General features: G+C 67.3%; 45 protein-coding genes and 1 tRNA gene (1 of these 46 running past the window's edge). 25 read left to right on the forward strand and 21 right to left on the reverse strand.

The window, feature by feature from the left end:
• Positions 1–548 precede the first annotated feature (548 nt).
• Together BLR99_RS14865 and BLR99_RS23885 are read left to right on the forward strand one after the other, a co-directional pair.
• Positions 549–1,436 (forward strand): trypsin-like serine protease, encoded by an 888-nt coding sequence (locus BLR99_RS14865; protein WP_029413430.1) that lies wholly within the window; start codon positions 549–551, stop codon positions 1,434–1,436.
• Positions 1,437–1,490: 54 nt separating this feature from the next.
• Positions 1,491–1,640 (forward strand): integrase core domain-containing protein, encoded by a 150-nt coding sequence (locus BLR99_RS23885; RefSeq protein WP_017438445.1) that lies wholly within the window; start codon positions 1,491–1,493, stop codon positions 1,638–1,640.
• 174 nt (positions 1,641–1,814) lie between these two features.
• Here BLR99_RS23885 and BLR99_RS22625 read toward each other — a convergent pair whose 3' ends face one another.
• The 8 genes from BLR99_RS22625 to BLR99_RS14895 form a co-directional block, all read right to left on the reverse strand.
• Complete coding sequence (locus tag BLR99_RS22625; RefSeq protein ID WP_011796331.1) at positions 1,815–2,324, reverse strand: hypothetical protein; 510 nt, start codon at positions 2,322–2,324, stop codon at positions 1,815–1,817.
• Positions 2,325–3,182: a hypothetical protein gene (locus tag BLR99_RS14875; protein ID WP_019702428.1), complete on the reverse strand. Its 858-nt coding sequence runs from the start codon at positions 3,180–3,182 to the stop codon at positions 2,325–2,327. It lies immediately after the preceding gene.
• Positions 3,183–3,988: 806 nt separating this feature from the next.
• Positions 3,989–4,747, reverse strand: coding sequence for a hypothetical protein (locus BLR99_RS23155; RefSeq protein ID WP_046060082.1), 759 nt, complete (start codon positions 4,745–4,747; stop codon positions 3,989–3,991).
• The gene (locus BLR99_RS22630) at positions 4,744–5,115 is read right to left on the reverse strand and encodes a hypothetical protein (protein WP_133246113.1); all 372 of its coding nucleotides are present in this window, start codon (positions 5,113–5,115) and stop codon (positions 4,744–4,746) included. Before BLR99_RS22630 ends, BLR99_RS23155 begins: the two co-directional genes overlap by 4 nt.
• Complete coding sequence (locus BLR99_RS22635) at positions 5,115–6,323, reverse strand: hypothetical protein (protein ID WP_133246112.1); 1,209 nt, start codon at positions 6,321–6,323, stop codon at positions 5,115–5,117. The genes BLR99_RS22630 and BLR99_RS22635 overlap by 1 nt, the downstream gene beginning before the upstream one ends.
• 213 nt (positions 6,324–6,536) lie before the next feature.
• Positions 6,537–6,626: transfer RNA gene (locus BLR99_RS14885), tRNA-Ser, on the reverse strand.
• A 108-nt stretch (positions 6,627–6,734) separates the two neighbouring features.
• Positions 6,735–7,649 carry an SPFH domain-containing protein gene (locus BLR99_RS14890; RefSeq protein ID WP_011796327.1) on the reverse strand — a complete coding sequence of 305 codons (915 nt, stop codon included), beginning with the start codon at positions 7,647–7,649 and terminating at the stop codon, positions 6,735–6,737.
• Between the two features lie 139 nt (positions 7,650–7,788).
• Positions 7,789–8,232, reverse strand: coding sequence for an NfeD family protein (locus BLR99_RS14895; protein ID WP_011796326.1), 444 nt, complete (start codon positions 8,230–8,232; stop codon positions 7,789–7,791).
• A gap of 154 nt (positions 8,233–8,386) precedes the next feature.
• Between BLR99_RS14895 and BLR99_RS14900 the strand changes: the two genes are divergently transcribed.
• A complete protein-coding gene (locus BLR99_RS14900; RefSeq protein WP_011796325.1) occupies positions 8,387–10,768 on the forward strand; it encodes an arginine/lysine/ornithine decarboxylase in 2,382 nt (793 codons plus the stop codon).
• Between the two features lie 174 nt (positions 10,769–10,942).
• A complete protein-coding gene (locus tag BLR99_RS14905) occupies positions 10,943–11,503 on the forward strand; it encodes a fasciclin domain-containing protein (RefSeq protein WP_011796324.1) in 561 nt (186 codons plus the stop codon).
• A 167-nt stretch (positions 11,504–11,670) separates the two neighbouring features.
• On the opposite strand, the gene fabI is transcribed toward BLR99_RS14905, so the two are convergent.
• On the reverse strand, positions 11,671–12,468 hold the full coding sequence (fabI, locus tag BLR99_RS14910; protein ID WP_011796323.1) for an enoyl-ACP reductase FabI: 798 nt from the start codon (positions 12,466–12,468) through the stop codon (positions 11,671–11,673).
• A 146-nt stretch (positions 12,469–12,614) separates the two neighbouring features.
• Here fabI and BLR99_RS14915 point away from each other — a divergent pair, with 146 nt between their 5' ends.
• From BLR99_RS14915 to BLR99_RS14930, 4 genes are all read left to right on the forward strand, one after another.
• Entirely contained in the window at positions 12,615–14,432 is a 1,818-nt protein-coding gene (locus BLR99_RS14915) for an extracellular solute-binding protein (RefSeq protein ID WP_017438303.1), read from the forward strand.
• Positions 14,433–14,658: 226 nt separating this feature from the next.
• Positions 14,659–15,702 (forward strand): microcin C ABC transporter permease YejB, encoded by a 1,044-nt coding sequence (locus tag BLR99_RS14920; RefSeq protein WP_011796321.1) that lies wholly within the window; start codon positions 14,659–14,661, stop codon positions 15,700–15,702.
• Between the two features lie 4 nt (positions 15,703–15,706).
• Complete coding sequence (locus tag BLR99_RS14925) at positions 15,707–16,798, forward strand: ABC transporter permease (RefSeq protein WP_011796320.1); 1,092 nt, start codon at positions 15,707–15,709, stop codon at positions 16,796–16,798.
• Between the two features lie 238 nt (positions 16,799–17,036).
• Complete coding sequence (locus BLR99_RS14930) at positions 17,037–18,749, forward strand: ABC transporter ATP-binding protein (protein ID WP_011796319.1); 1,713 nt, start codon at positions 17,037–17,039, stop codon at positions 18,747–18,749.
• A 57-nt stretch (positions 18,750–18,806) separates the two neighbouring features.
• Here the strand turns inward: BLR99_RS14930 and BLR99_RS14935 are convergent, their stop codons facing one another.
• Positions 18,807–21,113, reverse strand: coding sequence for a diguanylate cyclase domain-containing protein (locus tag BLR99_RS14935; protein WP_011796318.1), 2,307 nt, complete (start codon positions 21,111–21,113; stop codon positions 18,807–18,809).
• A gap of 78 nt (positions 21,114–21,191) precedes the next feature.
• The gene (locus tag BLR99_RS14940; protein ID WP_011796317.1) at positions 21,192–22,244 is read right to left on the reverse strand and encodes an AI-2E family transporter; all 1,053 of its coding nucleotides are present in this window, start codon (positions 22,242–22,244) and stop codon (positions 21,192–21,194) included.
• Positions 22,245–22,469: 225 nt separating this feature from the next.
• Between BLR99_RS14940 and BLR99_RS14945 the strand changes: the two genes are divergently transcribed.
• From BLR99_RS14945 to BLR99_RS14965, 5 genes are all read left to right on the forward strand, one after another.
• The gene (locus BLR99_RS14945) at positions 22,470–25,349 is read left to right on the forward strand and encodes a 2-oxoglutarate dehydrogenase E1 component (RefSeq protein WP_011796316.1); all 2,880 of its coding nucleotides are present in this window, start codon (positions 22,470–22,472) and stop codon (positions 25,347–25,349) included.
• Positions 25,350–25,423: 74 nt separating this feature from the next.
• A complete protein-coding gene (gene odhB / locus BLR99_RS14950) occupies positions 25,424–26,707 on the forward strand; it encodes a 2-oxoglutarate dehydrogenase complex dihydrolipoyllysine-residue succinyltransferase (RefSeq protein ID WP_011796315.1) in 1,284 nt (427 codons plus the stop codon).
• Between the two features lie 252 nt (positions 26,708–26,959).
• Positions 26,960–28,387, forward strand: a complete 1,428-nt coding sequence (gene lpdA, locus BLR99_RS14955) for a dihydrolipoyl dehydrogenase (protein WP_011796314.1) — start codon at positions 26,960–26,962, stop codon at positions 28,385–28,387.
• Positions 28,388–28,504: 117 nt separating this feature from the next.
• Positions 28,505–29,602, forward strand: a complete 1,098-nt coding sequence (zapE, locus tag BLR99_RS14960; RefSeq protein ID WP_011796313.1) for a cell division protein ZapE — start codon at positions 28,505–28,507, stop codon at positions 29,600–29,602.
• A gap of 23 nt (positions 29,603–29,625) precedes the next feature.
• On the forward strand, positions 29,626–30,378 hold the full coding sequence (locus BLR99_RS14965) for a hypothetical protein (protein ID WP_046060083.1): 753 nt from the start codon (positions 29,626–29,628) through the stop codon (positions 30,376–30,378).
• Positions 30,379–30,425: 47 nt separating this feature from the next.
• Here the strand turns inward: BLR99_RS14965 and BLR99_RS14970 are convergent, their stop codons facing one another.
• Entirely contained in the window at positions 30,426–31,229 is an 804-nt protein-coding gene (locus tag BLR99_RS14970; protein WP_011796311.1) for a PP2C family protein-serine/threonine phosphatase, read from the reverse strand.
• 137 nt (positions 31,230–31,366) lie between these two features.
• Here BLR99_RS14970 and BLR99_RS14975 point away from each other — a divergent pair, with 137 nt between their 5' ends.
• Positions 31,367–33,589: an ATP-dependent DNA helicase gene (locus BLR99_RS14975; RefSeq protein ID WP_011796310.1), complete on the forward strand. Its 2,223-nt coding sequence runs from the start codon at positions 31,367–31,369 to the stop codon at positions 33,587–33,589.
• Here BLR99_RS14975 and BLR99_RS14980 read toward each other — a convergent pair.
• The gene (locus BLR99_RS14980) at positions 33,552–34,349 is read right to left on the reverse strand and encodes an outer membrane protein assembly factor BamD (protein ID WP_011796309.1); all 798 of its coding nucleotides are present in this window, start codon (positions 34,347–34,349) and stop codon (positions 33,552–33,554) included. The two genes, BLR99_RS14975 and BLR99_RS14980, sit on opposite strands and share 38 nt — an antisense overlap.
• Before the next feature lie 145 nt (positions 34,350–34,494).
• On the opposite strand from BLR99_RS14980, the gene dnaE reads away from it, so the two are divergent.
• The 3 genes from dnaE (at position 34,495) to clpA (ending at position 41,012) form a co-directional block, all read left to right on the forward strand.
• Complete coding sequence (dnaE, locus tag BLR99_RS14985; RefSeq protein WP_017438386.1) at positions 34,495–38,040, forward strand: DNA polymerase III subunit alpha; 3,546 nt, start codon at positions 34,495–34,497, stop codon at positions 38,038–38,040.
• Between the two features lie 203 nt (positions 38,041–38,243).
• Positions 38,244–38,603 carry an ATP-dependent Clp protease adapter ClpS gene (gene clpS, locus BLR99_RS14990; RefSeq protein ID WP_170838053.1) on the forward strand — a complete coding sequence of 120 codons (360 nt, stop codon included), beginning with the start codon at positions 38,244–38,246 and terminating at the stop codon, positions 38,601–38,603.
• 57 nt (positions 38,604–38,660) lie between these two features.
• Positions 38,661–41,012, forward strand: a complete 2,352-nt coding sequence (clpA, locus tag BLR99_RS14995) for an ATP-dependent Clp protease ATP-binding subunit ClpA (protein ID WP_017438384.1) — start codon at positions 38,661–38,663, stop codon at positions 41,010–41,012.
• Between the two features lie 134 nt (positions 41,013–41,146).
• On the opposite strand, the gene BLR99_RS15000 is transcribed toward clpA, so the two are convergent.
• Positions 41,147–42,559: a lytic murein transglycosylase gene (locus BLR99_RS15000; RefSeq protein WP_011796305.1), complete on the reverse strand. Its 1,413-nt coding sequence runs from the start codon at positions 42,557–42,559 to the stop codon at positions 41,147–41,149.
• Between the two features lie 79 nt (positions 42,560–42,638).
• On the opposite strand from BLR99_RS15000, the gene sbcB reads away from it, so the two are divergent.
• From sbcB to BLR99_RS15015, 3 genes are all read left to right on the forward strand, one after another.
• Complete coding sequence (gene sbcB, locus BLR99_RS15005) at positions 42,639–44,075, forward strand: exodeoxyribonuclease I (protein WP_011796304.1); 1,437 nt, start codon at positions 42,639–42,641, stop codon at positions 44,073–44,075.
• Entirely contained in the window at positions 44,047–44,976 is a 930-nt protein-coding gene (locus tag BLR99_RS15010) for an NAD-dependent protein deacetylase (protein ID WP_011796303.1), read from the forward strand. Before sbcB ends, BLR99_RS15010 begins: the two co-directional genes overlap by 29 nt.
• Positions 44,977–45,088: 112 nt before the next feature.
• Positions 45,089–47,188 (forward strand): sigma-54-dependent Fis family transcriptional regulator, encoded by a 2,100-nt coding sequence (locus BLR99_RS15015; RefSeq protein WP_011796302.1) that lies wholly within the window; start codon positions 45,089–45,091, stop codon positions 47,186–47,188.
• 25 nt (positions 47,189–47,213) lie between these two features.
• On the opposite strand, the gene BLR99_RS15020 is transcribed toward BLR99_RS15015, so the two are convergent.
• From BLR99_RS15020 to adh, 4 genes are all read right to left on the reverse strand, one after another.
• Complete coding sequence (locus tag BLR99_RS15020) at positions 47,214–47,600, reverse strand: hypothetical protein (RefSeq protein ID WP_046060088.1); 387 nt, start codon at positions 47,598–47,600, stop codon at positions 47,214–47,216.
• Between the two features lie 44 nt (positions 47,601–47,644).
• A complete protein-coding gene (locus tag BLR99_RS15025; protein WP_011796300.1) occupies positions 47,645–48,091 on the reverse strand; it encodes a DUF779 domain-containing protein in 447 nt (148 codons plus the stop codon).
• A 122-nt stretch (positions 48,092–48,213) separates the two neighbouring features.
• Complete coding sequence (adhP, locus tag BLR99_RS15030; RefSeq protein ID WP_017438765.1) at positions 48,214–49,248, reverse strand: alcohol dehydrogenase AdhP; 1,035 nt, start codon at positions 49,246–49,248, stop codon at positions 48,214–48,216.
• Positions 49,249–49,347: 99 nt separating this feature from the next.
• The gene (gene adh / locus BLR99_RS15035; RefSeq protein WP_011796298.1) at positions 49,348–50,868 is read right to left on the reverse strand and encodes an aldehyde dehydrogenase; all 1,521 of its coding nucleotides are present in this window, start codon (positions 50,866–50,868) and stop codon (positions 49,348–49,350) included.
• Between the two features lie 373 nt (positions 50,869–51,241).
• Here adh and BLR99_RS15040 point away from each other — a divergent pair, with 373 nt between their 5' ends.
• The 4 genes from BLR99_RS15040 to BLR99_RS15055 are packed head-to-tail and all read left to right on the forward strand — an operon-like array spanning position 51,242 to position 54,180.
• The gene (locus BLR99_RS15040) at positions 51,242–51,523 is read left to right on the forward strand and encodes a DnaJ domain-containing protein (RefSeq protein ID WP_011796297.1); all 282 of its coding nucleotides are present in this window, start codon (positions 51,242–51,244) and stop codon (positions 51,521–51,523) included.
• Positions 51,520–52,107 carry a hypothetical protein gene (locus BLR99_RS15045; RefSeq protein WP_011796296.1) on the forward strand — a complete coding sequence of 196 codons (588 nt, stop codon included), beginning with the start codon at positions 51,520–51,522 and terminating at the stop codon, positions 52,105–52,107. Before BLR99_RS15040 ends, BLR99_RS15045 begins: the two co-directional genes overlap by 4 nt.
• 5 nt (positions 52,108–52,112) lie before the next feature.
• A complete protein-coding gene (locus BLR99_RS15050; protein WP_011796295.1) occupies positions 52,113–52,868 on the forward strand; it encodes a hypothetical protein in 756 nt (251 codons plus the stop codon).
• Positions 52,869–52,884: 16 nt separating this feature from the next.
• Positions 52,885–54,180, forward strand: coding sequence for a hypothetical protein (locus BLR99_RS15055; protein WP_046060089.1), 1,296 nt, complete (start codon positions 52,885–52,887; stop codon positions 54,178–54,180).
• 176 nt (positions 54,181–54,356) lie between these two features.
• Here the strand turns inward: BLR99_RS15055 and BLR99_RS15060 are convergent, their stop codons facing one another.
• Both BLR99_RS15060 and BLR99_RS15065 read right to left on the reverse strand, forming a co-directional pair.
• The gene (locus BLR99_RS15060; RefSeq protein ID WP_011796293.1) at positions 54,357–54,650 is read right to left on the reverse strand and encodes a hypothetical protein; all 294 of its coding nucleotides are present in this window, start codon (positions 54,648–54,650) and stop codon (positions 54,357–54,359) included.
• A 38-nt stretch (positions 54,651–54,688) separates the two neighbouring features.
• Complete coding sequence (locus BLR99_RS15065; protein ID WP_017439627.1) at positions 54,689–55,072, reverse strand: hypothetical protein; 384 nt, start codon at positions 55,070–55,072, stop codon at positions 54,689–54,691.
• Between the two features lie 347 nt (positions 55,073–55,419).
• Here BLR99_RS15065 and BLR99_RS15070 point away from each other — a divergent pair, with 347 nt between their 5' ends.
• On the forward strand, positions 55,420–56,952 hold the full coding sequence (locus tag BLR99_RS15070; RefSeq protein WP_041827517.1) for a winged helix-turn-helix domain-containing tetratricopeptide repeat protein: 1,533 nt from the start codon (positions 55,420–55,422) through the stop codon (positions 56,950–56,952).
• 37 nt (positions 56,953–56,989) lie between these two features.
• Here BLR99_RS15070 and BLR99_RS15075 read toward each other — a convergent pair whose 3' ends face one another.
• A protein-coding gene (locus BLR99_RS15075) for an amidohydrolase family protein (RefSeq protein ID WP_074687334.1) crosses the window boundary here: on the reverse strand, positions 56,990–57,671 show its 3' portion. 596 nt of this gene lie beyond the right edge of the window; only the last 682 of its 1,278 coding nucleotides appear in the window; its start codon lies beyond the right edge, outside the window — the gene reads right to left on this strand; it ends in the stop codon at positions 56,990–56,992.

Consider the following 57,671-nt stretch of genomic DNA (forward strand, 5'->3'; position numbering starts at 1 on the left):
GAGCGCGACGGCATCTCCAATGCCGCGGCGACCGCATCGAATACGCAGCCTCGGGCTGCTTGATCGACGCGACAACTACCTTGACATGCTCCGGCCTGAAGCGGGCAGGGGGCGCGAGAGGGGGAATTGCATGGTGTGTCTCCGTTATGTTTTGGTGTGAATGCGTCGCGCCTGCCTGCGTCATCCCGGCAACCAGCATCCGCAGCCGATGTGTCTCATCCCCAGGCCTGCAGTGTCAACCCATGCAATGCACGAGAGCAGTTCCAACCTTCGATCAGTATCTGGAAACTCATGATTTGAAGAATTTTTGGAAATCACGCCGCCTTCCTTCTTCGTTTTAAGACGAAGAAATTCGCATGCAGCAGCGCGGGGGAGCCGCCGATGCGAATGATATAGGCCGGCAATGTCAATCAATACCAGTGCAATTGAAACGCGCATCGCCGTTTCGATCCGTCAAGCGCAAGACTGTCATCGAACCATCAACACGTGAATGGGCCTCGTCACCCCCAGTTCCCGATCCTTATATGTCACAGAGAACGAGACCCTATATGAAATCCCGACCACTACAAAAGATCGTGGCTGCCCTGGCCACGATCACCACCCTCGCATGCTCGGTCGCCACCGCGCAGCCGGTGCCGCCTCGCAATCCCGACCGCGACGTTCTGCCGGTCATCTCTGGCTCGAAGGTCTCTGTTCCCTCTGGGTCATGCACCGTGGGGGCGGTATTGGTGCCCGCGAGCATCCTCCACAGACTGACGGCGTATCAACGTGCCACCCGTTGGATAGTGCTGGCCAAGCACTGCGCGCCAATGTACGCGACGATCCACGTGGGTGACAATGCTCTCGGTACGGTCGTGTGGCAGTCGGCCGCGTCGGATATCGAGCTTGTGCGGGTGTCGCCCGAGCGGGATTCATACGCGGCGCTGTACTGCGCCTCTCACAGCAGCGCGGCGTTCTGCAACCCTTTCCAGAGCTACAGGCCTCGTGCGAACAACCAGGTCTTCATGCCTCGCGGCGGGCGGGAAGCGCGTCTTGCTGTTAACGGGTGGTCAAACGCGCCGGATGAGCAGTTCTGCACAAGCGGCTGGCGCACCGGCGTCCGCTGCTTGTGGCGGGGAATATCGATCGTGCCCGGAATGCTCAGATCCAATTATGAGCACACCGAAGCCGCAGAATCGTCTGAATTCAATAGCATCGACCACGGCGACTCGGGCGGCCCGGTCGTTACCTACGACCGGCACTTGATCGGGATCATTTCCGAAGCCGAACCCGGTGGTCGTTCCATCTTCTTCTATACGCCGATGCGACAGGTGCTGCACGAGTTGTTCAGCTACACCCTTGGACCGGCCGACCTGCCTACCGCTGAAGGCGAGTTCAATCCGCTTTCTGCCGACGGTGAAAACGTCGAGTGGGAACTGGCGCCCACTGAAGGCTGAGGAAGGTCCGCAAGGCCCCGCCCATTCGGCAGGCAGATTGACCCGCCAGCGCCCTTGGACACATTCCTGGCGCACGCAGGCCTGCCTGCCGGAAGGCAACCCCACCTCAACGAGAACTGGTTCGAGACCTTGGCCCAGGCCAGGGAGGTCATTGCCCTGTGGCGCCAGGATTACAACGAAGTGCGGCCCCACGAAAGCATTTAGCCGGATACCGCCTGCCGCATTTGCAGCCAGGCACCGCGAACCATCCACCATCGATGCAGGATCAGTTAACCTGCAAAACCCTGGACCTCTCTCCCAATGATTGGTATGGCTACAGGGGGCAGGTCACAGTCGCTTTATTGCGAATAGGACGGGGCTGGGAATACGGGGGCAACATCATTGAGAGGTTCCCTTTTGTGCCTGCTCCATGACCCAGGCTCTATCTTTTCCATGCACGCACCATTCAGGATTCTTCACCCAGTCGTTGAACCACATGGTAGGGTGTCCCCTGAGCTCATTGCATTTTGAGTAGCCAAGCGTGGGCAGGTAATGGTATTGGGCCAAGGTCAATGCGGGCATTCCAATTACCATAAACGCACCAGCTACAAAGATATTGATGTTAAGTAATCTGACAAAGAAGTCGGCTCCATTCCATTTTATAGGGATTGCTTTTGATGCGGCAAGCACAAGCATGATCAAAGCCAATGGAAGTGCAAAAAAAACGGAAGATCCAGCTACAGAGATTCTGACAACAGGAGAGTCATTCAGTAGATCGTTTATCGATCTGAAAACTTCCGGCAAAACAAAAAAGCAACAGAGAAAAATCACAAAAACTATCGAAGGTAGTCCAATGACCATTGCCTTCCGGATTTTCAGCAATTCCTGTCGATCAATATGTTCGGGCAATTAGTATCTCCTACATATGGGGCAGAGCCAATCCGCCAACTCTTGACCTGTCTTCTGGGCGCTGCTTTGCACGCGACTTTGCATCTTGTTCAGCCACGACTCGGAGTTCTCATTTATTCTGTATAAGCCCTGTTTCGTGTTTTCTGGCAAGGATTTTAATGCTGATATGACTCTTGATTTTATTTGGTATTGTTCATCAGCATAATTCAAGCCTGCGCCGACCAGGAATGCAAAAAATGCCATGGTGACAAGTGGTGCTACCGCCACTGCCGTGAAGCTGCCAACGGCAACACCCATACCATAAGCCACAAGCCCACCTAATCCTCCCTTGACAGCCTCGACCCCGATGCCTCCTACGAGATCATACATTGTCTTTTCATTATTGAAAATGAAATCCATGACCTCGATTCCGGTCGAGACGGTGACGCCCAGAATAAAGCCGCCGATTGCAATGCCCTTCAGGCTTTGAACTCCAAGGCCAAATTTCAACATCAAGGGATTGGTGGCAAGGTATCTTGTCCCAGTCAATGCACCACTGCGGTGAGCAGCATATCCTTTGATAATAATATACGAGCCGCTAGCCGTGTTTTTGACGTAGCTTGTTATCCCCGCAATTCCAATGGCATTCAGCGTCTTGGTGATTGCCAATACATCGTTGGCACTTTGTGCCGCGGGTCCCACCCAAGGCTGAGACGCATTGGGGCTGAAGGTGCCTGTCCAATACTTGCCAAAGGAGGTATTTGCCAGGATGGCTCTGATGGTATTTTCGAGCCTTGGATTGTTCCTGGTCTTGTCTTCCAGTATGCTGAAATATTGCGGGAAAGTGAGTACAAGAATATCAGCTTTATTGCTGTCCATGGATTTTGCAAGTTCTTGACCTTAGCCCATGGTGTAGAACGTTGCGGCGAGATCTGCAGACATCTACCCTCCTGTATTGAAGGTGGGAATTGTCCTGCAGAATTTTGGTGAAATGTAATTGGTGGTTGATGTAAATTTGCATCTTTTTGCAACAGAAATATGCTATGGTGGCCTCTCAATTGCCTGGGTGGAGTAGTTCTGCAGTATCAGCTGCAATACACGCGCTTCTAAAACGATGAGGCGGGCTTACCACGAATTGAATCAACGACTTGCGAGGCCCTTTTTGAGGATCGCAGGGGCTTGCAGGCTCCTAGAGCGTGTTCTGACCTTTGTTCATGAGCGCGAAGCCAAGGGTAGAGTTTGCTGATGTCCCAAAGTCTGCCCCACCAGACGTCAGGTATGGAGAAGGGTGCCACCACCTGATACTGATGAACCAGCGCGAGTACGATCTGCTCGAAGTGTTCGACGTCCTGTGCTGGTAGGCTACAGACGCAAGCGCGGCAGCAAGATGCACAAGACCGTGGACGCTGGGAGCATCGCTGGCTGTACATGACACGCCCGCAGACGAGCAGGAACGTGCGCAGGTGCAGCGCCTGTGCGAAGACGTACGGCAGGATGCGGGCCACACTGTACAACTGGCCTGGGCAGACTAGCGCTACGCGGATGAATCGGCATCCAAGGCGACGCCGGACAACGACATCGATCTGCAGATATTGAAGCGGTCCGCAGCAAAGAAGGGCTGCTGCGGCGCTGGATAGTGGAGAGACGCTTCGGCTGGCTGGCGGCATTCCGCAGGCTCCACGGGATTATGGGCGATTGCCAGAGGTACTTGGGGGCTTTGGCGTTTTTTTGGGGTGCGCTCTTTTTGCGCGAGTTTTTTTCGCGGCTGGCTTTGCTTTTGCTTTTAAAGCACGAGCTCCCTTGGCTCTACCAGACGCGTCTTTTGGATCATGGTGCATCCCGACCATCACGTGTCGTATATGGACAGGCAGGCCTGACCATTCCGCTTTATGTGCTGTAAAAAACGCGAATGGATTGCGCTGGCAATTTCGATGAGTGAAATCCGGCAATTTTTGATCTTGCATCTCAATCAACCAAGAAGCAAGCTTTTCCGCAACATCCTTTCCATTTTTTACCAAGTAGAATATAAGGCCGGCCGCATTATGAGCAGGATTGCCTGACGCAGGCCTGTATCTGGTGCTTAATTGCAGAAAACCTTCGATAAATTTCTGATCCTTCTTCGCTTCAGCGACCCAGGTTAGTGTGCCCAATTTTACTGTGATATCTACATGCCCACCCGCTGAAGTATCATGCGTCGCGTCATATCCAAGTCGTCGAAGTTGGGTGTTTAATTCTTCAGTAAGTCGGTCTTCGCTATCGTTTTGCCGAAGTTCCGGACTTTTCTGGAATTCCTGAATGCATACATCCAAGTCTTCATAGAGAATAGTCACAAAGCCATCGTAATCCCCGTTTCGGGCAATACCATGACGCTTTAGCATCCTCGGAACCTCATGATCCTCGGGAAAAAATGCAGAGAACTGGGCAAGCGTTAAGGTATCAATCATGTGACCGACTTCTGCTTAGAGTAATACGAGCCACGCTCAAAGCCTGTTAAGAGGTCGTCACTGCTTAGTTCATCTCCAGAATACTCATCAATAAATTCACCATCCTCATTAGGCTCAATCTCAACGATCTCTTCGCCATATGTCTTGAAAAAGATAAACTTGATTAGTTTTAACCGTGGGCTGCTCATGTAAAGCAGCGCCTGGGCAAGTTTGCCGTCATTTTCTGCGCCAACTGCGCTTCTGATCTGAGCAAATGTGTAGTGATCCTGGGGTCTAGCATGCTCCAAAAAAACGTGAACGGCTGCGCAAAGCGATGCTACATCGGCATCGTTTGGCCAGTCCTGCTCAAATATTTGGAGCGTGTTCATCAAGCCCCTGCCTTCGCCGACTCAATAGCTTTCTGTGCTTGACTAAGCGCTTCAGCGGCAAGCTTTGCCGCAATTTCAGAGTAGTGCCAAATCTTGTGGGTCAGAAACTCGTACTCAGCGAATGTTACACACCCGCTAAGATTTGCCACGTGCAGAGCGCGTGATTTATACAGACAATGAATACTCCCCGGTATTTCCAGTTCGATCACTTCGTCTTTGCGGCCAAGAGCTGGCCATTCGACACCAATCGTGTAAGGACGAAGATCTTCGACTGCCGCCGCTCCACTCTTATGAAATTTATCCTCCCGTAGGTCGTGACCCTTTTTTCTAATTGGCCGGCCAGTGTTGTTTGATGCAGAATCTTCCGCATAGGCCGCAAAACCAAGCGTACTCACTTTGCCGGCTGTATTATCTCTGTACAGCGGAAGCAACATAGGAAAGAAGTCGAATGCAGATAAACCGACAATCGAAGTTTGGCAGCCCTGGTAGCTTAGAGCGTTGAACGACCCAAGTACATGCTGATTTGCGATCTGCTGTATTTCATTGGGAACATGTGCACTTGGCACATCTACTCTCAATTCAATTCGCTGTTCTGAACGATCAACAACGACGGTATCAAAGCAGGGAGCAAATTTTTGCTTTATTCCTATAATTTTGGAATACTGCCGGATATTTTCATATGCATCTTTTGAAAAAGATGTAGGCGCCAGCTCGACACGCTCGTTGTAAGTGCGCACACTGAAAAATTGAAAGTAAGTGCGCCCCCCTTCTTGCCACACTTTAACCAATTTTGGCTTTGACCGATCAAAATTTCTAAGCGAAGTATCATCAATCGGCGTCAAAGGGAACGGGTACTGTGTTACCCATGATTCATCTAATGGAGGAGAGTCAAGTGCCTTGTCGAGCCAATTTGAAAAGCTCGTGACCATATCAGCATTCAGGCCTTTAAGATCGTACCAAGTGACTCGCTTATTTCCAATGAGCGAATGAACCCGGAGCAGTTCCAAAGCTTGCTGCGTAACATCCTTGGCAAGCAGTGTGTCTTGGTTGACCTTCGAGACCTTAGCAAGCGTCTCGGTCCAATTCCTTCCGACCGCTACGCCGTTGCTTCGCAAGCACCTCGCTCCCACCAAGTGGTTCAGTCGCCGCGCCATCACCTCAACAACCCTCGACAAGGTGATCCCGTCATCACCGTGAGCGTCACTCATTGCATCCCCTCTCTGTATGTACGGTGTGGAGCCTACTCGCAAGTAACGAGTTGTCAACAAATTTGCGCCGCGCAGACTGCTCGAGATGATGAGAATCGATGAACCTTTGCCAAAGCTCTACAGTTTCATACAGTAAGACTTATTTGGAACGGGAGTAGGAGGTGGAGTAAAAAAGCGCCATGGGCTTGGAAGCCGCATGGCGCTTAGTATTGTTGGCGGAGAGGGCGGGATTCGAACCCGCGGTGGGGATTAGCCCACACACGCTTTCCAGGCGTGCGACTTAAACCGCTCATCCACCTCTCCTGAAGCCCGCAAGTATAGCAGTGATTCCGGCGGCTCCCCGCGAACTGGCGCAGGAATTTTTTCGAGCGGCCGGTGGTGGCATCTGGCGCCGCGGTCCGTGCTCCGCGTTCAGGGCCGCTGCGTGCCCTGGACCATCTTCATGGCGGAGGCGATGAGGGTGGAAACCTCGGTCATGTTGCTGGGCACGACCAGGGTGGTGGTGGCGTCCGCGGCCACGCGGCTGTAGGCGTCCACGGCGCGCTCGGCCACCTTGAGCTGCACGGCCTGTTCGCCGCCCGGCTGGCGGATGGCGGCGGCCACGCGCTCGATGGCCTGGGCGGTGGCCTCGGCCACGGCGGTGATGGAGGCGGCCTCGCCCTGGGCGTTGTTGATCTGCGCCTGCTTTTCCCCCTCGGAGCGGGCGATGAAGGCCTCGCGCTCGCCGGTGGCGATGTTGATCTGCTCCTGGCGGCGGCCCTCCGATGCGGCGATGAGGGCGCGCTTCTCGCGTTCGGCGGTGATCTGCTGCTGCATGGCGCGCAGGATTTCGGCGGGCGGGGTCAGGTCCTTGATCTCGTAGCGCAGCACCTTCACGCCCCAGTTGAGGGCGGCCTCGTCGATGGCGGCCACGACCTGGGCGTTGATCATGTCGCGTTCCTCGAACGTCTTGTCGAGTTCCAGCCGGCCGATCACGCTGCGCAGGGAGGTCTGCGCGAGCTGCGTGACGGCCATGATGTAGTTGCTCGATCCGTAGCTGGCGCGCATGGGGTCGGTGACCTGGAAGTAGAGGATGCCGTCCACCTGCAGCTGGGTGTTGTCGCGCGTGATGCAGACCTGGCTGGGGACATCCAGCGGGATTTCCTTGAGGCTGTGCTTGTAGGCGACCCGGTCGATGAAGGGCACCAGGAAGTTGAGGCCGGGCGTGAGCGTGCCGGCGTACTTGCCCAGCCGCTCCTTGACCCAGGCGTTCTGCTGGGGCACGACCTTGATGGAGCGGGCGACGAAGATGCCGGCGATGACGAAGAGGATGAGGGCGATTTCCATGGAGTCCTTTGCAGCCCCGGAGCAAGGCCGGGAAGGAGGTTGAAGGAACCCTGCGCCGGGGCGCAGGCGAAAGGGAAAAAAGCACAGGGGGCGGCAGCGCGGCCGCGTGAACGGGCCGGTGCCCGCGGCGCGCGTCGCTTCAGGCGGCGGCGTCCACTACGAGGCGGTTTCCGACCACCTCCGCCACGCGGTAGGTGCCGGGCAGGGCGCCGGCCGCGCCGGCCGGGCCGCTGCGCAGCACGACCGTCCACTGCGCGCCGCGGTAGCGCACCTGGGCCGTGCCGTCCGGGTTCCACGCGGGCACCTGGACGGTTTCGCCGACGTCGAGGTTCACGTCGCGGTTGCTCGCGGCGGGCTGCGCGGCGGCCATGCGGTGGCGGCGCAGCCGGTGGCAGGCGACGACGCCGCCCACGCCGACGCAGGCGGCTGCCACGAGCTGCGTGGTGATCGGCAGGCCGGCATGCGCCGCCAGTGCACCGGCCACGAGGCCGACGGCGAGCATGAGCAGGTAGAAGGTGCCCGTCACGAGTTCGGCGGCGACCATCGCGCCGGCCATCAGCCACCAGAGGGTGGAATGCTGCATCACGGGTGTCCTCCTCGCATGTCCGTGCCCGGCGGAGCCGGTGCTTTCCCGTCCATTCTGGGTCAAATGCCGATGTCTTCAAAGGGATGACATCGTTATTCCTTACACTTCGCGGCTGTTTCGTTTTTTGGGCCCGCTTGCTCGGAGGCTGTGCATGAAATTCCGCTTTCCCATCGTCATCATCGACGAGGACTACCGTTCCGAGAATACATCGGGCCTGGGTATCCGGGCCCTGGCCCAGGCGATCGAGGCCGAGGGTTTCGAGGTGCTCGGCGTGACGAGCTACGGCGACCTGTCGCAGTTCGCGCAGCAGCAGAGCCGGGCGAGCGCCTTCATCCTGTCGATCGACGACGAGGAGTTCACGCTGGGCTCGGGGCTGGACCCGATCGTGCTGAGCCTGCGCAACTTCATCGCCCAGGTGCGCCGCAAGAATTCCGACGTGCCGATCTACGTGCACGGCGAGACCAAGACCGCGCGCCACCTGCCCAACGACATCCTGCGCGAGCTGCACGGCTTCATCCACATGTTCGAGGACACGCCGGAGTTCGTGGCCAAGCACATCATCCGCGAGGCCAAGAGCTACCTGGAGAGCGTGCAGCCGCCGTTCTTCAAGGCGCTGCTGGACTATGCGGAAGACGGCTCCTACTCGTGGCACTGCCCGGGCCACTCCGGCGGCGTGGCGTTCCTCAAGAGCCCCGTGGGCCAGATGTTCCACCAGTTCTTCGGCGAGAACATGCTGCGCGCGGACGTGTGCAACGCCGTGGAGGAGCTGGGCCAGCTGCTGGACCACAACGGGGCCATCGGCGAGAGCGAGCGCAACGCGGCGCGCATCTTCAATGCCGACCACTGCTTCTTCGTGACCAACGGCACGAGCACCTCGAACAAGATGGTGTGGCACCACACGGTGGCGCCGGGCGACGTGGTGGTGGTGGACCGCAATTGCCACAAGTCCATCCTGCACTCGATCATCATGACCGGGGCGATCCCCGTGTTCCTGAAGCCCACGCGCAACCACTTCGGCATCATCGGCCCGATCCCGCAGGCCGAGTTCGAGAAGGAGGCGATCCAGGCGAAGATCCGCGCCAACCCGCTGCTCAAGGGCGTGGACGCCACCACGGTGAAGCCGCGCGTGCTGACGATCACGCAGTCCACCTACGACGGCGTGCTCTACAACACCGAGACCATCAAGTCGATGATGGACGGCTACGTGGACAACCTGCACTTCGACGAGGCCTGGCTGCCGCATGCGGCCTTCCATCCGTTCTACGGCAGCTACCACGCCATGGGCAAGAAGCGCGCGCGCCCGAAGCATTCGGTGGTGTATGCGACGCAGTCCATCCACAAGCTGCTGGCCGGCATCAGCCAGGCGAGCCACGTACTGGTGCAGGATTCGCAGACGGTGAAACTGGACCGCCCGCTCTTCAACGAGGCGTACCTGATGCACACCTCGACCAGCCCGCAGTACAGCATCATCGCCAGCTGCGACGTGGCCGCGGCCATGATGGAGCCGCCCGGCGGCACGGCGCTCGTGGAAGAGAGCCTGCTCGAAGCCCTGGATTTCCGCCGCGCCATGCGCAAGGTGGAAGAGGAGTTCGGCAAGGACGACTGGTGGTTCAAGGTCTGGGGCCCGGAGAAGATGGCCGACGAGGGCGTGGGCCGCGCGGAGGACTGGATCATCCGCAGCGACGGCAAGGGCAAAAAGAACGGCAGCAAGTGGCACGGCTTCGGCCAGCTGGCCGACGGCTTCAACATGCTGGACCCGATCAAGTCCACCATCGTCACGCCCGGCCTGAACCTGGACGGCAAGTTCGACAAGACCGGCATTCCCGCGTCCATCGTGACCAAGTACCTGGCCGAGCACGGCGTGGTGGTGGAGAAGACGGGGCTCTACAGCTTCTTCATCATGTTCACCATCGGCATCACCAAGGGCCGCTGGAACACGCTGCTGGCCGCGCTGCAGCAGTTCAAGGACGACTACGAGAAGAACCAGCCGATGTGGCGGATCCTTCCGGAGTTCTGCCAGCAGCACAAGCGCTACGAGCGCATGGGCCTGAAGGACCTGTGCCAGCACGTGCATGCGCTCTACGCCAAGTACGACATCGCGCGGCTGACGACCGAGATGTACCTGTCGGACCTGACGCCGGCGATGAAGCCCAGCGACGCCTATGCCCACATCGCGCACCGCAAGACCGAGCGCGTGGAGATCGACCACCTGGAAGGCCGCATCACCACCAGCCTGATCACGCCGTACCCGCCGGGGATTCCGCTGCTGATCCCGGGCGAGGTCTTCAACAAGAAGATCGTGGACTACCTCAAATTCGCGCGCGAGTTCGCCAAGCTCTGTCCGGGCTTCGAGACCGACATCCACGGCCTGGTGGAGATCGAGGACGACAACGGCCACGTGCGCTACTACGCCGATTGCGTGACCCGGACCGAGCAGCCCAAGCCCGGCCGCCGCGGCGGCCGCAAGGACGCGCCCGACGCCGAGGACATCGTGCAGGTGGGCAGCGACGGGCCGTTCGGCCGGAAGATCTGATCGCCACGCACGGCGGAGCGTACCGCTCGCGGAAGCCCGGTGGCGTGAAGGCGCCTCCGGGCTTTCTTGCATGGAATGGGTACCGGGCTTGATCCAGGCGGTGCCATGGCCCGTATGAGTGGGCAGCCGCGCGAGTTATCCGGGCGGCCATCCCAACGACCGACGGAGACTTCCATGACCTTTCGCCTGAATGCCCGCCTCGCAGCCGCCAGCCTCACGCTCGTCCTGTCTGCCGCCGTCATGCCCGCCCTCGCGCAGGTGACCGTCGGCGGCGCGCCGATGTTCCCCACCAAGGACATCATCGACAACGCGGTGAATTCGAAGGATCACACCACGCTGGTCGCTGCCGTGAAGGCCGCGGGACTGGTGGACACGCTCAAGGGCCCCGGTCCGTTCACGGTGTTCGCACCCACCAATGCAGCCTTCGCCGCGCTGCCGGCCGGCACGGTCGATACGCTGCTGAAGCCGGAGAACAAGGCCACGCTGACCAAGGTGCTGACCTACCACGTCGTGCCTGGCAAGATCGATGCGGCCGCGCTGTCGAAGATGATCGCCGATGGCAAGGGCTCGGCCAGCCTGAAGACCGTGGCCGGTGGCACGCTGACCGCCAGGGCCAGCGGTTCGTCCATCGCGCTGACGGATGAAAAGGGCGGCACGTCCACCGTCACCATCCCTGACGTGTACCAGTCCAACGGGGTGATCCACGTCGTGGACAAGGTGCTGTTGCCGAAGTAATCCCTGTCCGTCCGTAAGTACGCATCGCTGGTGCCCGGTGGCTGCCCGCCGGTGCGCGGATTGCCGCTGGCCGGATGTGCGAAAGCCGCGAGGCCGCCCCATGGCGGGACCTTGCGGCTTTGGCTGTCCGTGCATCGGTTCGGTCGCCCGCCGACGCGGCCTGGCGATCAGGCCAGGTTGGCGCTGTCGCGGCTGATGCCGCCGGTCTGGCTGAAGCCGCCGTCCACGTACATGATTTCCGCCGTCACGCCGCTGGCGAGGTCCGACAGCAGGAAGGCCGCGGCATTGCCCACGTCCTCGATGGTCACGTTGCGGCGCAGGGGCGAGGCGTCGGCCACGGTGCCCAGCAGCTTGCCGAAGTCCTTGATGCCGCTGGCGGCCAGTGTCTTGATCGGGCCTGCGCTGATGCCGTTGGCGCGCATGCCCCTGGGGCCCAGGGATTCGGCCAGGTAGCGCACGCTGGCTTCCAGGCTGGCCTTGGCCAGGCCCATGGTGTTGTAGTTGGGCACCGCGCGCAGTGCGCCCAGGTAGCTCAGGGTGAGCACGGCGGCCTTGTCGTTCAGGTAGGGCAGGGCGGCCTTGGCCATGGCGGGGAAGCTGTAGGCGCTGATGTCGTGCGCGATGCGGAAGGATTCGCGCGACAGGCCTTCGAGGAAGTCGCCAGCGATGGCTTCACGCGGAGCGAAACCGATGCTGTGCACGAAGCCGTCGAACTTCGGCCAGGTGGCCGACAGGTCGGCGAACATGCGCTCGATCTGCTCGTCGCTCGCCACGTCGCAATCGAAGACCAGCCTGGAATCGAATTCGGCCGCGAATTCGGTGATGCGGTCCTTGAAGCGCTCGCCCACGTAGCTGAAGGCCAGCTCGGCACCCTGCGCGTGGCAGGCCTTGGCGATGCCGTAGGCGATGGAACGGTTGGACAGCACGCCGGTGATGAGCAGCTTCTTGCCGGTCAGGAAACCCATTGTTGTTCTCCAGTGAATGCGGTAGGGGTGGAATGCCGGAGGGGCGCGGCGCGGCCCGTGGCGGAAAGATGCGGCGGCCGGGAATCCGACCGGGAAAATCCCCCGGCAGGCGTGGACGGCCCGCCACCGTAGTGCAGAATTGTCGCATGCGGCTCTGGAAGAAGATCTGTCTGCTGTGGGGAATCTGCCTGTGTGCGCTGCCGGCCTGGGCCGCGCATGGCTACGCGCTGTGGGACGATCTCAAGTACCCGGCGGGTTTCGCGCATTTCGACTACGTCGATCCCGACGCGCCCAAGGGCGGCGAGCTGCGCATGGTGAGCAACCTGCGCTATTCCACCTTCGACAAGTACAACCCGTTCACGATGAAGGGGTCGCCGCCGGCCTACCTGTCGGACCTGCTGTTCGAGAGCCTGCTGGCCGGCTCCATGGACGAGACGGCTTCGGGCTACGGATTGCTGGCCGAGGACGTGCAGGTACCCGAGGACCGCCTCAGCGCCACGTTCCGCCTGCGGGCCGAAGCGCGCTTCCACGACGGCAGCCCGGTCGAGGCCGCCGACGTGAAGCATACCTACGAGACGCTCGTCGGGCCCCATGCGTCGCCGAGCTACGCGACGCTGCTGCAGGAGGTGGCAGGGGTGGATGTGCTGGACCGGCGCACGGTGCGCTTCCGCTTCAAGCACCCCAACCGCGAGCTGCCGCTCACCGTGGGCAGCCTGCCGATCTTCAGCCGCGCCTGGGGGCGCCAGGCGGACGGCAAGGCGAAGCGTTTCGACGAGATCGTGACCGACATCCCCATCGGCAGCGGTCCGTATCGCATCGGCCCGGTGGCGTTCGGCCGCGACATCACCTACGTGCGCGACCCGCAGTACTGGGGCCGCGACCTGAACGTGAACCGGGGCGCGTACAACTTCGACCGCATCACGGTCAAGATCTACAAGGACAACACCGCCCGGCTGGAGGCCGTGAAGGCCGGCGAGTTCGACTTCATGACCGTATATTCGGCCGGCGACTGGGCGCGCCGCATCGATGGCAAGCTGTTCCGGCAGGGCGTGCTGGTGAAGACGGAACTCAGGCACCGCCTGCCGGCGGGGTTCCAGAGCTATGTGCTCAACACGCGGCGGCCGATGCTCAAGGACCTGCGGGTGCGTGAAGCGCTGGGGCTGGCGCTGGACTACGATTGGATGAACCGGCAGATGTTCTACGGCGGCTACCCGCGCGTGGTGGACCTGTTCGGGAATACCGACTGCCAGGCGACCGGCGTGCCGGGGCCGGAGGAACTGGCGCTGCTGGAACCGTGGCGCGGCAAGGTGCCGGACAGCGTGTTCGGGCCCATGTACACGCCCCCGGTCACCGAAGGGGCGGGCCATTCCCTGCGCGACAACCTGCGCCGCGCCCGCCAGTTGCTGGCCGACGCCGGCTGGACCTACCGAGACGGCGCGCTGCGCAACGCGAAGGGCGAGCCCATGGTGATCGACTACCTCGACAGCAAGGAGGCCGGCGCGCGCATGGTGACGCCCTGGATGCGCAACCTCGAGAAGCTGGGCATCACGCTGCGCTTCACCTCGGTGGACTTCGCGCTGTACCTGCAGCGCCTGGACAAGTTCGATTACGACATGATCACCCTGGCCTACCCCGGCACCTACAACCCGGGCCAGGAAATGCTGGAGCTGTTCGGCAGCCGGCGCGCCGACGTGGAGGGCAGCAGCAATTACTCGGGGGTGAAGAGCCCGGCGGTCGATGCCCTCGCGATCGCGTTGACGCGGGCGAAATCCAAGGCCGAACTGCTGCCCGCGTGCCGGGCGCTGGACCGCGTCATCATGCACAGCCACTACCTCATCCCGCAGTGGCAACTGTCCGCGCACCGCATCGTGTACAACCAGCAGCGTCTGGCCTACCACGCGCCCATGCCGCCCTATGCGAAAGCCGAGGAGTGGGCGATGTTTTCGTGGTGGAGCCTGAAGTGAGAGTCCACCCCCCTGAGGCGCTGCGCGCCTTCCCCCCGCTCTCGCCGTGCTGCGCACGTCGGGCAGGGGGACGACGCCGGTGGCCCGGCGAAGCCGGTTCCACGGCGCCTGCTGGCATGGCCTGCTCCGCGGCCAGCGGAAGGGGCGTGCCGCGGCGGTTTCATGGTGCGTGGATGGCGCGTAGCGCCGTCGATCACTGAAGCTTTGGATTACACCGCGCGCCACCATGTTCGCCTACATCGCCAAACGCCTCCTGTTGATGCTGCCCACGCTGCTGGGCGTGCTGCTGCTCACCTTCGTCGTCATCCAGTTCGTACCCGGCGGCCCGGTGGAGCAGTACCTGGCGGAGGCCCGCACGGCGGCGGGCAAGGGCGGGGCGGCCGGCGGGCTGGAGTCCGGCGGCATGAGCTACCGCGGCGACCAGGGCGTGGACCCGAAGCGGCTGGAGCAGATCAAGGCGCTGTATGGCTTCGACAAGCCGGCGCACGAGCGGTTCTTCCAGATGCTGGCGCAGTTCGCCCGCTTCGACCTGGGCCGGAGCTTTTTCCAGAACAAGGAGGTGTGGGCGCTGGTGAAGGAAAAGCTGCCGGTCTCCATCAGCCTGGGGCTGTGGACCTTCTTCATCAGCTACCTGGTGGCGGTGCCGCTGGGCGTGGCCAAGGCCGTGCGCGCAGGTTCGCGCTTCGACCTGGTGACCACACTGCTCGTCCTGGTGGGTTATGCGATCCCGGGCTTCGTGCTGGGGGTGGCGCTGCTGGTGGTGTTCGGCGGGCAGCTGCAGTGGTTCCCGCTGCGCGGGCTGGTGTCGTCCAACTGGGAACAGATGGGCTGGGGCGCGCGCATCGTGGACTACCTCTGGCACATCACGCTGCCGGTGACGGCGATGGTGGCGGGCAGCTTCGCGGTGACGGCGATGCTCACCAAGAACGCCTTCCTGGAGGAGATCCGCAAGCAGTACGTGCTGACCGCGCGGGCCAAGGGCCTGTCGGAGCGGCAGGTGCTCTGGAAGCACGTTTTCCGCAATGCGCTGATCCCCATCATCACGGGCTTTCCGGCGGCGTTCATCGGCGCGTTCTTCACGGGCTCGCTGCTGATCGAGACGCTGTTCTCGCTCGACGGCCTGGGCCTGCTGAGCTACGAGAGCGTGATCCGCCGCGACTACCCCGTGGTGCTGGGCACGCTCTACCTGTTCACGCTGATCGGGCTGGTCACCAAGCTCGTCAGCGATCTTTGCTATGTGTGGGTCGATCCCCGCGTGAAGTTCGACTGAGCGCATGAGTATTCCATCCCCCGACCTTTCCGCTCCGGCCGCCATGCCGTCCACGGCGGCACCCCCGCCCGCGCCGGTGTCGCTTTCGCCCTCCCGCCGCGCATGGACGCGCTTCAAGCGCAACCGGCTGGGCTTCTGGAGCCTGGTGGTCTTCTGCGTGCTGGTGGCCGTCAGCCTGGCGGCGGAGCTGGTGAGCAACGACAAGCCGCTCATCGTGCACTACGAGGGCCAGACGTACTTTCCGCTGTTCAAGTCCTATCCCGAGACGACGTTCGGCGGGGATTTCGACACGCCGACCGACTACCTGGACCCCTTCATCCAGGAGCGCCTGAGCGCCGGAGGCAACTGGGCGCTCTACACGCTCAACCGGTACGGGCCCAACACGCTGAACTATTTCGCGAAGTCGCCCAACCCGTCCGCGCCGACCGCCGACAACTGGCTGGGCACGGACGACCGGGGCCGCGACATGCTCGCGCAACTGCTCTACGGTTTCCGCGTGAGCGTGCTGTTCGGGCTGGCGCTCACCATCACCGGGGTGGTGCTGGGGCTGGTGACGGGCGCGATCCAGGGATTCTTCGGGGGGCGGACGGACCTGGCCTTCCAGCGCTTCATCGAGATCTGGAGCTCGATGCCCGAGCTGTACCTGCTGATCATTTTCAGCGCACTGTTCTCCCCCAGCCTGGCGCTGCTGCTGATCCTGCTCAGCCTGTTCGGCTGGATGGGGCTGTCGGACTACGTGCGCGCGGAGTTCCTGCGCAACCGGCAGCTGGACTACGTGAAGGCCGCGCGCGCCCTGGGCGTGCCCGACCGGCAGATCATCTGGCGCCACATCCTGCCCAACAGCATGACGCCGGTCGTCACCTTCCTGCCTTTCCGGATGAGCGCGGCCATCCTCTCGCTCACGTCGCTGGACTTCCTGGGCCTGGGCGTGCCGCCCGGCACCCCTTCGCTCGGCGAGCTGCTGAACCAGGGCAAGAACAATATCGATGCATGGTGGATTTCCATCTTCACGTTCGCCGTGCTGGTGGGCACCCTGCTGCTGCTGACCTTCATGGGCGATGCGCTGCGCGACGCCCTCGATCCGAGGAAACAATGAGCACCCCCCTGAGTCGCTGCGCGCCTCCGTGCAGCCGCCAGACGCGTCAGCCCTTCGGGCACGTCCGACCCTGCGCAGGCAGGCTCGGAGCCGCGGCCCTCAGCCCCCTCTCCCGGCTTCGCCGGGAGGGGGGACACCGCCAGCGCGGCGGGGCGGCCCTTGCGCGGCGGTTGCTGGCCGAGGCCGCGCCCTGTTCGCACGCCACGGGATATGTCGGGGAACAGAAAGCTACCCAGTCATGAGCACTGCACCTACTCGTCCATCCTCCGCTGTGCCGCTGCTGCGCGTGGAGGACCTGCGCGTGGCCTTCGGCGGCAAGGCGGTCGTGCATGGCGTGGGCTTCGACATCGGCGCGGGCGAGAAGCTGGCGCTGGTGGGCGAATCGGGTTCGGGCAAGACCATCACGGCGCTGTCCCTGCTGCGCCTGGCCGCGGACGCGGAGGTGTCCGGCCGGGCGCTGCTGCAGGGACGCGGCCGTGCGCCCGCGCAGGATCTGCTGGCGCTGCCGGAGCGCGAGATGCGCGGCCTGCGCGGCGGCGACATCGCGATGGTGTTCCAGGAGCCGATGACGGCATTGAACCCGCTGATGCCGGTGGGCCGGCAGATCGCCGAGGTGCTCCAGCTCAAGCAGGGGTTGTCGCACGCGCAGAGCGCGGCCCAGGCGGTGGAACTGCTGGCCGCGACGGGCGTGCCGGAGCCGGCGCGGCGCGCGGGCGCCTATCCGCACCAGCTCTCCGGGGGGCAGCGCCAGCGCGCGATGATCGCCATGGCACTGGCCAGCCGGCCGCGCCTGCTGCTGGCGGACGAGCCCACCACCGCGCTCGACGTGACGCTGCGGGGCCAGATCCTGGAACTGCTGTCGGACCTGCAGCGCCAGACCGGCATGGCGGTGCTGCTCATCACGCACGATCTGCACCTGGTGCGGCGTTTCGCGGACCGGGTGGCGGTGATGGAGCGCGGAGTGCTCGTGGAGCAGGGCACCGTGGCGGAGGTGTTCGCCGCGCCGGCCCATGCCTACACCCGGCGGCTGCTGGGCAGCGTGCCGCGGCGCGATGTGATCGAGGACGTGGTCGAGGATGTGGGGATGGACGCGGATTCCGCTCCGGCCGCCGGTGCAGCCCGGGCGGAGCCGCCGGCCGCGAGTGCCAGGGGCCTGCGCGTGGCCTACGCCACGCCGCTGCCCGGCCTGCGGGGCTGGTTCCGGCGCGGCGAATTCGTGGCGGTGAAGGATGCCTATCTGGTGATCCATCCCGGCCGCACGCTGGGCGTGGTGGGAGAGTCGGGATCGGGCAAGTCCACCCTCGCGCAGGCGCTGCTCGGCCTGCTGCCGTTCAGCGGCGACCTGCAGATCGCCGGCCGGGCATGGGAGCTGCCGGTGCAGCGCAACAGCGCGGCCAACCAGGCGCTGCGCCGCAGCGTGCAGGTGGTGTTCCAGGATCCGTTCTCGTCGCTCTCCCCCCGGCTCACGGTGGAGGAGATCGTTGGCGAAGGCCTGCGGGTGCATGCGCGGCAGGAGAGCGAGGCCGGGCGGCGCGCCCGCGTGGAGGCGGCGCTGGCGGACGTGGGGCTGACGCATGCGCAGTTCCCGGGGCTGCTGGGGCGCTATCCCCATGAGTTTTCCGGCGGCCAGCGCCAGCGGATCGCGATCGCGCGGGCGCTGATTCTGGAGCCGCGCCTGCTGGTGCTCGACGAGCCCACGAGCGCGCTGGACGTGACCATCCAGCAGCAGGTGCTGGTGCTGCTGCAGCGCTTGCAGAAGGAGCGCGGGCTGAGCTACCTGCTGATCACCCACGACGTGGCCGTGATCCGCGCGATGGCGCATGACGTGCTCGTCATGAAGGATGGCGACGTGGTCGAGTCGGGCCGGATGGCCCAGGTGCTCGACGCGCCGCGGCATCCCTACACCCGGCGGCTTGTCGCGGCGGCCGGGGAGGGCGCCCTCCCGGCGTGAGCCGCTGCGCGGCCGTGGCGCGGATGCCGCCGGCCACGGAACCTTTGCGCCCGGCGTTCAGCGTGGCGGCTGCGCGCCGGAGGGCGCCGGTCCGGGGGCAGGCGCTGCAGGCGGAACGACCTCGGGCTCCTGTTCGGGGCCCGCATACATCCGGAAATGCTGCTTGTCTGCACGCTTGGCGGTGTAGAGCGCCACGTCGGCGCTGCGGCACAGTTCCTCGAAGCTGGAGCCGTGCTGCGGGAACATCGCGATACCGCCGCTGAGGCCGATCCGCCGCGACTCGCCCTGCAGGTCGAAGGGCGCCTCGCAGGCGGCCACGATCTTGCGGGCGACGTGGCAGGCCTGCTCGGGATGTTCCACGATGGGCAGGAGCACGATGAACTCGTCGCCGCCCTGGCGGCAGACGGTGTCCGAGCGGCGCACGCAGCGGGAGAAGCGCCGGGCGACCTGGACCAGCAGCAGATCGCCGGCATCGTGGCCCAGCGTGTCGTTCACCTGCTTGAAGCCGTCGAGGTCGATATACATCAGGGCGAGGCCGTGTCCGTCGCGGCGTGCCTGGGCGATGGCCTGCTGGGCGCGGTCCTGCAGCAGCACCCGGTTGGGCAGGTCGGTCAGCATGTCGTGCTGCGCGAGATGGGCCATGCGGCGTGCCAGTGCCGTCGCCTCGGTCACGTCCCGCAGCACCATCACGGTGCCCGTGATCTGTCCGTGCCGGTCGGTGATGGGGCTGACGCTGTTTTCCACGTCGATGCGGCGGCCGTCGCGACAGTGCAGCACGAGGCCGCGCACGGCCGGTATGGCTTGCGCGCCCGACAGCGCGCTGCGGGCCGGATGCTCCGCGGGCACACCGTTGGCGGTGCAGAGGGGGGCGACCTCGTCGATGTCCCGGCCGGCGGCGTGGAAGGCCTGCCAGCCCGTTATCTTCTCTGCCACGGGGTTGATGTAGGTCACGTGGCCCGAGGCGTCCGTGCACAGCACGGCGTCGCCGATGGACTGCAGCGTGAGGCGGACCAGTTCCTTCTCCTCGAAGAGCAGGTCTTCCATGCGCTTGCGTTCGGTGAGGTCGTCGATCTGCACGAAGATGCCCTGGGCCTGCGCTCCGTCCATGTCCGGAACGCAGGACACCATCATGTGCCGCACTTCGCCCGACGATAACGGCACCGACCGTTCATAGACCTGCCTGCGGCCCTGCAGCGCACGCTGCAGGTACGGCCGAGCGGTCTCGCAGGCCTCGGCGGGCAGCAGCTCCTCGATGGGCCGGCCCTGGATCTCTTCCTGCGTCATGCCGAGCCAGTCGAGATAGGCCTGGTTGGCGAAGCGGTTGCGCAGATTGCGGTCCCAGTAGGCGACCAGCGACGGCAGGTTGTCGAGGATGGTGCGCATGTCGTGCTGCGCGCGCTGCAGCTGCGCGGCCACGTTCTGCCGGCGCGCCAGCTCGCGCGCGAACAGCAGGGCGAGGCCCAGGCAGGCCGCCATGAGCAGGGCGGCGAAGCTCCCCAGGATCACCGCGTTGCGCTGCCATTGCGAGAGGATGCTGTCCACCGACTGGGCCACGGAAACCACGAGCGGGTAATCTCTCACGTGCCGGAAGGCGTGGAGCCGCGGGATGCCGTCCTGCGCCTCGTCCGAGGATTCGGTGAAATGGCCTTCGCGTTCCTGCAGGAGGCGCTCCAGATGGGCGTGCGCCACCGGCTCTCCGACGCCGCGGATCTGCCCGGGAAAGCGCGAAACCGCCGTGCCGTCCGTGCGGACGATCTCGGCGAGGCTCTGGGGGCCCAGGCCGAGCGATCCGAACAGTTCGTTGAAGTAGCTGAGCCGGATCGTGCCCACGACCACCCCGCCGAAACTGCCGTCCTGGTGAAAAAAGGCGCGGCTCATCGCCAGGCTGTACTCGCCCGTCACCCGTCCCCGGATGGGCCGGCCGACGTACACGCCCCGGTCCCTCTCGCGCATGTGGAACTGGAAGTAGTCCCGGTCGGCCAGGTTGGGCATCTTGCTGGCGGGCGTGGCGCCGGCCGACATCAGGACGTTGCCCCCCGGGTCGATCACCGCCACGGAGCCCAGGCCCCGGCTGCGCAGCGAGTGGTCGAACAGCATGGCGTGCTGCACGTCGGCCGGCAGGCTGGCGAGGTCGGGCCGGCCCAGGATCTCCACCACGCCCGCCAGTGAATGGTCGAAACTGTCGAGCGTGCGCCCGATGCTCTGCTCGAGCGTGCGCGCGAGCGCCGTGTTGGCGTCGCGCGCGTAGTTCCATTCATCGTCGCGGATGGTCAGGATGGCCCGCGCGAAGAGCGCCCCGATGCCGACCGACAGCGCGATGGCCAGCAGGAGCATTCGGTAGTGCAGGGTCAGGCGCATGGACATGTGCAGCGGGCGGCACGGGTCCGCGCGGAAACGGCAGGGGGGAGGGTGGCCCGCGGCGCGGCGGGCTCCCCCGTATTGTCACCGCCCGTGGGTGTGCGGTGCAAACAGGTCCCAGGTCGCGATGAACAGCGCCGCGATGACGGGGCCGATCACGAAGCCCGTGAGCCCGAAGAGGGACATGCCGCCCAGCGTGGAGATGAGGACGACGTAGTCGGGCATCTTGGTGTCCTTGCCCACCAGCACCGGGCGCAGGACGTTGTCCACGAGTCCGATCACGCCGATGCCGAAGGCCGCGAGGCCCACGCCCTGCCAGACGGCACCGGTGGCCAGCAGGTACAGGGCCACGGGGGCCCAGATCAGGCCGGCGCCGACGGCCGGCAGCAGCGACAGGAAGGCCATGAGCACGCCCCAGAGCACGGGGGCCTGGATGGCCAGGAACCAGAAGGCCAGCCCGCCCAGGGCGCCCTGGGCCGCGGCCACCGCGATGTTGCCCTTGACGGTGGCGCGGATCACGGTGGTGAACTTGGTGGCGAGCTGGCGCTTGTGGCCTTCGTCCAGGGGCGTGGCCTCGCGGATGCGCGCTGCCAGGGCCGGGCCGTCGCGCAGCAGGAAGAACAGCAGGTAGAGCATGATGCCGAAGCTCACCACGAACTGCAGCGTGTTCTGCCCGAAGTCGATCGCCTTGCCGCCCACGAATTGCGTGGCCTGCACGGTGACGGACGACAGCCGCGCCTGCAGTTCGGACGCCGTGGTCAGGTCGAGCCGGTCGAGGATCTGCATCGCCCAGGAAGGCATCGCCGCCATCACCTGGTGGAAGTAGGCCGTGAAGTCCAGCTGCCCGGAGCGGATCCGCTCGTAGATCAGGCTGGCTTCCTGGACCAGGGAGACGGTGATCAGGGTCACCGGCAGGATCACGACCAGCAGGCACAGCGTGAGCGTGCACAGGGCTGCCAGATTCGTGCGGCGCGGCATGAGCCGCAGCAGCCGGCGGTGCATGGGGGCAAAGAGGATGGCGAGGATGACCCCCCAGAAAACCGCGCCGTGGAATGGCCAGAGGATGGCCAGGAAGGCCAGGCTGACGGCGATCAGCAGGGCGATGAACGTGCGGTTCTGCAGCAGGGTGGTCTTCATGGCTCGACGGTGGCGGACACTGGCGCAAATGTACGCGAGGACGGCCGCTCCGCCCTGTGGGACACGGCCGGTTAGGCGCTGCCCGTGATCGGTGGCACAATCGTGGGCGCAAGATTCAAGGCCCTTCCCCGAGCCACAGTCGCATCCGCCAACCGGTTCAGCCGTGTCGCGGAAGGTTTTACCAACCAGCTAATGCTTCCCGCAGGGAAGCGGAGGTCAGCGGAAATGAGCGAGACGACGTCCGTCTATCAAGCCTACCAGGGCAATACCTACCTCTTCGGCGGCAATGCGCCCTATGTCGAAGAGATGTACGAGAGCTATCTCGTCAACCCGGGCAGCGTGCCCGACACGTGGCGCGAGTACTTCGACGCGCTGCAGCACGTGCCCGCCGTGGATGGCTCCAACGCCAAGGACGTCCCCCACCAGCCCGTCATCAGCGCCTTCGCGGAGCGCGCCAAGCAGGGCGGCACCCAGGTCGTGGTGGCCACCGGCGCGGATTCCGAACTCGGCCGCAAGCGCACCGCCGTCCAGCAGCTCATCTCCGCCTACCGCAACGTCGGCCAGCGCTGGGCCGACCTCGATCCGCTCAAGCGCACCGAGCGTCCCTCCATTCCCGAGCTGGAACCCTCCTTCTACGGCTTCAGCGATGCCGACCAGGAGACCGTGTTCAACACCAGCAACACGTTCTTCGGCAAGGAGTCGATGCCGCTGCGCGAGCTGATCAACGCGCTGCGCGAAACGTACTGCGGCACGATCGGTGTCGAATACATGTACGCCTCCGACCAGAACCAGAAGCGCTGGTGGCAGGAAAAGCTCGAGACCATCCGCAGCAAGCCGAATTTCGTCAACGAGAAGAAAAAGCAGATCCTCGACCGCCTGACGGCCGCCGAAGGCCTGGAACGCTTCCTACACACCAAGTACGTCGGCCAGAAGCGCTTCTCGCTCGAAGGCGGCGAGAGCTTCATCGCCGCCATGGACGAGCTGATCCAGTCGGCCGGTACCAAGGGCGTGCAGGAGATCGTCATCGGCATGGCCCACCGCGGCCGCCTGAACGTGCTGGTGAACACCCTGGGCAAGATGCCCAAGGACCTGTTCGCCGAGTTCGACCACACGGCGCCCGAAGACCTGCCGGCCGGCGACGTGAAGTACCACCAGGGCTTCAGCTCCGACGTCTCCACCCCCGGCGGCCCGGTCCACCTGTCGCTGGCGTTCAACCCTTCCCACCTGGAAATCGTGAACCCCGTGGTGGAAGGCTCGGTGCGCGCGCGCATGGACCGCCGCGGCGACCCGCACGGCCAGCAGGTGCTGCCTGTGCTGGTGCACGGCGACGCGGCCTTCGCCGGCCAGGGCGTCATCCAGGAAACGCTGGCGCTGGCCCAGACCCGCGGCTACTCCACGGGCGGCACGGTGCACATCGTGATCAACAACCAGATCGGCTTCACCACCTCCGATCCGCGCGACAGCCGCTCGACGCTGTACTGCACGGACGTGGTCAAGATGATCGAGTCGCCCGTGCTGCACGTGAACGGCGACGATCCGGAAGCCGTGGTGCTGGCCACGCAGCTGGCCCTCGAGTTCCGCATGGAATTCAAGAAGGACGTGGTGGTGGACATCATCTGCTACCGCAAGCTGGGCCACAACGAGCAGGACACGCCGGCGCTCACGCAGCCGCTGATGTACAAGAAGATCGGCCAGCATCCCGGCACGCGCCGCCTCTACGCCGACAAGCTGGCAGCCCAGGGCCTGGGCGAGACGCTGGGCGACGACATGGCCAAGGCCTACCGCGCCGCCATGGACGCCGGCAAGCACACGGTCGATCCGGTGCTGACCAACTTCAAGAGCAAGTACGCCGTGGACTGGAGCCCGTTCCTGGGCAAGAAGTGGACGGATGCCGGCGACACCGCGATCCCGCTCACCGAGTGGAAGCGCCTGGCCGAGCGCATCACGACCATCCCCGAAGGCGTCACGCCGCACCCGCTGGTCAAGAAGGTCTATGACGACCGCGCCGCCATGGGCCGCGGCGAAGTCAACGTGGACTGGGGCATGGGCGAGCACATGGCCTTCGCGTCGCTCGTGGCCAGCGGCTTCCCGGTGCGCCTGTCGGGCGAGGACTGCGGCCGCGGCACGTTCACGCACCGCCACGCCGTGATCCACGACCAGAACCGCGAGAAGTGGAACGAGGGCACCTACGTGCCGCTGCAGAACGTCAGCGAGAACCAGGCCCCGTTCGTCGTGATCGACTCCATCCTGTCCGAAGAGGCGGTGCTGGGCTTCGAGTACGGCTATGCCTCCAACGATCCCAACACCCTGGTGATCTGGGAAGCGCAGTTCGGCGACTTCGCCAACGGCGCGCAGGTGGTGATCGACCAGTTCATCGCCTCCGGCGAAGTGAAGTGGGGCCGCGTGAACGGCATCACGCTGATGCTGCCGCACGGCTACGAAGGCCAGGGCCCCGAGCACAGCTCGGCCCGCCTGGAGCGCTTCATGCAGCTGGCCGCGGACGCCAACATGCAGATCGTGCAGCCCACCACGGCCAGCCAGATCTTCCACGTGCTGCGCCGCCAGATGGTGCGCCACCTGCGCAAGCCGCTGGTCATCATGACGCCCAAGTCGCTGCTGCGGAACAAGGACGCGACCTCGCCGCTGTCCGAATTCACGAAGGGCAGCTTCCAGACCGTGATCCCGGAGCAGAACGAGGCCATCGACAAGAAGGCCGACAAGGTCAAGCGCGTGATCGCCTGCTCGGGCAAGGTGTACTACGACCTCGTGAAGAAGCGCGAGGAAAAGGGCGCCGACGACGTCGCGATCCTGCGCGTGGAACAGCTCTATCCGTTCCCGCACAAGGCCTTCGCCGCCGAGATCAAGAAGTACCCGCATGCGACCGAGATCGTGTGGTGCCAGGACGAGCCGCAGAACCAGGGCGCCTGGTTCTTCGTGCAGCACTACATCCACGAGAACATGCTCGACGGGCAGAAGCTGGGCTACTCCGGCCGCGCGGCGTCCGCATCGCCGGCCGTGGGCTACTCGCACCTGCACCAGGAGCAGCAGAAGGCGCTGGTCGATGGCGCGTTCGGCAAGCTCAAGGGTTTCGTCCTCGCCAAGTGAGCGCGTGAATCCCGACCCCGCGAACCGCATCCCACAGCGACACAACACGTTCTGAAAGAATCGAAAGAATCGTCATGGCTATCGTAGAAGTCAAAGTCCCCCAACTGTCCGAATCCGTGGCCGAGGCCACGATGCTCTCCTGGAAGAAGAAGGCCGGCGAGGCCGTCGCCATCGATGAGATCCTGATCGAGATCGAAACCGACAAGGTCGTGCTCGAAGTGCCCGCGCCGGCCGCCGGCGTGCTGGCCGAGATCGTGCAGGGCGACGGTGCCACCGTGGTGGCCGACCAGGTCATCGCCAAGATCGACACCGAAGGCAAGGCCGGTGCCGCCGCCGCGCCCGCGCAGTCCGCCCCGACCGCCGCCGCCCAGGCGCCCGCCGTGGCCGCCGCAGCGGCCGACGCCGCCCCTGCCGCGGGCGGCTCCAAGGGTGACGTGGCCATGCCCGCCGCCGCCAAGCTGCTGGCCGACAACAACCTCTCCGTCTCGGCCGTGTCCGGCACCGGCAAGGACGGCCGCGTGACCAAGGGCGACGTGCTGGCTGCCGTGGCCGGCGGTGCTGCCGCCAAGCCTGCCGCCGCCCCGGGCGCCATCCCCACGGGCGTGCCCACCAAGGCGCTGCCCCAGGTGGCATCGCCCGCCGCGCCGAACCTGGGCGACCGCCCCGAGCAGCGCGTGCCCATGAGCCGCCTGCGCGCCCGCATCGCCGAGCGCCTGCTGCAGTCGCAGTCCACCAACGCCATCCTGACCACCTTCAACGAGGTGAACATGGCCCCGGTGATGGAACTGCGCAAGAAGTTCCAGGACAGCTTCACCAAGGAGCACGGCACCAAGCTGGGCTTCATGAGCTTCTTCGTGAAGGCGGCCGTGCACGCGCTCAAGAAGTTCCCGGTGCTGAATGCCTCGGTGGACGGCAACGACATCGTCTATCACGGCTACTTCGACATCGGCATCGCCGTCGGTTCGCCCCGTGGCCTGGTGGTGCCGATCCTGCGCAACGCCGACCAGATGAGCTTCGCCGACATCGAGAAGAAGATCGCCGAGTTCGGCAAGAAGGCCCAGGAAGGCAAGCTCGGCATCGAGGAGATGACCGGCGGCACGTTCTCGATCTCCAACGGCGGCACCTTCGGCTCGATGCTGTCCACCCCCATCATCAACCCGCCGCAATCGGCCATCCTGGGCGTGCACGCCACCAAGGACCGCGCCGTGGTGGAAAACGGCCAGATCGTGGTGCGCCCGATGAACTACCTGGCGATGTCGTACGACCACCGCATCATCGACGGCCGCGAAGCCGTGCTGGGCCTGGTGGCGATGAAGGACGCGCTGGAAGATCCGGCCCGCCTGCTGTTCGATATTTGATGGACCAACCCCCTGAGGCGCCTTGCGCCTTCCCCCTTCTCTCGGCTTGCTGCGCAATCCGGGAAGGGGGACACCGCCAGCGCTGCGGGGCGGCCCTTGCGCGGCGGTCGCTGGCCTGGGCTCCGCGCATGGCGTGGGCAGGGGTGTTGCACAGCGCCGTGAAGACCGAAATCCATTGACGGACCCACATGCATGGTTGGCCCCGGCCAGCCGGGCAGTGGGTCTTTCTCCAACTGACACAGTGAGAACGACATGAGCAAACAATTCGACGTCATCGTCATCGGCGGCGGTCCCGGTGGCTACATCGCCGCCATCCGCGCCGCCCAGCTGGGCTTCAACGTGGCCTGCATCGACGAGTGGAAGAACGAGAAGGGCGGCCCCGCGCCCGGCGGCACCTGCACGAACGTGGGCTGCATCCCCTCCAAGGCGCTGCTGCAGTCCTCCGAGCATTTCGAGCATGCCAACAAGCATTTCGCCGAGCACGGCATCACGGCCACCGATGTGAAGATCGACGTGGCCAAGATGATCGGCCGCAAGGACGCCGTCGTGAAGCAGAACAACGACGGCATCCTCTACCTGTTCAAGAAGAACAAGGTCAGCTTCTTCCATGGCCGCGGCTCCTTCGTGAAGGCCGCGGAGGGCGGCTACGAGATCCAGGTGGCCGGCGCCGCGCAGGAAACCCTGGTGGGCAAGCAGATCATCGTGGCCACGGGCTCCAACCCCCGCGCGCTGCCCGGCGTGCCCTTCGACGAAGAGAAGGTGCTCTCCAACGACGGCGCGCTGCGCATCGGCGCCACGCCGAAGAAGCTGGGCCTGATCGGTGCCGGCGTGATCGGCCTGGAGATGGGCTCCGTGTGGCGCCGCGTGGGTGCCGACGTGACGGTGCTCGAAGGCCTGCCGACGTTCCTGGGCGCTGTCGATGAGCAGATCGCCAAGGAAGCCAAGAAGGCCTTCGACAAGCAGGGCCTGAAGATCGAGCTGGGCGTGAAGATCGGCGAGATCAAGACCGGCGGCGAGGGCGTCACGGTGGCCTACACCGACGCCAAGGGCGAAGCCCGCGAGCTGGCGGTGGACAAGCTCATCGTCTCCATCGGCCGCGTGCCCAACACCATCGGCCTGAATCCCGAGGCCGTGGGCCTGCAGCTCGACGAGCGCGGCGCCATCGTGGTCGATGCCGACTGCAGGACCAACCTGCCCGGCGTGTGGGCGGTGGGCGACGTGGTGCGCGGCCCGATGCTGGCGCACAAGGCCGAGGAAGAGGGCGTGGCGGTGGCCGAGCGCATCGCGGGCCAGCACGGCCACGTGAACTTCAACACCATCCCCTGGGTCATCTACACCAGCCCCGAGATCGCCTGGGTGGGCCGCACCGAGCAGCAGCTCAAGGCCGACGGCGTGCAGTACAAGGCTGGCACGTTCCCGTTCCTGGCGAACGGCCGTGCCCGCGCGCTGGGCGACACGACCGGCATGGTCAAGTTCCTGGCCGATGCGGTCACGGACGAGATCCTGGGCGTGCACATCGTGGGCCCGATGGCCAGCGAGCTGATCTCCGAGGCCGTGGTGGCCATGGAGTTCAAGGCCAGCGCCGAAGACATCGCGCGCATCTGCCACGCCCACCCCTCGCTGTCCGAGGCGACCAAGGAAGCGGCCCTGGCCGTGGACAAGCGCACGCTCAACTTCTGATCGCGCGCCGATCGGGAGCGCGCCGCGCTCCCCCGGGCTGCCGGCGCGCGCATCCGCGTGCCGGCAGCCGTTGTTTTTCATGTGGATGCGTTGATCGATTGCGTGGGAGAGACGTCCGTGAACGTGAAGCAGGCGTATGAGGCCGAGCTGGCCGCCAAGGGGTTCCGCAGCGACCCGGCCCAGCTGAGGGCCGTCGAGGCGCTGCAGCGCTGCGCGGACGACTGGGCCGCCTACAAGGAAAAGCGCTCCAACGCCCTGAAGAAGCTCATCAACCGCCCCGACGTGCCGCGCGGCGTGTACATGTACGGCGGCGTGGGCCGCGGCAAGAGCTTCCTGATGGACTGCTTCTTCAACGCGGTGCCCATCCGCCGCAAGGTGCGCCTGCATTTCCATGAGTTCATGCGCGAGGTGCACCGCGAACTGGCGGGCCTGCAGGGCACCGTGAACCCGCTGGACGTGCTGGGCGAGCGCATCGCCAGGCGCTACAAGCTCATCTGCTTCGACGAATTCCATGTGGCGGACATCACGGACGCCATGATCCTGCACCGCCTGCTGGCGGCGCTGTTCGACAACGGCGTGGGCTTCGTCACCACGTCCAACTTCAAGCCCGACGACCTGTACCCGGGCGGCCTGCACCGCGACCGCATCCTGCCGGCCATCGACCTGCTCAACCAGAAGCTGGAGGTGGTGAACGTGGACAACGGCACCGACTACCGGCGGCGCACGCTGGAGCAGGTCCGGCTCTACCACTGTCCGCTGGGGCCGCAGGCGGAGGCCGAGATGGAGGCCGCCTTCGACCAGCTCGCCGAAAGCCGCGACGAGGATCCGGTGCTGCACATCGAGGCGCGCGAGATCCGGGCGCGCCGCAAGGCCGGCGGCGTGGTGTGGTTCGATTTCGACGTGCTGTGCGGCGGTCCGCGCTCGCAGAACGACTACCTGGAAATCGCGTCGCAGTTCCATACCGTGCTGCTGTCGAACGTGCCTTACATGCCCGTGGCGATGGCATCCCCGGCCCGGCGCTTCACCTGGCTGGTGGACGTGCTCTACGACCGGCGCGTCAAGCTCATCATGTCGGCCGCCGTGCCGCCCGAGCAGCTCTACACCGAGGGGCCGCTCGCGCACGAGTTTCCCCGTACCGTATCCCGCCTCAATGAAATGCAGTCCAGGGAGTTCCTGGCGCTCGAGCGCCGGGTGGTGGACACGGGGCTGACCTGAAGTCGCCCGCAAAGGATTTACGCATGACGAACTCTTCACTGCCTTCCCTTCTCCGCGCCCTCGCCCTGGCGGTGTCCTGGGCGCTGCTGACCGTTGCCGGCCCGGTGGCGGCGGCCGCAGCCCAGGGCGATGCCGAGCAGGCCCGTGCCGCGTTCGAGGCCGCGCAGGCGGCCAGGACCGCGGAGCGCGCGCGCATCCAGGAAGAGCGGGCCGCGCTCGATGCGCGCAAGAAGAAGGAGGAGGCGGTCTGCTACCAGCGCTTTTCCGTGGAATCCTGCCTGGGAACGGTGCGCTCCCAGGTGCGCGATGCGGAGGCGGTGCTGCGCAAGCGGGAGGTGGAACTGAACAACGCGAAGCGGCGCGAGAAAGCCGCCCTGCGGATGCAGTCCATCGAGCAGAAGCAGGCCGAGCAGCGCCAGAAGATCGAAAGCGGGGAACGCCCGGCGCCCATGCGCGCCGAGTCGCGGTCCCGGGCCCAGCCCGAGGACCGCGCGCAGCGCGAGGAAGAGGCGCGCTCGCGTGCGGCCCAGCAGCGCGCGCGCGAGGAATCCCACCGCAACGCCGAGGCCGAGCGCGCCGCCACGCAGCCGGCCCGTTCCGCCGAGGCGCGGGCGCGCTACGAGGCCAAGCAGCGGGCCGCCCGGGAGCGCCGGGAAAAGCGCGAACGCGCCAATGCCGAGGCCGCGGCCTCGGGCCGCAAGCCCGCGGCTCCCTTGCCGGACCCGGCCGATCCCGCCCCCCCGTCGGCGCCTGCCGGTTCCGCGCCGGCCCGCTGACCGGGCAGACCCGCGGCATGCCCGGCCGCCGCCGGCATCCGCCCGGTTCAGCGCTGGGCGGGCAGGGGCCGGGCGCCCACCCCTGGGGCGGCTTCCGCGAGCGCCTCGATCTTCACGATGGCGAGCGACAGGTTATCGCCGCCTCCGCGTGCGCGGGTGCGTGCTTTTTCGATGAGGAACTCAGTCGCTTCGCGCGGGGTGAGCGAATCCACGACGGAGCCGAGTTCCGCGGGCGAAAAGTAATGCCACACCCCGTCGCTGCAGGCCATCAGCGCGTCGCCGGGCACCAGTTGCGCGATGGTGTGGATGGTCACGGGCGGGTCGCTCTCGGTGCCCAGGCACCCGACCAGGATGTTCGAGTGCGGATGCGTGTTGGCCTCGGCCTCGGTGATCTCGCCACGGTCCACCAGCGCCTGGACGTAGGAGTGGTCGCTGGTGCGGTGGACGAGCTGCGAGCCCCGGAAGTGGTAGATGCGCGAGTCGCCCGCATGCGCCCAGTAGCAGTCGCCACGGGGATGGATGAGGAAGGCCGCCACGGTGCTGTGGGGCTCCTGCTCCGCGGAAATGGCCGTCAGGCGGATCACGATGTGCGCCTCTTCCACCATGTGCCGGAGCATGGCGACCGGGTCGTCGCTGTCGGGCGCGTAGCGCTCGAAGAGCTGGCGCGCGGTCATCATGACCTGGTCGGAGGCTTTGCGGCCGCCGCTGCGCCCGCCCATGCCGTCGGCCACCACGCCGAGCACGCAGCCGTTGTGCCGGGGATGCGCGAGCAGCGCCACCTGGTCCTGCTGGTAGTCGCGGTCGCCCTTGTGGATACCGGTTGACGCAGTGAGGCGAAACGGTTTGGTCATAGCGGTATCGGAAGGGGCAGGGAAAAGCCGGCAGTGGGGCCGGGAATGGCCGCACGCGGCCGGGGGGCCTATTATCGAGGGATGTACCGCGTTTTCTGTGAACTGTCTCGCGCCTGCGGCGGCCCGCGGAGCCGGAGTTGAGCGCCGGGGCGGAACATCCCGGCACGCTTGTGCAGGCGGTGGCGGCCGCTTTCGCGGAAGACGGGCCGCTGGCGATCGCGCAGGCGCGCTTCCAGCCGCGGGCGGGGCAGGCCGCCATGGCCGCGGCCGTCGCGGAAACCATCGACCGGGGCGGGGCGCTCGTCGTGGAGGCCGGCACGGGCGTCGGGAAGACCTTCGCCTACCTGGTGCCGGCGCTGCTCAGCGGGGAGCGCGTGCTGATCTCCACCGCCACGAAAGCGCTGCAGGACCAGCTCCACAGCCGCGACCTGCCCCGGCTGCTGCAGGCGCTGGCATTGCCCGCGCGCACGGCTCTGCTCAAGGGGCGCGGCAGCTATCTGTGCCTGCACCGGCTGGGCATCGCGCGCCAGCATCCTTCGGCGGCCGACACGGCCGTCGCCCGCGTGCTCGCGCGCGCGGAACTGTGGGCGCACGCCACTGCCACCGGTGATCTCGCGGAACTGCCGGGCTGGGACGAACGGTCGGCCGCGACGCCGCTGTTCACCTCCACGCGCGACAACTGCCTGGGCTCGTCCTGCCCGCGCTTTCGCGAGTGCCATGTGTACCAGGCCCGGCGCGAGGCGATGGCGGCCGACGTGGTGGTCATCAACCACCATCTCTTCTTCGCGGACCACGCCATCCGCGGATCGGGCGTGGCGGAACTGCTGCCCAGCGTGCGCGTGGTGGTGTTCGACGAGGCCCACCAGCTCAACGAGACGGGCGTGCAGTTCATGGGCACGCAGATGGGCTCGTCCCACTGGCTGGACTTCGCGCGCGACGTGCTGGCGGCAGGGCTGCAGCTCGCCCGGGGCCTGGCGGACTGGCAGGGCGCCGCCGCCGCGCTCGAGCGGGCCGCGCGCGACTGGCGCATGGCCGCCGGGAGCACTCGGGCGCCGGGGACGCGCCTGCGCTGGTCGGGGCCGGTGCCCGATGGCGTGGAGCGTGCGGCCTGGGACGACGCACTCGGCCGGTTGTCGGCCGCGGCGCGCGAGGCGCTGGCGGCGCTCGACACGGTCAGCGAGATCGCGCCCGACTTCGTGCGGCTGCACGAGCGCTGCGTCGAGTTGATGGAACGGCTGGGCCTGTTCCTGGACCCGGCCCCGCCGGATGCGGTGCGCTGGCTGGAGGTCGGGCTGCACCAGGTGCGGGCCTGCCTGGTTCCGCTGGACATCGCGCAGCCGCTGCGCAGGCTGTGGTTTCCGCACGAGGGGGCCGCGGAGCCGTCCGCCGATGCCGCTACGGACGCCGCCCCCCGCGCGCCGGACGACCTGCCCTGGAGCGACGAAGGCGGCGACCCCGATCCGTGGGCAGCGCCCGTCCCCGGTTCCGCGCTGCCGGCCCCCGGGGCTGCGGCACTCCCCGGTGCGGGTTCCGGCGACGCGGGAGGGCGCCCGCGTGCCTGGGTGTTCACCTCGGCCACGCTGGGCGACGATGCCTCGCTGAAATGGTTCACGGCGGCCTGCGGGCTGGAAGGCGCCCGCGTGCTGCAGGTGCCCAGCCCCTTCGACTACGTGGCCCAGGCCGCGCTCTACGTGCCGCGCCAGCTGCCTGCCCCGTCCGACCCGGGCCACGGGGCCGCGGTGGCGCGCTGGGCGGGAGATGCCGCGCGCGTGCTGGGCGGGCGCACGCTGGTGCTGACCACCACGTTGAAGGCGCTGCGCACGATCGGCGACGCGCTGCGGGAGCGTTTTCCCGACGGCTCCGGCATCGAGGTGCTGGTGCAGGGCGACTGGCCCAAGCGCCGGCTCATGGAACGTTTCCGCGAAGCCGATGCCGGCGGGGACCGCCCGGGGTGCGTGCTGGTGGCGTCCGCCTCGTTCTGGGAGGGGTTCGACGTGCCCGGCGATGCGCTGCAACTGGTGGTGATCGACAAGCTGCCGTTCCCGCCACCGGGCGACCCGGTGGTCGAGGCGCGGTCGCAGCGCCTGGAGCAGGAGGGAAAGAGTGCCTTCCGGCATTTCGCGCTGCCGGACGCGGCCATCGCGCTCAAGCAGGGGGCGGGGCGGCTGATCCGCAACGAGCAGGACCGGGGCCTGCTCGCGGTCGCCGATGCCCGGCTGGTGACCATGGGCTACGGCAAGCGGCTGCTGGCCGCGCTGCCGCCCATGCGCCGGATTCAGGACGAGGCGGAGTGGGACGAGGCGCTGCGCGGCCTGGCCGCCGTCACCAGACCTTCCACCACGGCTCCTCCTTCGCCTTGAAGCCGTTGCGCATGTATTCGCTCTGCGGGTAGGAGGCGGCCATCACGCGCTGGGCATCGTCGCGCAGCTGGGTCATGCCCAGCGCGTCGTAGGACTTGATGAGGATGTAGAGCGCTTCCTCGAGCGCGGGCACGTCCTTGTAGTCGGCCAGGGCGATCTGCGCGCGGTTGATGGCGGCCACGTAGGCGCCGCGCTGGTAGTAGTAGCGGGCCACGTGCACTTCGTACTGCGCGAGCGAATTGACGATGTACGTCATGCGCTGCTGCGCGTCGCGCGCGTAGCGGGAGTCGGGAAAGCGCGTGGTGAGTTCGCGGAAGGATTCGAACGAATCCTTGGCCGCCTTCTGGTCGCGCTCGGAGAGGTCCTGGCGCGACAGCCAGGAGAACAGCCCGAGGTTGTCGTTGAAGTTGACCAGCCCCTTCAGGTAGAGCGCGTAGTCGTAGGCCGGGCTCGCGGGGTGCAGCTTCATGAAGCGGTCGAGCGTGGCGATCGCCTGGGCCTTCTCGCCGCCCTTGTACTGGGCATAGGCCTTTTCCAGCTGGGCCTGCTGCGCGAGCGGCGTGCCGGCGGCGCGGCCCTCGAGCTTCTCGAACAGGGGCACGGCCTTGTCGTAGGAGTTGCTGTTCAGCTCGTCCCGCGCCTCGGAATAGATGCGGTTGGGGCTCCAGCCCGCGGTCTTGTCTTCGGGGGTGCTGGAGCAGCCCGCGAGCACGCCCGCGGCAAGCAGGATGGTCAAGAGCGGCAGGGAAAAACGCGGCATGGCAGCGGCTTTCTGACAATCGGTGAAGGGGAGGCCGGCGCAGGCCCGGCGCGGTGCGGCGGGCTGCGGACAACGGACCATTGTACCGGCCGGGCAGCACCCGGGCTCCCGGTCCGGGATGGGGCGGATTCCTACAATACGCCCCATGTTTGTCCATTTGCGCCTGCACACCGAGTTTTCCGTCGTCGACGGCACCGCCCGCATCGACGAAGTGGCCAAGGCGGCCTCGAAAGATGGCCAGCCGGCCCTGGCGATCACCGATCTCCACAACCTTTTCGGCGCCATCAAGTTCTACAAGGAAGCCCGCGGCAAGGGCGTCAAGCCCGTCCTGGGCGCGGAAGTCAGCATCGAGCCGGAGACGGCCGGCGGCCCGCCCGGCCGCATCCTCCTGCTGGCCCAGGGCCGGCAGGGCTACCTGAACCTTTGCGAGATGCTGGCGCGCGCCTGGACGCGCAATGTCGTGAAGAACGTGCCGCTGTGCACCTGGGAATGGCTGCAAGAGCTGGGTGGCGACCTCATCGCGCTGTCTGGCGCGCAGGCGGGCCCGGTGGGCCAGGCCTTCACCCGCGGCGATGAAGCCGGGGCCGCACGCGTGGCGCTGCGGCTGGCCGGGATCTTCCCGCACCGCTTCTACCTGGAGCTGCAGCGGGCCGGGCGCCCGGAGGACGAATCCCAGGTGGTGGCGGCCGTGCAGCTCGCGGCGCGCCTCAACCTGCCCGTGGTGGCGACCCAGCCCACCCAGTTCCTTACCGCCGACGACTACGAGGCCCACGAGGCACGGGTCTGCATCGCGGAAGGGGAAATCCTCGCGAACCCGCGCCGGGTGCGCCGCTTCACCCGCGAGCAGTATTTCAAATCCAGCGCGCAGATGGAGGCGCTTTTCGCCGATGTGCCGACGGCCATCGCCAACACGCTGGAGATCGCCAAGCGCTGCAGCCTGACGCTGGTGCTCGGCAAGCCGCGCCTGCCGGACTTTCCCACGCCCAACGGCATGCCGATCGAGGAGTATTTCCGCTACGCCTCGTTCGAAGGGCTGGAGGAGCGCCTGAAGCACCTTTTCCCCAACGAGGCCGAGCGCGAGAAGCAGCGCCCGCGCTATGTGGAGCGCCTGGAGTTCGAGCTGGGCACCATCCTGAAGATGGGCTTCCCGGGCTACTTCCTCATCGTGGGGGACTTCATCCAGTGGGCCAAGCAGAACGGCTGTCCGGTGGGGCCGGGCCGGGGCTCCGGCGCCGGCTCGCTCGTGGCCTACGCGCTCAAGATCACCGATCTGGACCCGCTGCAGTACAACCTGCTGTTCGAGCGCTTCCTGAACCCCGAGCGGGTCTCGATGCCCGACTTCGACATCGATTTCTGCCAGTCCAACCGCGACCGGGTGATCGACTACGTGAAGGACAAGTACGGCAAGAACGCCGTGAGCCAGATCGCCACCTTCGGCACCATGGCGGCCAAGGCGGCGATCCGCGACGTGGGCCGCGTCATGGACATGAGCTACACCTTCTGCGACGGCATCTCCAAGCTGGTGCCCGGCAAGCCCGGCATGTCCTATACGCTGGCCTATCCGCCCGAGGTGAAGAAGGAGGGCGACAAGAACAACTACGCGCTGGAGCTCGAGCCCATGCTCTACGAGCGCGTGCGCAAGGAGGAGGACGTCAAGACCGTCATCGAGATGGCGCAGAAGCTCGAGGGCATGACCCGCAACATCGGCATGCACGCCGGGGGCGTGCTGATCGCGCCGGGCAAGCTCACCGATTTCTGCCCGCTCTACCAGCAGCCGGGCAGCGAGTCGGCCGTGAGCCAGTACGACAAGGACGACGTGGAGGCCATCGGCCTCGTGAAGTTCGACTTCCTGGGGCTGGCCACGCTGACGATCCTGGAGATCGCCCGCGAATTCATCATGAAGCGCCACAAGGGGCAGGAGAACTTCGCGTTCGAGAACATCCCGCTCGACGACGCGCCGACCTACCGGCTGTTCTCCGAAGGCAAGACGGAAGCCGTGTTCCAGTTCGAATCGCGCGGCATGCAGGGCATGCTGAAGGAGGCGCGCCCGAGCCGGCTGGAGGACCTGATCGCCCTGAACGCGCTCTACCGCCCGGGCCCGATGGACCTGATCCCCACCTTCGTGAACCGCAAGCACGGCAAGGAGCCGGTGGAGTACCCGCATCCGCTGGTCGAGCCCGTGCTGGCCGAGACCTACGGGATCATGGTGTACCAGGAGCAGGTGATGCAGACCGCCCAGGTGCTGGGCGGCTACAGCCTGGGCGGCGCCGACATGCTGCGCCGGGCCATGGGCAAGAAGAAGGCCGAGGAAATGGCCGAGCACCGCGAGATCTTCCGCAAGGGCGCGGCCGAGAAGGGCATCGGCCAGGACAAGGCCGACGAGGTCTTCGACCTGATGGAGAAGTTCGCGGGCTACGGCTTCAACAAGTCGCACGCCGCCGCCTATTCCCTGCTGGCCTACCATACCGGCTGGCTCAAGGTGCACTACACGGCCGAGTTCTTCTGCGCCAACATGACGGTGGAAATGGACGACACCGACAAGCTGAAGGTGCTGTACGAAGACGCCATGAAGATGGGGCTGACCTTCGAGCCGCCGGACGTCAACCGCGGCATGTACCGCTTCGAGCCGGTGACGGACAAGGTGATCCGCTACGGGCTGGGCGCGGTCAAGGGCACCGGCCAGCAGGCCATCGAGGCCATCATCGCCGCGCGCGAGGGCCGCGGCGTGGGCCCGCGCGGCGACACGAAGGGACCGTTCGCCAGCCTGTTCGACTTCTGCGCGCGGGTGGACCGCACCCGGCTGAACAAGCGCACGCTGGAGGCGCTCATCAAGGCGGGCGCGTTCGACGCCATCGAGATGAACCGCGCCTCGCTCGTGGCCTCGATCGACCGGGCTTTCGACTTCGCCAACTCCCTGATCGCCAACGCCAACCAGGGCGGCCTGTTCGACATGATGGGTGACGACGCGCACGGCTCCAGCACCCAGGACCCGGCCCTGGTGGAGATGCTGCCCTGGGGCGTGAAGGAGCGCCTCACCCAGGAGAAGACCGCCGTGGGCTTCTACCTGTCGGGCCACCTGTTCGACGAGGTGGAAAAGGAGGTCCGCCGCTTCGTGCGCACCCCGATCGAGGAGCTGGCCGACAGCCGCGAGCCGCAGATCATGGCAGGCATCGTGAGCGACTTCCGGGTGATCAACGGGCAGCGGGGCCGCCTGGCGCTCTTCAAGCTCGACGACAAGTCGGCCATGATCGAGGCCTCGGCCGACGAGAACGTGATCAATGCCCACCGCGACCTGCTCAAGGAGGACGAATTCGTGGTGCTGCTGGGGCGGCTGCAGCTCGACCATTTCAGCGGGGGCCTGCGCGTCAAGGTGATGCAGGCCTGGGATCTCGCCAGCGCGCGCGCCAAGTTCGGCCGCTACCTGCAGGTGGCGGTGGGCGACTGCGCGCCGGACGTGCAGCGCCTGGTGCGCGAATTCCCCCCGAAGCGCCAGGAAACGCCCGAAGGCGAGGTGCTGGTGCACGGCCTGCGCGTGCGCATGGGCGTGCGCTGCCGCTCCGAGGGGCAGGAGGCCGTGGCCGAATTGCAACTGGGCGAGGGCAGCCGGTTCTTCCCCTCGGACGCGGCCCTGGCGGCCTGGAGCGCGGAGGCCGGCAGCGGGATGGTGAACGTCGTGTACGACGCCGGCTGAGATGGCTTGCAGGGGCGTTCCACGGTGGTGCGGGCTTGAAATCCCGGCGCGCGGCGGCAACTGGGACGGTGCGTCTTCCGCCGGCGGATTCCCGCCCGTGCCGAACGGCATGCGAAACCGTGTCGCAAGACCGGAATTTGCACCCCGGCACTGGGCTTTTTCGCTCTGGGGCAAACTGTCCCGGACGCTCTAGAATGGTCCGCATGGCAACTAAACCACCCTCCATGACCCCGACGCCTCCCACGGGAGCGCCGCCGCGGGACGATGGCGGCTCGGTCGTGCTCGAGAGGCGCACGCAGAGGACCCAGCCGCCCCAGATGTACCAGGTGGTGATGCTGAACGACGACTACACGCCCATGGAGTTCGTGATCGTCGTGCTGCAGGAGTTCTTCGGCAAGGACCGCGAAGCGGCCACGCAGATCATGCTCAAGATCCACCTGGACGGCAAAGGCGTCTGCGGAGTGTATTCGCGCGACGTGGCCGCCACCAAGGTCGAACAGGTGCGCGAAGCCGCGCACAAGGCGGGCCACCCGCTGCAATGCCTGAGCGAGCCGGTTGAATAACCGGCCCCGGGTCCCGATCTATCGTTATCCCTTCCCCGCAAGCACAAAGGAGTTCACATGATTGCCCAGGAACTGGAAGTCAGCTTGCACATGGCCTTTGTCGAGGCCCGCCAGCAGCGCCACGAGTTCATCACCGTGGAGCATCTGTTGCTTGCACTGCTTGATAACCCCAGCGCAGCCGAGGTGCTGCGCGCATGCTCGGCCAACATCGAGGATCTTCGCTCGTCGCTGGCCAATTTCATCAAGGACAACACGCCGCAGGTGGCGGGCACCGACGAGGTGGACACGCAGCCCACGCTGGGATTCCAGCGGGTGATCCAGCGCGCCATCATGCACGTGCAGTCCACCGGCAACGGCAAGAAGGAAGTGACCGGCGCGAACGTGCTGGTCGCCATCTTCGGCGAAAAGGATTCGCACGCCGTGTACTACCTGCACCAGCAGGGGGTGACCCGCCTGGACGTGGTCAACTTCATCGCCCACGGCATCAAGAAGGGCGAGCCGCCGGAGCCCGCCAAGGCCGAGAACCCCTCCGAGGCCGAGGAGGGCGGCGCCGGCGGCGAGCGCAGCGAGAAGGCTTCCCCGCTGGAGCAGTACACCCAGAACCTCAACGTGGCCGCCAGGGAAGGCAAGATCGATCCGCTGATCGGCCGCAACTACGAGGTCGAGCGCACCATCCAGATCCTCTGCCGCCGCCGCAAGAACAACCCGCTGCTGGTGGGCGAGGCCGGCGTGGGCAAGACCGCGATCGCGGAGGGCCTGGCCTGGCGCATCACGCAGAACGACGTGCCCGAGATCCTGGCCGAAGCCTCGGTCTATTCGCTGGACATGGGCGCGCTGCTGGCCGGCACCAAGTACCGCGGCGATTTCGAGCAGCGCCTCAAGGGCGTGCTCAAGTCGCTCAAGGACAAGCCGAACGCGATCCTGTTCATCGACGAGATCCACACGCTGATCGGCGCGGGCGCCGCGTCGGGCGGCACGCTGGACGCGTCCAACCTGCTCAAGCCGGCGCTCTCCAGCGGCCAGCTCAAGTGCATCGGCGCGACCACCTTCACCGAGTACCGCGGCATCTTCGAGAAGGACGCGGCCCTGTCGCGGCGCTTCCAGAAGGTCGATGTGGTCGAGCCGACCGTGGCCGAGACGGTGGACATCCTCAAGGGCCTCAAGAGCCGCTTCGAGGAGCACCACAGCGTGAAGTACGCCACCGCGGCGCTGCAGGCGGCGGCGGAGCTGTCGGCCAAGTACATCAACGACCGGCACCTGCCCGACAAGGCGATCGACGTGATCGACGAGGCCGGCGCGGCCCAGCGCATCCTGGTGGCCAGCAAGCGCAAGAAGACCATCGGCAAGGCCGAGATCGAGGAAATCGTGGCGAAGATCGCGCGCATCCCGCCCGCGAACGTCTCCAACGACGACCGCAGCAAGCTGCAGACCATCGAGCGTGACCTCAAGAGCGTGGTGTTCGGCCAGGACAAGGCGCTGGAAGTGCTCGCCTCCGCGGTCAAGATGGCGCGCTCGGGCCTGGGCAAGGGCGACAAGCCGATCGGCTCGTTCCTCTTCAGCGGCCCGACCGGCGTCGGCAAGACCGAGGCGGCCAAGCAGCTGGCCTACATCCTGGGCATCGAGCTGATCCGCTTCGACATGTCGGAGTACATGGAGCGCCACGCCGTGAGCCGCCTGATCGGCGCGCCCCCGGGCTACGTGGGCTTCGACCAGGGCGGCCTGCTGACCGAGGCCATCACGAAGAAGCCGCACGCGGTGCTGCTGCTCGACGAGATCGAGAAGGCGCACCCGGACATCTTCAACGTGCTGCTGCAGGTGATGGACCACGGCACGCTGACGGACAACAACGGGCGCAAGGCCGACTTCCGCAACGTCATCATCATCATGACGACGAACGCGGGCGCCGAGACCATGAACAAGGCCACCATCGGGTTCACCAACCCGCGGCAGGCCGGCGACGAGATGGCCGACATCAAGCGCCTGTTCACGCCCGAGTTCCGCAACCGCCTCGATGCGATCGTCAACTTCAAGCCGCTGGACGAGCAGATCATCCTGCGCGTGGTGGACAAGTTCCTGCTGCAGCTGGAGACCCAGCTCGCCGAGAAGAAGGTGGAAGTCACCTTCACCGACCCGCTGCGCAAGCACTTGGCGAAGAAGGGCTTCGATCCGCTGATGGGCGCGCGCCCGATGCAGCGCCTGATCCAGGACACGATCCGCCGTGCGCTGGCCGACGAGCTGCTGTTCGGCCGCCTGACCGAAGGTGGCCGCCTGACGGTGGACATCGAGGTCAAGACCGACGAGAAGGGCGTGGAGACGCCCGACGTGCTGCTGGACATCCAGCCGCTGCCGAAGAAGGACCGCTCGGCCAAGTCCGAGCCGGCGGAACCCGAAGAGGCGACGGCGGACTGACGGTCCCTGGCCCGCCAGGCGCCGGTGCCCTGCGGCACAGCGCCGAGCCCGCGGCCCCCGCCAGGGGTCCGCGGGCTTTTTTCTTTGCGCAGGCCCCGGCGGCCGGCCGCGGGAGGGGGCACGCCGGCAGGCTGTCAGGGCGCCTGCAGTCGCTGCAGCAGCTCGAGCGTGGGATACCCGTCCGCCACCTGCCCGATGCTCTGCTGGAAGCGGCGCAGGCCGGCGCGCGTGGCGGGGCCCATCACCCCGTCCGCCGTGCCCGCTGCGAAGCCGCGTGCGTTGAGGGCATTCTGCAGGTCGCGAATCTGGGTGCGGGTCAGCGGCTGCAGGTCGCGGGGCCACGGGGCCGTGACGCCAGGGCCGCCGGCGATCTGGCTCGCGAGCAGGCCCACGCCCAGGGCGTAGTTGATGGAGTTGTTGTAGCGCAGGATCACCCGGAAATTCGGCCCCACCATGAAGGCCGGGCCGCGCGCGCCCGCGGGCACGAGGATGGATGCGCCGTCCAGCGCGGGCAGGGGCTGGCCATCGATGGCCTGCACGCCTTCGGCCGCCCACTGGGTGGACGGGTGGCGCACGGCCAGTTCCGCGCGCTCGTAGTCGAAGCCCGGCGGCAGGCGCACTTCCACGCCCCAGGGCTGGCCCGGCTGCCAGCCCATGCGCGACAGGAAGTTCGCCGTGGATGCGGCGACGTCCGGGACGCTGCCCCAGATGTCGCGGTGGCCGTCGCCATCGGCGTCCACTGCATAGCCCAGGAACACGGACGGCAGGAACTGGGTGTGGCCCATGGCGCCGGCCCAGGAGCCGATCATGCGGTCGGCGGCGATGTCGCCCTGGTCGATGATGCGCAGCGCGGCCAGCAGTTCGCCGCGCGCCCAGTCGCGGCGGCGGCCCTCGTAGGCCAGCGTGGCGAGCGCATCGACGGTGCGGAAGGTGCCGAAATTCGATCCGTAGTTGCTTTCCATGCCCCAGATGGCGGTGATGACCTCGGCGGGCACGCCATAGCGCGCGGCCGCCGAGTCCAGGGCGGCGCGCTGCTCGGCCAGCGCGTCGCGGCCGCGCTGGATGCGCGTGGGCGAGACGGCGCTGTCCAGGTAGGCCCAGGGCGTGCGCGTGAATTCGGGCTGTGAGCGGTCGAGTTCGATCACCTGGGGCAGCCACTGCGCGCCGTCCAGGGCGGCGGCGACCGCCTCGGGGCGGATGCCGGCCTGCAGGGCTTCCTGGCGAAAGCCCGCGATCCACTCCGCGAAGCCGGCCTGTTCGGCCTCTGCGGAAGGCAGGGCGGCATCGGCCGCCGGCGTGGCGGGCTGGGCGGCTGGGGCCATGGTGGCCGGCGTGTCCGGGGGGGGCGCCGGGGGCACCGCCGGTGTGGCGGCCGGTGCAGGCGGGGCGGCGGGCACGGCCGCCGCGGGAGGAGGGGCCGCGCACCCGGCCAGCAGGGCGCAGAGCAGGCCTGCCCCGGCGGCGGGCCACCACGGCCTGGCGGGCTCGGCGTGGAAGCGGAAGGAGGGACGGAGGGCGGAGGCGGTCGTCGTGTTTCTTCGTTGCATGCCCCATTGTCCACGCGCCGCGGCGGTGCCGGCATACTTGCGGGCTGGAGTTTTACGCGCCGCTGCGCTTCACCGATCCATGCACACGTTTTTCTGGCACGACTACGAGACCTTCGGCGCGGACCCGCGGCGCGACCGCCCGGCGCAGTTCGCGGGCATCCGCACGGATGCGGACCTGAACGAGATCGGCGAGCCGGTGATGATCTACTGCCGCCCGGCGCCGGATTACCTGCCCGATCCGGAGTCGTGCCTTCTCACCGGCATCACGCCGCAGCTGTGCCTGGAGCGCGGCCTGCCGGAGCACGAATTCGCCGCGCGCATCGAGGCGGAACTGGCCCGGCCCGGCACGATCGGCGTGGGCTACAACACGATCCGCTTCGACGACGAGATCACGCGCTTCATGTTCTGGCGCAACCTGATCGACCCCTATGCACGGGAATGGCAGAACGAATGCGGCCGCTGGGACCTGCTGGACGTGGTGCGCCTGACCTACGCGCTGCGCCCCGACGGCATCGAATGGCCGCGCAAGGAGGACGGATCGCCCAGCCTGAAGCTCGAACACCTGTCGCGCGCCAACGGCCTGGTGCACGAGGCCGCGCACGATGCGCTGTCGGACGTGCGCGCCACGATCGCGCTGGCGCGGCTGATCCGCGAGCGCCAGCCGCGGCTGTTCGAGTTCGCGCTCGGCCTGCGCCGCAAGGACCGCGTGGCCGCGGAACTGCGCCTGCCCGCCACGGCCGATACCGCGCGCCCCTTCCTGCACGTGTCGGGCATGTTCCCGGCGGACCGCGGCTGCCTGGGCATCCTGTGGCCCCTGGCCAGCCACCCGACCAACCGCAACGAGCTCATCGCGTGGGACCTTGCGCACGACCCGTCCGAACTGGCCGGCCTGGACGCCGCGCGCATCCGCGAGCGCCTCTTCACGCGCACCGCCGACCTGCCCGAGGGCGTGGCGCGGCTGCCGGTCAAGAGCGTGCACCTGAACAAGTCCCCCATGGTGGTGGGCAACGTCAACACCCTCACGCCCGCGATGGCGCAGCGCTGGGGCATCGACGTGGAGCGCGCCGCCGCCCATGCGGAACTCGCGCGGGCGCTGCCCGACATGAGCGCGATCTGGGCCGAGGTGTTCGCGCGGCCCAGGGAGGCACCGGCCGACGTGGACCAGGACCTGTACGGCGGCTTCGTCGGCAACGAGGACCGGCGCCGCCTGCAGCGGCTGCGCACGCTGCCGCCGCAGGAGCTGGCGCTGGCCCGGCCGGGTTTCGACGACGAGCGCCTGGAAGAGCTGGCCTGGCGCTTCCGCGCACGCAATTTTCCCGAAACGCTGGACGAGGCGGACCGCGAGCGCTGGGAGGCGCTGCGCGTGGCGCGCCTCATGGAAGGCGAGGGCGGCGGCCTGACGTTCGACGCGCTCTTCGCGCGGCTGGACACGCTGGGCGAAACCGCGGACGAGCGTGGCGAGGCGATCCTGGGGGCGCTGTACGAATATGCAGAAAGCATCGCTCCCGATTTCTGACGGGCCCGAAGGCGCAGGCCGGGGGGAGCCCGCGCCCCTGGCGGCATCTGCCGGCGGGGTGGACGCCCTGCTGGCCTGGGCGCGTGCCTGCCCGCGGCTGTTCGTGCTGACCGGCGCGGGCTGCAGCACGGCATCCGGCATTCCCGACTACCGCGACGAGGGCGGTGCCTGGAAGCGCTCACCGCCGGTCACCTACCAGGCCTTCATGGGCGACGAGGCGGTGCGCCGGCGCTACTGGGCGCGCAGCATGATCGGCTGGCGCGTCATGGGCAGCGCCGCGCCGGGCGCCGCGCACCGTGCCCTGGCCGCGCTGGAGGCGATGGGCCGGGTGGAGATGCTGCTCACGCAGAACGTGGACGGCCTGCACACGGCGGCGGGCCAGCAGCGGGTGATCGACCTGCACGGGCGCATCGATACGGTGCGCTGCATGGCCTGCGAGGCGCGCATGCAACGCGCGGACCTGCAATCGTGGCTGGAGGCGCGGAATCCGGCCTGGGCGGCCCTGGAGGCGGCCGCCGCGCCGGATGGCGATGCCGACCTGGACGGCCGCGACTTCTCCGCGTTCGAGTTGCCCGCATGCCCCCATTGCGGCGGCGGTCCCCTGAAGCCGGACGTGGTGTTCTTCGGCGAAAGCGTGCCACGGGAGCGCGTGGAGGCCGCGCGGGCGGCGCTGGCCCGGTCCGACGGATTGCTGGTGGCCGGCTCCTCGCTGATGGTGTATTCGGGTTTCCGCTTCGTGCAGGCGGCCGCGGATGCCGGGCTGCCGGTGGCGGCCGTGAACCGGGGCGTGACGCGCGCCGACGGGTTGATCGCGGTCAAGGTCGAGGACGACGTGGGCCGCGTGCTGGAAGCCCTGGCGCAGGCGCTGGCACCGGCCCGAGGGGTGCCGCCGGCCGCATGACCCGGCGGCACGGGCGGGTTTGCGCGACGGCGCCCGCCGATGGTGCTATGGTGACCGGATAACGCCCGGGCCGCGCCGAGAGCGCGAGCCGGGGCCCTGAGGAGACAAACCCATGCAGAGCTCCCTCCATGGCGGGGCAGCGGCGCAGGCCGCCGCCTTCGCGCCGCTGCCTTCGGCCCGCGTCATCGCCGAGTCGCACGAGCGCTCCCGCTCCTTCGGCCTGCACCGGCATGCATCCGCCGACCTCCAGCCCCTGGCGCCCGACGCGCTCGCCTGGGCCGTGGCGCGCAACGACGCCCTCTGCGCACATGCGCTCCCCGTCATGGAAACCCTCTCCGCGCAGATCGCGGGTACGCAGAGCATGGTGCTGCTCACCGACGCCCAGGGCGTGGTGCTGCATGCCCTGGGCGACGAAGAATTCCTCGGGCGCGCCCAGCGCGTCGCGCTGCGGCCCGGAGGCACCTGGTCCGAGCGCAGCAAGGGCACGAACGCCATCGGCACGGCCCTGGCCCTGGGTGACGCGGTGCAGGTGAACGGCGACGAGCATTTCCTGGCCGCCAACCAGTTCCTCACCTGCTCCTGCGCGCCCATCTGCGACCCGCTGGGCCAGGTGATCGGCGCGCTCGACGTGAGCGGTGACCGCCACCAGCAGAGCGCCCACACGCTGGCCCTGGTGCGCATGTCCGCCCGGATGGTGGAGAACCATCTCTTCGGCAAGGTCTATGAGGACGCGGTGCGGCTGCGCTTCCATGCGCGGCCGGAGTTCCTGGGGACGCTGGTGGAGGGGTTGGCCGCGTTCACGCCGGAGGGCCGTTTCCTCGCGGCCAACCGCAGCGGGCAGTTCCAGCTCGGCATGTCGGCGAACGCACTGCAGGCGCAGACTTTCCCGTCGCTCTTCGGCATGCCGATGAGCGCGCTGCTGGCCCATGCGCGCGGCGCCATGCCCAGGCCGCTGCAGCTCGCGCTGCCGGGCGGGGTGGTGGTCAACGCGATGGTGGAGTTCCGCCCGAAAGGGGCCGCGGCCCTCGGCTGGACGGGTCAGGGGAGCGACGAGGACACCCCGGTGCCCGGGCCCGTGGCACCAGCTTCCGCCACGGCAAGGGCGGCCCGCAGGCCCATCGCCCCGGTACCGGCCGGCGGTCCGCGGCTGTCCGGCCTGCGCTACCTGGACACGGGCGATGCGCAGCTGGCGCAGGTGATCGACCGCGTCTCGCGCGTGCTGGGCAGCGACGTGCCCATGCTCATCCTCGGCGAGACCGGCACGGGCAAGGAACTGCTGGCCCGCGCCATCCACCAGGACGGCCCGCGCGCGCGCGGGCCCTTCGTGGCGGTGAACTGCGCATCGATCCCGGAAACGCTGATCGAGGCCGAACTGTTCGGCTACGAAGAGGGCGCCTTCACCGGCGCGCGCCGCAGGGGCAGCGTGGGCAAGATCGCCCAGGCGCACGGCGGCACGCTGTTCCTGGACGAGATCGGCGACATGCCCCTGGCCATGCAGGCCCGGCTGCTGCGCGTGCTGCAGGAGCGCACCGTGGCACCGCTGGGGTCGGCGCGACAGATCCCGGTGGACGTGCACGTGCTGTGCGCCACCCACCGCAACCTGCGCGACATGATGGTGCGGGGGCTGTTCCGCGATGACCTGTACTACCGGCTCAACGGGCTGGTGGTGCGCCTGCCGGCCCTGCGCGAGCGTTCGGACCTGCGTGTCATCGTGCAGCGCCTCCTGCAGGCGCAGGACCGCGAGCAGGCTGCCGAAGGCTCCACGCCGGGGTGGCAGCGACCGCGCCGGACGGTGCCCCTGCAGGTTGCGTCCCGGGCCATGGATCTGTTCCTGCGGCACCGCTGGCCGGGCAATCTGCGCCAGCTCTCGAATGCGCTGCGCACGGCGGCGCTGATGGCCGGCGATGCGGACGAGATCGATATCGGGCACCTGCCGGAGGATCTGTTCGACGAGGGCCTTCCCACAGCCGGCGATGCCGTGCCCGGGGCATCGGCGCGGGACGCCGAGCCGTCCCCGTCCGTCCGGAGTGCTGCGCACCGGCCCGCACCGGCTGCGGTGCGCTCATGGGACGAGACCGTGGAAGATGCGCTGCGCCATGCGCTGTCGGTGCATGGCGGCAACGTGTCCGCCGTGGCGCGGGCCTTGGGGGTGTCGCGCAATACGGTGTATCGGCGGTTGAAATCCATGGACGGAACGGCCGCCCATCATTGAGGGCCGGGTGCCGGTGTCAGTCGGGCTATCGCCCGGCCCGATGCCTCGAAGCCCGCATTTTCGCCAGCGTGCCCCAGGCCACGCTGGCGATGGGACAGGCCCAGAGGATGGACAACACCCATGCGACGACCAGCGATTCGGGATCGGCCGTGCTCGCAAAAACGGCGACCGCGGCATTGAGCAGCCCCGCGATGGGCGCGATGGCGAACAGCCAGATCGCGGCCACCCCGTCGTGCTGGAGCTTCAGGCAGGCGAATGGTGCGAGGCAGAGCAGGGCGGGGCTGTAGATGAGCCAGGCCAGCAGGACATTCCCTTCCCCGACGTAGGGCAGCCCGCGCGCCGAGAGGTTCAGGACGATGCCCCATGCCACGATCCCGACGGCCAGGCCCGCCAATCCGAGGAGATACCGCATGGGACGAGTGTAGGTCGTGAACGGGGCCGCGGCGGCGCTGTCCGTCAGCCTGCCCCGCGCGGCGGCGGCCCCAGTGCCTCGATGGCGGCCCACTCGTCGTCGCCATAGAGCCGGGAGCGCGTCAGGAACCGCAGGCCCGTGGGCCGCTCCAGCGAGAACATGCCGCCGTTGCCCGGCACGGCATCGATGATCAGGTGGGTGTGTTCCCAGTACGCGAACTGGGATTCGCTCATGTAGAAGGGCGTGCCCGCGATCTCGCCGAGCAGCACGTCGGAGTCGCCGAGCATGAATTCGCCGAGCGCGAAACACATCGGCGCGCTGCCGTCGCAGCAGCCGCCGGACTGGTGGAACATGAGCGGCCCGTGCTGTGCCCGCAGCCGCTCGATGAGGGCGATGGCCTCGGGCGTGGCCGAGACGCGGGTGGCGGCACCGGCACCGGATTCGGCCGGAGCGGGGGAACTGGCGGAAACGGGGGGCGCGGTCGTCGTCATGCGGTGTCTCCTGTCATGGGGGCGGCGCTTCCGGCAGTGTGCCCGAAGCGATGCAGCGGCGCACGCCCGGTGGCGGCACACGCCCTGCCGCCAGGGCGCAAGGCGTGCCCGGCCCGCGGTCGTCAGTGCGCCGCCATGTCCAGCACGATGCGGCCCTGGATCTGGCCCTTGTGCATGCGCGCGAACACGTCGTTGATGTTCTCCAGCTTCTCGGTCGCCACGGTGGCCCTGACCTGGCCGCGTGCCGCGAAGTCCAGCGATTCCTGCAGGTCCAGGCGCGTGCCGACGATGGAGCCGCGCACGGTGATGCCGCGCAGCACCATGTCGAAGATGGGCAGGGGGAAATTGCCGGGCGGCAGGCCGTTGAGCGACACCGTGCCGCCGCGCCGCACCATGCCGAGCGCCTGCTCGAACGCCTTGGGCGAGACGGCCGTGACCAGCGCACCGTGGGCGCCGCCGATCTCCTTTTGCAGGTAGGCGGCCGGGTCGGCGGTCTTCGCGTTGACCGTCACGCTGGCACCGAGCTTTTTCGCCAGTTCCAGCTTGTCGTCCTCCACGTCCACCGCCGCCACGTTCAGGCCCATGGCCTTGGCGTACTGCACGGCCATGTGGCCCAGGCCGCCGATGCCGGAGATGACCACCCAGTCGCCGGGCTTCGCATCCGTCACTTTCAGGCCCTTGTACACGGTCACGCCCGCGCACAGCACGGGGGCGATGCCCACGAAGCTGACGTCCTTGGGCAGGTGGCCCACGAAATCCGGGTCGGCCAGCGCATAGTCCGCGAAGCCGCCGTTGACCGAATAGCCGGTATTGCTCTGCGATTCGCACAGGGTCTCCCAACCGCCCAGGCAGTGGGTGCAGCAGCCGCAGGCCGAATGCAGCCAGGGCACGCCCACGCGGTCGCCTTCCTTCACATGCTTCACGTTCTTGCCGATGGCCGCGACGAAACCCACGCCCTCGTGGCCGGGGATGAAAGGCGGGTTCGGCTTGACGGGCCAGTCGCCTTCGGCGGCGTGCAGGTCGGTGTGGCAGACGCCGGAGGCCTCGATCTTCACGAGGATCTGGTCGTCGGCGGGCGTCGGGACCGGGACTTCCTCGATGGCGAGGGGCTTGCCGAATTCGCGGACGACGGCGGCTTTCATGGTCTTGGGAAGCATGGAACGGGAATCCTTTCTTGTATCCGAAGGGTTAACGGGGAGGGCTGGCTTCCACCATATGCCGCCCTCCCTCGGTCGCTGCTGATGCAGGTCAAGACGTCAGAAGAAGCCCAGCTTGTTCGGGCTGTAGCTCACGAGCAGGTTCTTGGTCTGCTGGTAGTGGTCGAGCATCATCTTGTGGTTCTCGCGGCCGATGCCGGACTGCTTGTAGCCGCCGAAGGCCGCATGCGCGGGATAGGCGTGGTAGCAGTTGGTCCACACGCGGCCGGCCTGGATGCCGCGGCCCATGCGGAAGGCGCGTGCGCCGTCGCGGCTCCACACGCCGGCGCCCAGGCCGTAGAGCGTGTCGTTGGCGATCTCCAGTGCTTCCTCCTCGGTCTTGAAGGTGGTGACGGATACCACCGGGCCGAAGATTTCCTCCTGGAAGATGCGCATCTTGTTGTGGCCCTTGAACACCGTGGGCTTGACGTAGTAGCCGCCGGCCAGGTCGCCGCCGAGCATGTTGCGCTCGCCGCCGATCAGGCATTCGGCGCCTTCCTGCCTGCCCAGGTCCAGGTACGAGAGGATCTTCTCCAGCTGCTCCTGCGAGGCCTGCGCGCCGATCATGGTGGACTTGTCGAGCGGATGGCCCTGGGTGATGGCGGCCACGCGCTTCAAGGCGCGTTCCATGAAGCGGTCGTAGATCGATTCCTGGATCAGCACGCGGCTGGGGCAGGTGCAGACCTCGCCCTGGTTCAGCGCGAACATGGCGAAGCCTTCCAGTGCCTTGTCGAAGAAGGCGTCGTCGGCGGCCAGCACGTCCTCGAAGAAGATGTTGGGGCTCTTGCCGCCCAGCTCCAGCGTGACCGGGATGATGTTCTGGCTGGCGTACTGCATGATGAGCCGGCCGGTGGTGGTCTCGCCCGTGAAGGCGATCTTCGCGATGCGGTTGCTGGAGGCGAGCGGCTTGCCGGCCTCCAGGCCGAAGCCGTTGACCACGTTGACCACGCCCGGGGGCAGCAGGTCGCCGATCATTTCCAGCAGCACCAGGATGGAGGCGGGCGTCTGCTCCGCGGGCTTGAGCACCACGCAGTTGCCGGCGGCCAGGGCAGGGGCCAGTTTCCAGACGGCCATCAGGATGGGGAAGTTCCAGGGGATGATCTGGCCCACGACGCCCAGCGGCTCGTGGAAGTGGTAGGCCACGGTGTCGTGGTCGATCTCGCTGATGCCGCCTTCCTGCGCCCGCACGGCGCCCGCGAAGTAGCGGAAGTGGTCGATGGCCAGCGGGATGTCGGCGGCCATGGTTTCGCGCAGCGGCTTGCCGTTGTCGATGGTTTCGGCCACCGCGATGGTCAGCAGGTTGGCTTCCATGCGGTCGGCGATCTTCAGCAGGATGTTGGCGCGGTCCGTCGTGGAGGTCTTGCCCCAGGCGGTCTTGGCCTTGTGCGCGGCGTCCAGCGCGGCGTTGACGTCCTTGTCGTTGGAACGCGGCACCGAGGTGAACACCTGGCCGTTGATGGGCGAGCTGTTCTCGAAGTACTGGCCGTCCACCGGGGGAACCCACTGGCCGCCGATGTAGTTGCCGTACTGCTTCTTGTAGGGGTTGGCGATGCCGAGGTTGGCGATTTCTGCCATGTCCATGGTGTTTGTCTCCTGTGGTGGTGGAATGTCCGGGCGGCGCACCGTGCGCTCTCCGGTGCAGGACATTGCGCAAGCCGCATGCCAGCGCATGCGCCCCGCGTATCACGCACCGCGGAGGCCGGCGGAGTGCTCCATGTGTTCCGTTATGGAACAGTGCCTGCGCAGGGGTGTTGCATGGCGGAACAGTGCCTCTGGCGGGCGCCGCCGGCCGGCCCGGGAGCGGGGGCGTGCCGGCCGGCCCGCCCGCCCGGCCGGAAGGGGCTGCCCGCGGCACCCGGGCACGTGCGCCGCTCTTGGTGTATAACCGCGCCTCCCCGGACACCCGCGGCGCCGCGCCCCGCGCCTGCCGGCACCACCGATCCATCCCCCGAGCATGACTGACCACTACGCCGCCCTCGGTCTGAGCGCGACCGCGAGCCTGGCCGACATCAAGAAGGCGTTCCGCCAGAAGGCGGCCTTCTACCACCCCGACCGCAATCCCTCGCCGGATGCGGCCGAGCGCTTCCGCGCGGCCCAGAAGGCCTACGAGGTGCTGTCGGACGATGCCGCGCGCCAGGCCTACGACGACAACCGCCGCCGCAACCTGCTCGACGATCCGCTCCAGACGGCGCGTGAGATCTGGCAGTCCTATTTCAAGAACGTGCTTTCCTCGTGAAACCCTCTCCTTTCTTCCATGACCTGCGCTCGGCCTACCAGGCCGAGCTCGACGACCTCGCCCAGGACTCCGAGGGCAAGGACGTGCTGCGCAAGCGCCTCGCCCAGAAGCGCGGCGAGATCGCCTTCCTGGCCAAGATGATCGATTTCAGCCCCGAGATGGTGGCGGTGGCCTTCCACCAGGGCTTCCGCTTCCACCGGCCGGCCACGCTCGATCCGCTGCTGGGGCGGGGCGGGGTGTCCGACCTGCCGGAATGGTCCGCGCTGGGCGGGGCGGCGACGCTCGAGCCCTGGGCCCAGCCGCTGGCGGACGTGGTGCTGGCCGAACCGTCGGGCGCGCGCTTCCTGTCCCTGGCTGCGCTGCTCGAATACCAGCGGCAGCACGCGCGCTTCGCCGGCCAGGGCGCCGACAGCGCCGGGGCCGGCGAAGGCGACGATGACGAGGGCGGAGACGAGGCGGAGCAGGGCGATGACGACGAGGCCCGCTGGAGCGCCGACGACGCCGGCGAGCCCCGCAGCCATGCCGACCGCGAAGAGGCCGCCGCCGACTGGATGGCCGACCTCGGATTCGACCGCAAGGAGTAATCGCCATGTCACGACATCTCGCACTCATCACCCAGACCCAGGCCCTGATCGCCGCCGGCGACATCGTGGGCGCCGAGTCCGCCCTGTCCCGGCTCGCCGACGACGAGGGCGACCGCGCCCTGGTCGAGGTGCTGGACGAGCTCGCGCCCAAGGACGTGCTGGCCGTGATGCGCGAATACGACGAATCCCGCGCCTCGGTGGTCAACATGCTGGTGACGCCCCGGCAGTTCGCGCGCGCGCTGGTGCTGGAGAAGCAGTACAAGGACGCCACCCACACCTACCTGCGCAGCATGGTGAACGCCGTCGTGTTCCGCGGCGACGTGGATCCGGTGGAGTTCCTCACCGCCATCGGCGACCTGGAGGGCGGCAGCGAGGCCCTGGCCCACTATTTCGCGGAGAAGTGGAGCCGCCTGGAGGCTTTCGCGCGCACCGGTCTTTTCGACGCCACCGAGGACTACGGCCCGGCGTTGACCGAGGACCAGCTCTTCAACGTGGCCTACGCGCCGCCCAAGGTGGACCAGGACGAGGTGGCCGACCGCGACTGGATGCAGCTGGCCTGGCTGCTGCGCTACCAGTGCCCGGACCTGTTCATCGAGACCCTGCTGGTGCTGCGCGCCAAGGCCCAGGCCTATGACGAGGGACTGGGCGACGACGAGGCCGGCACGGACGAGGACGACGACGGCAAGTTCGAGACCAGCGAGACCGACCGCGGCAAGGCCACGCCGGCCGCGCGCGCGTCCGACGAAGAGTCGGCGATCTGAGCCGGAGGCCGCCGCGATGAGCGTTTCCGATTCCAGCCCGGCCGCGGGGGGCGCGACGGCGCTGTCGCTGCACGACGGCCGCCCGTTCTTCGAGAAGGCCCTGGTGCATGGCATCCGCCACGGCATCGTCCCGGCCGAGCGCGTGGAGGCCATCGCGGCCGACGCACCCAAGGGCATGGTGCAGATCGCCCGCTACTTCGGCACGGAGTTCCTGCGGCCCGACCTGGAGCGCGCGCGCGAGCGCATGGTGAACCTCGTCAGCCTCGACCTGCTCGAGGACAGCGGCGGCGACCTCGACCGCGCCGCGCAGAGCCTGCGCGAGCACAGCTTCCTGTCGCGTTCCAAGGCGGGATCGGACCGGCTGCGCCGCCTGATCGCGCTGCCGCAGAGCAGCAATTTCGGGTTCCTTTCCACCACCGGCGAGCCGGACGTGCAGCAGCTGTCGGTCTGGTCGCTGCGCAGCCATGCCGAATACCGCGCGGAGCTGGAGCGCCGCACCGGCATCGCCGCCGCGATCGGGGCCGCCCGCTGGTTCGCGGAGCGCCTGGACCTGGACGAGGGCTCCCTGGAGGCGGCCGGCGCCGAGGCCGAGGCCGTGGTGCGCATGGGCCTGCTGTGGCACTGGATGCATCCGGCGGCCGAGGCCTGGCCGCATGCCGTGTCGTTCGAGAAGCGCCTGTCCGTGATGCGGCGCAAGGGCATTCCCGCGCCGTCGCGCCTGCCGCTGCCCGCCGGCATGCCGGCCGGGGTGGCGGCCGTGGCGGATGGGCACGTCGCGGCCGTGCTGGCGGACGCCGCGCGCATCCTCGACGCGGCCACGGCGCCCCGCGCGCTGCTGCGGCCCATGGGCAGCTTCCGCGCGCGCTACTTCCTGGAGGACGATCCGCTCGCCGAGGTGGACGACTACCACCAGGGGCTGGACGCCCTGCTGGAAGCGGGGGACGACGCAGACGCAGCGCCCGCGCCGGCCAGCCGGACCTGGGAACGGCTCACGCAGGGCCACGAGGACGAGCATTCGCTGCTCACGCTGTTCCTCTGCCTGGCGGCCGGCGTGCCGCGCAAGACCGTGCTGACCGAGAAGGCCGCCGCGAGCCTGGTGCGCCGCGTGCGCCGGCACGGCTGGCAGCCGGAGCTCGCGGAGGAGTTCATCCGCGCGCATGCGGCCAGCGCGCGCCAGGGCAGCTACCTCGCGCTCTGGAAGTCCTTCGTGGACGAGTCGGCCGCCACGCTGCTCAACCACCGGGACGAGCGCCTGGAAGAGGCGCGCGCGCTGCTGCGCCGCGAATGCCACGTGGCGGACGGCGTGGACTGAACGCGGCCGCCGTGCCCCCGCGGCCGGGCAGGCCGCACGGCCTGCAGCAGTGGCTGTATCCGATCCGTTTCGCGACCGGCAACCGGGCCGCGGGACCGGTTGGCCGTGCCGGAAGATAAAAAGCCGCCCCGGCGGTGCCAGGGCGGCTCGTCGTCGGCCCGCGGGCCGCGATGGCATCAGAGGTCGCCGAACTGCGCCTGGGTGACCGTGGGCAGGTGGCTGCGGATGAAGTTCTGGATCACGCTGCACGGCAGCAGGAACGGCCGCTGCGTGATCGTGATCGTGCAGGTCTGGCCGCTCACCATGAAGGTGCCCGCCACGGTGCCGAGCGGGGTGCCGACGGAGAACGCGCCGCCGCTGGGGCCGCCGGTGATCGTGCCGCCGTGGTCATGGATCATGGTGGCGATCTTGACGAACAGATCCTGGGCGCTGCCGGTGAAATCGACGCTGAAGGGTGGGCAGGATGCCATGGTGGTACTTCCTCTCGGGTGTGGTTCGGTGCCCGGGTTCAGCAGACGCCGAACACGGTCACGGTGAAGGACGGCTGGCTGCTGCCGTTCAGGTACACGGTGGCCTTCAGCCCCGTGGGGATGAAGCTGCCGCAGGTTTCCGCGCACACCTTGATCTGCGCGCTGACCGGAATGTGGATCGGCGACGTGAAGCACAGGTTGCCGTAGATCGGGATGGAGAAGCAGATCTGGTTGGTGGACTGGTTGTAGCTGCCGCCCACGCACACGGAGAGTTTCAGCGCATGCACGCCTTCCATGTTCACGCTGGGCGCGGCAGGCGCTGCGTTCTGCGGAGCGGCGGCGAAGCCGGTCAGCGCGTAGTTGGGAACGTGGTTTCCACCCTGTGCGCCGTTGTTCTGGGAATTGCAATTGCAGTCGGACATGGTCTTTCCTCTCCGGTATCAGTTGCTGAGTGAAGGCCGGAGGCGTGCAACTTCCGTGGTTCCGGCCGTGGGCTCGCCTTCGGATCGGTCCGGGCCGGATGCGGCGGTTCGGGGTCGGATGCGAAGGCAGGCGGATTCTGGAGTCCTCCGCGTCTTCAGCCTTTAACCGCATCTTTATTGTTCTGAAAATTCCTTAAACCACGGAAACGCGGGCAGTGATGAGCAGCCCGCCCACATCGGGCAGGGGCAGATTGCATCCGATTACATCGGTGCCATCCGGCGCCATGGCCGGAGTAGAGTGCAGACCGCGGGGGAGGAGACCGCAGAGCCTGTTCGAGAAAGAAACGATGGCCCCAGAATTCGCGTTTGACCATTTCGTGCTGAAGGTGCGGGAGCGTCAATTGCTCTCGCACGGGTGCCCGGTCGCCCTGGGCGCCCGTGCCTTCGACGTGCTGTGCACGCTGGTCCACCGTGCCGGCACGCTCGTGACCAAGTCCGAGCTGTTCCGGCAGGTGTGGCCCGGCATGGTCGTGGAGGAGAACAACCTGCAGGTGCATGTGTCCGCCCTGCGCAAGCTCGTGGGCGCGGACCGCATCGTCACCATCCCCGGCCAGGGCTACCGGTTCGTGGGGCGCGTGGCCGGCCCGCCGGAGCCTGGGCAGGAGGCCGCGCGGGCGCCGTTGCCGGATGCCTCCACAGGGCGGTCGATCGCCGTGCTGCCCTTCGGCGCGGCCCCGGATGCCGCCCAGCGCCACTTCGCCGACGGCCTCGCCGAGGACGTCATCCACCGGCTGTCCCGCTCGCGCTGGATCAGCGTGATCGCCCGCAACGCGACGCAGCGCTACGGCCATCCCCTGCCGTCCAACGCGTCGATCGCCCGGGAACTGGGCGTGCGCTATCTGGTGGCTGGCCAGGCGCGCTTCCACGCGGGGAGGGTGCGCGTGACGGCCGATCTGATCGACGCGCCGCGCAACGAGACCGTCTGGACCGAAAGCTACGAGCGGCCGGCCGATGATGCGGCCAGGGCGCAATCGTCCATATCCGCGGCCATCGCGAGCGCCGTGGAGCCCGTCCACCTGCGCCGGGAGGAATGCCTGCACAGCGCCGTGCCGCCGCAGGACGGCGAATACTGGCCGCTGCTCATGCGGGCGCGCTGGCATTTCTGGCGTTCCGGCCGCGACCACCTGCGGCAGGCCGAGCACTACGCGCGCCGCGCGCTGCAGGCGCGCCCCGACGATGCGTCCAGCCTGGCCCTGCTGGCCTTCGTGCACATGGCCCGCGTGTGGGCGGGACGCTCGGCATGCGTGCGCGTGGACGCTTCCGAGGCCCGGCGCCTGGCGCTGCGCGCGGTGGGCAGCGACGACACCGATGCCTTCGCCCACTTCACGCTCGGCACCGCGCTGTCGTTCTCGGGCCATTTCGCGGTGGCGATGTCCGAGCAGGCGCTGGCCCTGTCCATCTGTCCGCGGTTCGCGGCCGCCACCGGCGAACTCGCACGCCTGCTGGCGTTCAGCGGACGCACGGACGAGGCGGACGATCACGCCCGCCAGGCCTGCGAAGCCAGTCCGCTGGACCCACAGATGAGCCTGTGGATCCGCACGCGCGCGATCGCCCGGTTCGTGGAAGGCGATTACCGTGGTGCAGAGTCCTTCGCGCTGCAGGCGCTCGCGCAGCGGCCGGACTGGCTGTTCAATCACTACCTGCTGGCGGCCTGCCAGGCGGCGGCGGGCCACGGGGCGGACGGGCGCCGCACCCTGGAGCAGGCGCGCCGTTTCGGCCCCTATCCGGCCGAGGCGCTGCGGGCCGGCCATCCGTTCGCGGACGGGGCCCTGCTGGCGCACTACACGGATTGCCTGCGGCAGGCCGGATGGCGGGGATAACCGGCGGGCCGGCACCCGGGGCCGGGCGCGCCTCCGGTCAGCGACCGTGCAGGAAGTCCACCTGCGCGGGCCGGCCCGGCAGCGACAGCGTGGCCGTGGGCAGGGGGCTGGCCGCCAACCGGCGTCCGCGCCGCCAGACGCCCAGTTGCGTGGCGCGCAGGCGGATGGCCTCCGCGGGCGTGCGCGCATGCAGCAGCACGAAATCCGCGTGGCAGCCCGGGGCGAGCCCATAGCCCTCCAGGCCCAGCAGGCGGGCGGGGTTGCCGGTCACGGCGTCGAAGCACTGCCGCATCGCCTCCTGCCCGGTCATCTGCGCCACGTGCAGGCCCATGTGCGCGGCCTCCAGCATGTCGGCGCTGCCGCCGCCGTACCACGGGTCCATCACGCAATCGTGGCCGAAGGCCACCGTCAGCCCGGCCGCGAGCAGCTCGGGCACGCGCGTCATGCCGCGGCGCCTGGGGTAGGTGTCGTGCCGGCCCTGCAGGGTGATGTTGATGAGCGGATTCGCCACCACGCCCCGCTGCGCCTCGGCCATCAGCGGGATCAGTTTGCTCACGTAGTAGTTGTCCATGCTGTGCATGGACGTGAGGTGCGATCCGGTCGCGCGGCCGTGCAGGCCCAGGCGGTGTGTTTCATGCGCCAGGGTCTCCACGTGGCGCGACAGCGGGTCGTCGCTCTCGTCGCAGTGCATGTCCACGCGCAGGCCGCGCTCGGCGGCA

Source organism: Paracidovorax citrulli (assembly GCF_900100305.1).
GTDB classification, from domain to species: domain Bacteria; phylum Pseudomonadota; class Gammaproteobacteria; order Burkholderiales; family Burkholderiaceae_C; genus Paracidovorax; species Paracidovorax citrulli.

Coding starts and splice junctions, on each gene's coding strand:
- odhB (WP_011796315.1), top strand. CDS start 25,424: ATGGCTATCGTAGAAGTCAAAGTCCCCCAACTGTCCGAATCCGTGGCC.
- BLR99_RS14930 (WP_011796319.1), top strand. CDS start 17,037: ATGAGCACTGCACCTACTCGTCCATCCTCCGCTGTGCCGCTGCTGCGC.
- BLR99_RS15015 (WP_011796302.1), top strand. CDS start 45,089: ATGCAGAGCTCCCTCCATGGCGGGGCAGCGGCGCAGGCCGCCGCCTTC.
- lpdA (WP_011796314.1), top strand. CDS start 26,960: ATGAGCAAACAATTCGACGTCATCGTCATCGGCGGCGGTCCCGGTGGC.
- BLR99_RS15050 (WP_011796295.1), top strand. CDS start 52,113: ATGTCACGACATCTCGCACTCATCACCCAGACCCAGGCCCTGATCGCC.
- BLR99_RS15040 (WP_011796297.1), top strand. CDS start 51,242: ATGACTGACCACTACGCCGCCCTCGGTCTGAGCGCGACCGCGAGCCTG.
- BLR99_RS15020 (WP_046060088.1), bottom strand. CDS start 47,600: ATGCGGTATCTCCTCGGATTGGCGGGCCTGGCCGTCGGGATCGTGGCA.
- BLR99_RS15010 (WP_011796303.1), top strand. CDS start 44,047: ATGCAGAAAGCATCGCTCCCGATTTCTGACGGGCCCGAAGGCGCAGGC.
- BLR99_RS15070 (WP_041827517.1), top strand. CDS start 55,420: ATGGCCCCAGAATTCGCGTTTGACCATTTCGTGCTGAAGGTGCGGGAG.
- BLR99_RS14895 (WP_011796326.1), bottom strand. CDS start 8,232: ATGCAGCATTCCACCCTCTGGTGGCTGATGGCCGGCGCGATGGTCGCC.
- BLR99_RS14905 (WP_011796324.1), top strand. CDS start 10,943: ATGACCTTTCGCCTGAATGCCCGCCTCGCAGCCGCCAGCCTCACGCTC.
- BLR99_RS14875 (WP_019702428.1), bottom strand. CDS start 3,182: ATGGACAGCAATAAAGCTGATATTCTTGTACTCACTTTCCCGCAATAT.
- BLR99_RS15055 (WP_046060089.1), top strand. CDS start 52,885: ATGAGCGTTTCCGATTCCAGCCCGGCCGCGGGGGGCGCGACGGCGCTG.
- clpS (WP_170838053.1), top strand. CDS start 38,244: ATGGCAACTAAACCACCCTCCATGACCCCGACGCCTCCCACGGGAGCG.
- BLR99_RS14900 (WP_011796325.1), top strand. CDS start 8,387: ATGAAATTCCGCTTTCCCATCGTCATCATCGACGAGGACTACCGTTCC.
- BLR99_RS15065 (WP_017439627.1), bottom strand. CDS start 55,072: ATGTCCGACTGCAATTGCAATTCCCAGAACAACGGCGCACAGGGTGGA.
- clpA (WP_017438384.1), top strand. CDS start 38,661: ATGATTGCCCAGGAACTGGAAGTCAGCTTGCACATGGCCTTTGTCGAG.
- sbcB (WP_011796304.1), top strand. CDS start 42,639: ATGCACACGTTTTTCTGGCACGACTACGAGACCTTCGGCGCGGACCCG.
- fabI (WP_011796323.1), bottom strand. CDS start 12,468: ATGGGTTTCCTGACCGGCAAGAAGCTGCTCATCACCGGCGTGCTGTCC.
- adh (WP_011796298.1), bottom strand. CDS start 50,868: ATGGACATGGCAGAAATCGCCAACCTCGGCATCGCCAACCCCTACAAG.
- BLR99_RS14925 (WP_011796320.1), top strand. CDS start 15,707: ATGAGTATTCCATCCCCCGACCTTTCCGCTCCGGCCGCCATGCCGTCC.
- BLR99_RS22630 (WP_133246113.1), bottom strand. CDS start 5,115: ATGAACACGCTCCAAATATTTGAGCAGGACTGGCCAAACGATGCCGAT.
- BLR99_RS14915 (WP_017438303.1), top strand. CDS start 12,615: ATGCGGCTCTGGAAGAAGATCTGTCTGCTGTGGGGAATCTGCCTGTGT.
- BLR99_RS14920 (WP_011796321.1), top strand. CDS start 14,659: ATGTTCGCCTACATCGCCAAACGCCTCCTGTTGATGCTGCCCACGCTG.
- BLR99_RS14980 (WP_011796309.1), bottom strand. CDS start 34,349: ATGCCGCGTTTTTCCCTGCCGCTCTTGACCATCCTGCTTGCCGCGGGC.
- BLR99_RS22635 (WP_133246112.1), bottom strand. CDS start 6,323: ATGAGTGACGCTCACGGTGATGACGGGATCACCTTGTCGAGGGTTGTT.
- BLR99_RS23155 (WP_046060082.1), bottom strand. CDS start 4,747: ATGATTGATACCTTAACGCTTGCCCAGTTCTCTGCATTTTTTCCCGAG.
- BLR99_RS15060 (WP_011796293.1), bottom strand. CDS start 54,650: ATGGCATCCTGCCCACCCTTCAGCGTCGATTTCACCGGCAGCGCCCAG.
- adhP (WP_017438765.1), bottom strand. CDS start 49,248: ATGCTTCCCAAGACCATGAAAGCCGCCGTCGTCCGCGAATTCGGCAAG.
- BLR99_RS14890 (WP_011796327.1), bottom strand. CDS start 7,649: ATGGAAATCGCCCTCATCCTCTTCGTCATCGCCGGCATCTTCGTCGCC.
- BLR99_RS15025 (WP_011796300.1), bottom strand. CDS start 48,091: ATGACGACGACCGCGCCCCCCGTTTCCGCCAGTTCCCCCGCTCCGGCC.
- dnaE (WP_017438386.1), top strand. CDS start 34,495: ATGTTTGTCCATTTGCGCCTGCACACCGAGTTTTCCGTCGTCGACGGC.
- BLR99_RS15000 (WP_011796305.1), bottom strand. CDS start 42,559: ATGCAACGAAGAAACACGACGACCGCCTCCGCCCTCCGTCCCTCCTTC.
- BLR99_RS14935 (WP_011796318.1), bottom strand. CDS start 21,113: ATGTCCATGCGCCTGACCCTGCACTACCGAATGCTCCTGCTGGCCATC.
- BLR99_RS14865 (WP_029413430.1), top strand. CDS start 549: ATGAAATCCCGACCACTACAAAAGATCGTGGCTGCCCTGGCCACGATC.
- BLR99_RS14945 (WP_011796316.1), top strand. CDS start 22,470: ATGAGCGAGACGACGTCCGTCTATCAAGCCTACCAGGGCAATACCTAC.
- BLR99_RS14970 (WP_011796311.1), bottom strand. CDS start 31,229: ATGACCAAACCGTTTCGCCTCACTGCGTCAACCGGTATCCACAAGGGC.
- BLR99_RS14940 (WP_011796317.1), bottom strand. CDS start 22,244: ATGAAGACCACCCTGCTGCAGAACCGCACGTTCATCGCCCTGCTGATC.
- BLR99_RS14965 (WP_046060083.1), top strand. CDS start 29,626: ATGACGAACTCTTCACTGCCTTCCCTTCTCCGCGCCCTCGCCCTGGCG.